Source organism: Pseudomonas sp. N-1-13 (assembly GCF_057787095.1).
This window is the reverse complement of record NZ_JBYNRI010000001.1, coordinates 282035-339007: the sequence shown is the minus strand read 5'-3', so window position 1 is coordinate 339007 and position 56973 is coordinate 282035. Positions and strand designations below refer to the sequence as shown.

The 56973-nt window shown below is 61.9% G+C and carries 52 protein-coding genes and 1 pseudogene (2 of these 53 only partly in view); 33 read left to right on the top strand and 20 right to left on the bottom strand.

Going from position 1 to position 56973, the window contains the following annotated elements:
• The 6 genes in view from aroK to AC3I65_RS01560 are tightly spaced (at most 4 nt apart) and all read right to left on the bottom strand, a layout consistent with a single transcriptional unit that may run on beyond the window.
• A protein-coding gene (gene aroK / locus AC3I65_RS01585) for a shikimate kinase AroK (protein WP_003196983.1) crosses the window boundary here: on the bottom strand, window positions 1-506 show its 5' portion. 13 nt of this gene lie to the left of the window's left edge; 506 of the gene's 519 nt are visible here — the first part of the coding sequence; the start codon lies at window positions 504-506; the stop codon falls past the left edge of the window.
• Window positions 507-510: 4 nt separating this feature from the next.
• Complete coding sequence (locus AC3I65_RS01580) at window positions 511-2583, bottom strand: type IV pilus secretin PilQ (protein ID WP_047225964.1); 2073 nt, start codon at window positions 2581-2583, stop codon at window positions 511-513.
• On the bottom strand, window positions 2580-3125 hold the full coding sequence (locus AC3I65_RS01575) for a pilus assembly protein PilP (RefSeq protein ID WP_488523417.1): 546 nt from the start codon (window positions 3123-3125) through the stop codon (window positions 2580-2582). The genes AC3I65_RS01580 and AC3I65_RS01575 overlap by 4 nt, the downstream gene beginning before the upstream one ends.
• Window positions 3122-3745: a type 4a pilus biogenesis protein PilO gene (pilO, locus tag AC3I65_RS01570; protein WP_047225966.1), complete on the bottom strand. Its 624-nt coding sequence runs from the start codon at window positions 3743-3745 to the stop codon at window positions 3122-3124. The genes AC3I65_RS01575 and pilO overlap by 4 nt, the downstream gene beginning before the upstream one ends.
• Window positions 3742-4308, bottom strand: coding sequence for a PilN domain-containing protein (locus AC3I65_RS01565; RefSeq protein ID WP_047225967.1), 567 nt, complete (start codon window positions 4306-4308; stop codon window positions 3742-3744). Before AC3I65_RS01565 ends, pilO begins: the two co-directional genes overlap by 4 nt.
• Window positions 4308-5372, bottom strand: coding sequence for a pilus assembly protein PilM (locus AC3I65_RS01560; protein ID WP_488523416.1), 1065 nt, complete (start codon window positions 5370-5372; stop codon window positions 4308-4310). The genes AC3I65_RS01565 and AC3I65_RS01560 overlap by 1 nt, the downstream gene beginning before the upstream one ends.
• 207 nt (window positions 5373-5579) lie before the next feature.
• On the opposite strand from AC3I65_RS01560, the gene AC3I65_RS01555 reads away from it, so the two are divergent.
• Entirely contained in the window at window positions 5580-8024 is a 2445-nt protein-coding gene (locus AC3I65_RS01555; protein ID WP_173407570.1) for a penicillin-binding protein 1A, read from the top strand.
• Window positions 8025-8280: 256 nt separating this feature from the next.
• Here the strand turns inward: AC3I65_RS01555 and AC3I65_RS01550 are convergent, their stop codons facing one another.
• From AC3I65_RS01550 to rpmE, 3 genes are all read right to left on the bottom strand, one after another.
• Window positions 8281-9549: a malic enzyme-like NAD(P)-binding protein gene (locus tag AC3I65_RS01550; RefSeq protein ID WP_047225970.1), complete on the bottom strand. Its 1269-nt coding sequence runs from the start codon at window positions 9547-9549 to the stop codon at window positions 8281-8283.
• Window positions 9550-9730: 181 nt separating this feature from the next.
• Window positions 9731-10516: a thermonuclease family protein gene (locus AC3I65_RS01545; protein WP_322834304.1), complete on the bottom strand. Its 786-nt coding sequence runs from the start codon at window positions 10514-10516 to the stop codon at window positions 9731-9733.
• A 41-nt stretch (window positions 10517-10557) separates the two neighbouring features.
• A complete protein-coding gene (gene rpmE / locus AC3I65_RS01540; protein WP_047225972.1) occupies window positions 10558-10779 on the bottom strand; it encodes a 50S ribosomal protein L31 in 222 nt (73 codons plus the stop codon).
• Window positions 10780-11071: 292 nt separating this feature from the next.
• Between rpmE and AC3I65_RS01535 the strand changes: the two genes are divergently transcribed.
• The 10 genes from AC3I65_RS01535 to AC3I65_RS01490 all read left to right on the top strand — a co-directional run bounded on the left by AC3I65_RS01535 (window position 11072) and on the right by AC3I65_RS01490 (window position 24228).
• Window positions 11072-13291, top strand: coding sequence for a primosomal protein N' (locus AC3I65_RS01535; RefSeq protein ID WP_488523415.1), 2220 nt, complete (start codon window positions 11072-11074; stop codon window positions 13289-13291).
• A gap of 210 nt (window positions 13292-13501) precedes the next feature.
• A complete protein-coding gene (gene argS, locus AC3I65_RS01530) occupies window positions 13502-15238 on the top strand; it encodes an arginine--tRNA ligase (protein ID WP_488523414.1) in 1737 nt (578 codons plus the stop codon).
• Window position 15239: 1 nt separating this feature from the next.
• Entirely contained in the window at window positions 15240-15935 is a 696-nt protein-coding gene (locus AC3I65_RS01525) for an SPOR domain-containing protein (RefSeq protein WP_047225975.1), read from the top strand.
• 281 nt (window positions 15936-16216) lie between these two features.
• A complete protein-coding gene (gene hslV / locus AC3I65_RS01520; RefSeq protein WP_003186641.1) occupies window positions 16217-16747 on the top strand; it encodes an ATP-dependent protease subunit HslV in 531 nt (176 codons plus the stop codon).
• Window positions 16748-16796: 49 nt separating this feature from the next.
• Window positions 16797-18134: an ATP-dependent protease ATPase subunit HslU gene (gene hslU / locus AC3I65_RS01515; protein WP_047225976.1), complete on the top strand. Its 1338-nt coding sequence runs from the start codon at window positions 16797-16799 to the stop codon at window positions 18132-18134.
• A 169-nt stretch (window positions 18135-18303) separates the two neighbouring features.
• A complete protein-coding gene (locus tag AC3I65_RS01510; RefSeq protein WP_047225977.1) occupies window positions 18304-18681 on the top strand; it encodes a gamma-butyrobetaine hydroxylase family protein in 378 nt (125 codons plus the stop codon).
• Between the two features lie 275 nt (window positions 18682-18956).
• Window positions 18957-20636: a class II poly(R)-hydroxyalkanoic acid synthase gene (gene phaC, locus AC3I65_RS01505; RefSeq protein ID WP_274090494.1), complete on the top strand. Its 1680-nt coding sequence runs from the start codon at window positions 18957-18959 to the stop codon at window positions 20634-20636.
• A 258-nt stretch (window positions 20637-20894) separates the two neighbouring features.
• Window positions 20895-21752 carry a poly(3-hydroxyalkanoate) depolymerase gene (gene phaZ / locus AC3I65_RS01500; RefSeq protein ID WP_047225979.1) on the top strand — a complete coding sequence of 286 codons (858 nt, stop codon included), beginning with the start codon at window positions 20895-20897 and terminating at the stop codon, window positions 21750-21752.
• A gap of 112 nt (window positions 21753-21864) precedes the next feature.
• Window positions 21865-23547 carry a class II poly(R)-hydroxyalkanoic acid synthase gene (gene phaC, locus AC3I65_RS01495; protein WP_488523413.1) on the top strand — a complete coding sequence of 561 codons (1683 nt, stop codon included), beginning with the start codon at window positions 21865-21867 and terminating at the stop codon, window positions 23545-23547.
• Between the two features lie 60 nt (window positions 23548-23607).
• The gene (locus tag AC3I65_RS01490; RefSeq protein ID WP_076383006.1) at window positions 23608-24228 is read left to right on the top strand and encodes a TetR/AcrR family transcriptional regulator; all 621 of its coding nucleotides are present in this window, start codon (window positions 23608-23610) and stop codon (window positions 24226-24228) included.
• Window positions 24229-24474: 246 nt separating this feature from the next.
• Here the strand turns inward: AC3I65_RS01490 and AC3I65_RS01485 are convergent, their stop codons facing one another.
• The 3 genes from AC3I65_RS01485 to AC3I65_RS01475 form a co-directional block, all read right to left on the bottom strand.
• On the bottom strand, window positions 24475-25347 hold the full coding sequence (locus AC3I65_RS01485) for a phasin family protein (protein ID WP_076383008.1): 873 nt from the start codon (window positions 25345-25347) through the stop codon (window positions 24475-24477).
• A 10-nt stretch (window positions 25348-25357) separates the two neighbouring features.
• Window positions 25358-25780, bottom strand: coding sequence for a phasin family protein (locus AC3I65_RS01480; protein ID WP_076383010.1), 423 nt, complete (start codon window positions 25778-25780; stop codon window positions 25358-25360).
• A 252-nt stretch (window positions 25781-26032) separates the two neighbouring features.
• A complete protein-coding gene (locus AC3I65_RS01475) occupies window positions 26033-26308 on the bottom strand; it encodes a polyhydroxyalkanoic acid system family protein (protein ID WP_047225984.1) in 276 nt (91 codons plus the stop codon).
• Between the two features lie 155 nt (window positions 26309-26463).
• Here AC3I65_RS01475 and ubiE point away from each other — a divergent pair, with 155 nt between their 5' ends.
• The 10 genes and pseudogenes from ubiE to AC3I65_RS01425 all read left to right on the top strand — a co-directional run bounded on the left by ubiE (window position 26464) and on the right by AC3I65_RS01425 (window position 34543).
• Complete coding sequence (gene ubiE / locus AC3I65_RS01470) at window positions 26464-27234, top strand: bifunctional demethylmenaquinone methyltransferase/2-methoxy-6-polyprenyl-1,4-benzoquinol methylase UbiE (protein ID WP_047225985.1); 771 nt, start codon at window positions 26464-26466, stop codon at window positions 27232-27234.
• Window positions 27234-27858: pseudogene (locus AC3I65_RS01465) on the top strand (ubiquinone biosynthesis accessory factor UbiJ). Before ubiE ends, AC3I65_RS01465 begins: the two are co-directional and overlap by 1 nt.
• Window positions 27855-29459 carry a ubiquinone biosynthesis regulatory protein kinase UbiB gene (ubiB, locus tag AC3I65_RS01460; protein ID WP_047225986.1) on the top strand — a complete coding sequence of 535 codons (1605 nt, stop codon included), beginning with the start codon at window positions 27855-27857 and terminating at the stop codon, window positions 29457-29459. Before AC3I65_RS01465 ends, ubiB begins: the two are co-directional and overlap by 4 nt.
• 81 nt (window positions 29460-29540) lie before the next feature.
• Window positions 29541-29939 carry a phosphoribosyl-AMP cyclohydrolase gene (hisI, locus tag AC3I65_RS01455; protein ID WP_003196931.1) on the top strand — a complete coding sequence of 133 codons (399 nt, stop codon included), beginning with the start codon at window positions 29541-29543 and terminating at the stop codon, window positions 29937-29939.
• The gene (locus AC3I65_RS01450) at window positions 29932-30264 is read left to right on the top strand and encodes a phosphoribosyl-ATP diphosphatase (protein WP_003186671.1); all 333 of its coding nucleotides are present in this window, start codon (window positions 29932-29934) and stop codon (window positions 30262-30264) included. The genes hisI and AC3I65_RS01450 overlap by 8 nt, the downstream gene beginning before the upstream one ends.
• Before the next feature lie 24 nt (window positions 30265-30288).
• Window positions 30289-30576 (top strand): twin-arginine translocase TatA/TatE family subunit, encoded by a 288-nt coding sequence (locus tag AC3I65_RS01445; protein ID WP_047225988.1) that lies wholly within the window; start codon window positions 30289-30291, stop codon window positions 30574-30576.
• Between the two features lie 10 nt (window positions 30577-30586).
• On the top strand, window positions 30587-31006 hold the full coding sequence (gene tatB, locus AC3I65_RS01440) for a Sec-independent protein translocase protein TatB (protein WP_047225989.1): 420 nt from the start codon (window positions 30587-30589) through the stop codon (window positions 31004-31006).
• Window positions 31003-31797 (top strand): twin-arginine translocase subunit TatC, encoded by a 795-nt coding sequence (tatC, locus tag AC3I65_RS01435; RefSeq protein WP_076383016.1) that lies wholly within the window; start codon window positions 31003-31005, stop codon window positions 31795-31797. Before tatB ends, tatC begins: the two co-directional genes overlap by 4 nt.
• Complete coding sequence (locus AC3I65_RS01430; RefSeq protein WP_047225991.1) at window positions 31794-32501, top strand: 16S rRNA (uracil(1498)-N(3))-methyltransferase; 708 nt, start codon at window positions 31794-31796, stop codon at window positions 32499-32501. Before tatC ends, AC3I65_RS01430 begins: the two co-directional genes overlap by 4 nt.
• A gap of 134 nt (window positions 32502-32635) precedes the next feature.
• On the top strand, window positions 32636-34543 hold the full coding sequence (locus AC3I65_RS01425) for a methyl-accepting chemotaxis protein (RefSeq protein WP_370695183.1): 1908 nt from the start codon (window positions 32636-32638) through the stop codon (window positions 34541-34543).
• Window positions 34544-34690: 147 nt separating this feature from the next.
• Here AC3I65_RS01425 and AC3I65_RS01420 read toward each other — a convergent pair whose 3' ends face one another.
• From AC3I65_RS01420 to AC3I65_RS01395, 6 genes are all read right to left on the bottom strand, one after another.
• Window positions 34691-35158 (bottom strand): chemotaxis protein CheW, encoded by a 468-nt coding sequence (locus AC3I65_RS01420; protein WP_186655654.1) that lies wholly within the window; start codon window positions 35156-35158, stop codon window positions 34691-34693.
• A complete protein-coding gene (locus AC3I65_RS01415) occupies window positions 35151-41069 on the bottom strand; it encodes an Hpt domain-containing protein (protein ID WP_488523412.1) in 5919 nt (1972 codons plus the stop codon). Before AC3I65_RS01415 ends, AC3I65_RS01420 begins: the two co-directional genes overlap by 8 nt.
• A gap of 221 nt (window positions 41070-41290) precedes the next feature.
• Window positions 41291-43351 (bottom strand): methyl-accepting chemotaxis protein, encoded by a 2061-nt coding sequence (locus tag AC3I65_RS01410; protein ID WP_047225995.1) that lies wholly within the window; start codon window positions 43349-43351, stop codon window positions 41291-41293.
• 213 nt (window positions 43352-43564) lie between these two features.
• On the bottom strand, window positions 43565-44104 hold the full coding sequence (locus AC3I65_RS01405) for a chemotaxis protein CheW (RefSeq protein ID WP_047225996.1): 540 nt from the start codon (window positions 44102-44104) through the stop codon (window positions 43565-43567).
• A 10-nt stretch (window positions 44105-44114) separates the two neighbouring features.
• Window positions 44115-44480, bottom strand: coding sequence for a twitching motility response regulator PilH (gene pilH, locus AC3I65_RS01400; protein ID WP_047226188.1), 366 nt, complete (start codon window positions 44478-44480; stop codon window positions 44115-44117).
• Window positions 44481-44527: 47 nt separating this feature from the next.
• Complete coding sequence (locus AC3I65_RS01395) at window positions 44528-44956, bottom strand: response regulator (protein ID WP_047225997.1); 429 nt, start codon at window positions 44954-44956, stop codon at window positions 44528-44530.
• A 223-nt stretch (window positions 44957-45179) separates the two neighbouring features.
• Between AC3I65_RS01395 and gshB the strand changes: the two genes are divergently transcribed.
• The 7 genes from gshB (at window position 45180) to AC3I65_RS01360 (ending at window position 51181) form a co-directional block, all read left to right on the top strand.
• Window positions 45180-46133 carry a glutathione synthase gene (gshB, locus tag AC3I65_RS01390; RefSeq protein ID WP_047225998.1) on the top strand — a complete coding sequence of 318 codons (954 nt, stop codon included), beginning with the start codon at window positions 45180-45182 and terminating at the stop codon, window positions 46131-46133.
• A gap of 77 nt (window positions 46134-46210) precedes the next feature.
• Complete coding sequence (locus tag AC3I65_RS01385) at window positions 46211-47107, top strand: energy transducer TonB (RefSeq protein ID WP_047225999.1); 897 nt, start codon at window positions 46211-46213, stop codon at window positions 47105-47107.
• 178 nt (window positions 47108-47285) lie between these two features.
• Entirely contained in the window at window positions 47286-47855 is a 570-nt protein-coding gene (locus AC3I65_RS01380; protein ID WP_047226000.1) for a YqgE/AlgH family protein, read from the top strand.
• Window positions 47855-48292: a Holliday junction resolvase RuvX gene (ruvX, locus tag AC3I65_RS01375; RefSeq protein WP_092395470.1), complete on the top strand. Its 438-nt coding sequence runs from the start codon at window positions 47855-47857 to the stop codon at window positions 48290-48292. Before AC3I65_RS01380 ends, ruvX begins: the two co-directional genes overlap by 1 nt.
• 85 nt (window positions 48293-48377) lie before the next feature.
• Entirely contained in the window at window positions 48378-48884 is a 507-nt protein-coding gene (pyrR, locus tag AC3I65_RS01370; protein WP_488523411.1) for a bifunctional pyr operon transcriptional regulator/uracil phosphoribosyltransferase PyrR, read from the top strand.
• Between the two features lie 24 nt (window positions 48885-48908).
• Complete coding sequence (locus AC3I65_RS01365; protein ID WP_047226003.1) at window positions 48909-49913, top strand: aspartate carbamoyltransferase catalytic subunit; 1005 nt, start codon at window positions 48909-48911, stop codon at window positions 49911-49913.
• Window positions 49910-51181, top strand: a complete 1272-nt coding sequence (locus AC3I65_RS01360; RefSeq protein WP_047226004.1) for a dihydroorotase — start codon at window positions 49910-49912, stop codon at window positions 51179-51181. The genes AC3I65_RS01365 and AC3I65_RS01360 overlap by 4 nt, the downstream gene beginning before the upstream one ends.
• A gap of 121 nt (window positions 51182-51302) precedes the next feature.
• Here AC3I65_RS01360 and AC3I65_RS01355 read toward each other — a convergent pair whose 3' ends face one another.
• Entirely contained in the window at window positions 51303-51731 is a 429-nt protein-coding gene (locus AC3I65_RS01355; protein ID WP_047226005.1) for an NINE protein, read from the bottom strand.
• A gap of 248 nt (window positions 51732-51979) precedes the next feature.
• Here AC3I65_RS01355 and AC3I65_RS01350 point away from each other — a divergent pair, with 248 nt between their 5' ends.
• A complete protein-coding gene (locus AC3I65_RS01350) occupies window positions 51980-52591 on the top strand; it encodes a C40 family peptidase (RefSeq protein ID WP_047226006.1) in 612 nt (203 codons plus the stop codon).
• Window positions 52592-52735: 144 nt separating this feature from the next.
• Here the strand turns inward: AC3I65_RS01350 and AC3I65_RS01345 are convergent, their stop codons facing one another.
• On the bottom strand, window positions 52736-53770 hold the full coding sequence (locus AC3I65_RS01345) for a type IV pilus twitching motility protein PilT (protein WP_107321399.1): 1035 nt from the start codon (window positions 53768-53770) through the stop codon (window positions 52736-52738).
• 54 nt (window positions 53771-53824) lie between these two features.
• Here AC3I65_RS01345 and AC3I65_RS01340 point away from each other — a divergent pair, with 54 nt between their 5' ends.
• From AC3I65_RS01340 to metX, 4 genes are all read left to right on the top strand, one after another.
• Window positions 53825-54511, top strand: a complete 687-nt coding sequence (locus AC3I65_RS01340; RefSeq protein WP_047226008.1) for a YggS family pyridoxal phosphate-dependent enzyme — start codon at window positions 53825-53827, stop codon at window positions 54509-54511.
• A 42-nt stretch (window positions 54512-54553) separates the two neighbouring features.
• Window positions 54554-55372 carry a pyrroline-5-carboxylate reductase gene (gene proC / locus AC3I65_RS01335; protein WP_047226009.1) on the top strand — a complete coding sequence of 273 codons (819 nt, stop codon included), beginning with the start codon at window positions 54554-54556 and terminating at the stop codon, window positions 55370-55372.
• 10 nt (window positions 55373-55382) lie between these two features.
• Window positions 55383-55973 (top strand): YggT family protein, encoded by a 591-nt coding sequence (locus AC3I65_RS01330; RefSeq protein WP_047226010.1) that lies wholly within the window; start codon window positions 55383-55385, stop codon window positions 55971-55973.
• A 216-nt stretch (window positions 55974-56189) separates the two neighbouring features.
• Window positions 56190-56973 carry the 5' portion of a homoserine O-succinyltransferase MetX gene (metX, locus tag AC3I65_RS01325; protein ID WP_047226011.1) on the top strand. 356 nt of this gene lie beyond the right edge of the window, so only the first 784 of its 1140 coding nucleotides appear in the window; its start codon is at window positions 56190-56192; its stop codon lies off the right edge, out of view.

The window sequence follows — 56973 nt, the reverse complement described above, 5'->3', positions numbered from 1 at the left end:
AGTTGCTGCAGGCGATCAAGAATGTCCAGCACCACCATCCGCGGCGGCCGCTCGTCGGTTTCCACCACCAGATCAGCAATCTCCCGGTACAGCGGATCACGCAGCTCCAGCAGGTCGCGCAAGGTCTTGGCCGGGTCGGCGGTGCGCAACAGCGGACGGTTACGATCCCGGGCGGTGCGACCCACCTGCTGCTCGACGGAGGCGTGCAGATAGACCACTCGTCCGCCGGCATGCAATGCCCGACGATTGGCCTCGCGCATCACCGCGCCGCCACCGGTGGCCAGTACCACACCGTCGAACGCGCACAGTTCGGCGATCATCGCCTGCTCACGGTCACGAAAGCCGGGCTCGCCTTCCTTATCGAAGATCCATGGGATATTGGCACCCGTGCGCAATTCAATTTCCTTGTCGGAATCTTTGAATGGCAGGCGCAGCTCTTTGGCCAGCAAACGGCCGATGGTGCTTTTTCCAGCGCCCATCGGCCCAACAAGAATCAAATTTCGCACAGAATCAACGACTCACAGCAATCGCCTGGTTATTCATGATACGCGGAGTGAGGAACACCAGCAGCTCGGATTTTTGCTCCGAAACCACATCACGCCGGAAAAGGCGGCCAAGATACGGCACATCGCCAAGAAATGGCACCTTATCTACGACCTTGCTCTGAGTATTTGAGAAAACCCCGCCAATCACAATGGTCTCGCCGTCATTGACCAGCACCTTGGCGTTGACTTCGTTTTTCTTGATTGGCGGCACATCATTCACCTTGTTCAGGTAATCCGGCTCATCCTTGGTGACCTTGACCTCCATGATGATGCGGTTGTCCGGGGTGATCTGCGGGGTCACCTCCAGGGACAGCGAGGCCTCCTTGAACGACACCGAGGTGGCACCACTGGAACTGGCTTCCTGATAGGGAATCTCCGTGCCCTTGAGGATTTTTGCCGTCTCTTTGTCGGACGTCACCACCTTGGGCTGAGAGACGATTTCCCCGTTGCCGGTTTTCTCCATGGCCGTCAATTCCAGGTCCAGCAGTACATTGTCGGTGATGAAGGCGATGCCGATGCCGGAGGTATTGCCCGACGCGCCCAGATCGACAAACGGCTGGTTGGTGCTGGTGCTGCCCGGCGTGCCGATGGTGGTGGAGTCGCCGGTGGTGACCCCTGAAGTGTTCCAGTTGCCTTTGTTCTGGATCGATCCACCCCAGCGCACGCCCAGGCTCTTGTCGTAGTCAACGTTGGCCTCGACAATCCGCGCCTCGATCATCACCTGGCGCACCGGGATATCCAGCTGCGCCACGATCCGGCGCAGTTCGTCGAGCCGGTCCTGGGTCTGGTAGGCAATGATGTTGTTGGTTCGCTCATCGACCGTGATCGTACCGCGCTCATCGGCCTTGGCTTCGGCGCTGGTCACCGACTGGAACAGCTTGGCGATGTCCGCAGCCTTCGCATAGTTGACCTGCAACAGCTCACGCCGTAGCGGCGCCAGGTCGGCAATCTGCTTCTGGGATTCGAGTTCCTGGCGCTCACGGGCCGCGATTTCGTCGGCGGGGGCGACCAGCAGCACATTGCCGACCTTGCGCTTGTCCAGCCCTTTGGTCTTGAGCACCAGGTCCAGCGCCTGGTCCCAAGGCACATTTTGCAGGCGCAGGGTAATGCCGCCCTGCACCGTGTCACTGGCCACCAGGTTGAGGTTGGTGAAATCGGCAATCAGTTGCAGGACCGAGCGCACCTCGATGTCCTGAAAGTTGAGGGACAGCTTTTCACCGCTGTAGGCCTCGCGACTGGCATCGCGTTTTTGCAGATCCTCGACTGTCATGGGTCGGACACTGACGGTCAGTTTGTTGTCCGTCTGGTAGGTGGAGTAATCGAAAGTACCGCTGGGTTCGATGCTGATGGTGGCCCGGTCGGCGCCGGCACTGGCATTGACGAACTGCACCGGGGTGGCGAAGTCCTTGACGTCCAGGCGCACGCGCAGCGGTTCGGGTAACCGGGTCTTGGCGAAGTTGAGGATGATCTTGCCTTCACGCTCCTGGATGTCCGGGGCGATCGAGGGGTCCGACAGATCGATCACCACGTTGCCTTCGCCCTGGGTGCCGCGCTGGAAATCTACCCCTCGGATCGCCTTGCCCACCGGCGCACTGGCTCTGGTGGGCACAGCGCTGGGAGCCGCCGGGCGTGGCGCCTGGGCAGTAGCGCTGGCAACTGCTCCCTTGCCGACCACCACGAGCAGGCTGTTGCCCTCCACCCGCGCGGTATAGGGCGCAAGCTGGGTAAGGCCAATGATCAGACGGGTACGATCAGCCGCCTCGACCACCGTGGCGCTTCGCGCATTGCCAGCACCAAGATCATGTCTCTTGTGGGCCAACTGGCTGGTCACCCCCGGCAGATCCAGAGCGATCCGGGCCGGCTGCTCGGTCGTGTAGCCCCGAGGCGCAGGGGGCGGCCCGTCGAAGGTGAGTTTCAACTCGATGCGGTCCCCCGGCAGCGCCGCGACATCCAGCGTTTTCAGATTGACCGCATGAACCATCGGCGACAACAGCGCTATCCATAGCGAAATACCGAGGGCTGAAAAAAACCTGTTCATTGTTCGAGTTCCACTATTGAGTGCTCTTTCAGAGGAATGGTCCGTGGCCGTTCCAGCCAGGCGCCCTCGCCATCAGGAACGATTTCGACCACCTCGACCTGGGTGGCGCTAATGCCGACGATCCGCCCGTCGTTGCGTCCCAGATAGTCACCGACCTTGAGCCGGTGCACCCCGCCCGCGCCGCGCAGGAGCGCGAAGGAGCCGCTGACGTTGGAAATCGTCCCGACCATTTCAAACTGCTCGATGTTGAAGCCTTCCAGGTATTGCTTGACCCGAGTCGGGTCGGGCCGGACGTTGCGTGCACCCTTCTGGCGACCGGCCTGATCCACCCTGACCTGCCGTGAAAACGGGCTGCGCAGGTCGGCGGCGCTGTAAGTGAAGGTTTCGTAAGGCCTGAACGTCGGCGTTGGCTCGATCTTGCCGGGCGGGCGCAGCCGCACTTCGTTCATGTAGGCGTCCAGGTCGCTGAAGCCGTTATCGTTGTTGCAGCCCGCCAGCACGACCAGCCCCGCCAGCAGGATAATGCGCCAAGCCGACTTCATGGCTGCACCTCCTGCTCGTTGTACCGGTAGGTCTTGGCCTGGATGCTCATGCGCAGTTTCGCTCCTGCGTCGGGCTCCATCGGGGCGATGTCGAAATCGTGCAGGGTGACGATCCGTGGCAGTCCGGCAACGCCGCTGACGAAGGTTGCCAGGTCATGATAGTCGCCGGTCACCGTAATCTGGATCGGCAGTTCGATGTAAAACGGCTGGGTGACCTCCGGTAACAGCTTGATCTCCTCGAACTCCAGACCACTGCCCAGACCGGTACGGGTGATGTCCTCCAGCAGGCCTGGCACTTCGGTGTCACTGGGCAATTGCCGCAACAGCACGCCGAAGGAGGCTTCCATCTGCTTCATCTGTTCGGTGTAGCGCTCCAGGTTCGCGGCCATGTGAGCTTTGCCCGCAAACTGTGCCTTGAGGGTGTTTTCTTCTCCGCGCACTTGCTGCAGTTGGTTCTCCAGGTCACTCAAGGCAAAGTTGTAGCCCAACCCCAGCACCAGGATGACCAACAGGATGCCGCTCAACCATTTGACCGGCATCGGCCAGGAGCCAATGTTGTTGGTATCCAGCTCACTGATGTCGATCTTGCGCAGCGCTTCGAACCACTCTCCCGGCTTCATTGGGCGTCCTCGACAATGGCCGGACGGGTCTGGCGAACCGTCAGCTGGAAGACGTTGGCCTGATCGAGCTGACCGGCCGTGGTGGCCTTGACTTCCGTCAGGCTGGGCGCATCGAACAGGTCCGATGAGTCCAGGTTACGCATCAGGTCCGAGACCCGGTTGTTCGATTCCGCCGCGCCCTTGATGGAGAGGGTCTTGTCTTCCATCTTCACTTCGGTGAAATACACCCCGTCAGGCAGGGTGCGCGCCAGTTGATCGAAGATGCGCCCGCTCACCGGCCGGTTACCCTGCAAGTCCTGGATGATGCGCATGCGCTCCAGCAGTTGCTGGCGGCGGGCCTTGAGTTCGCTGATCTGCTTGATGCGCTCGTCCAGCACGGCTATCTGCTCGCTGATATGACTGTTGCGAGCCATCTGGTGGTCAATGGCACTGTCCAGGTAGCGGACCGCAATCAGCGTCAGGCCCACCGCACCGACCAATGCGCCCACCAATGCCAGCAAAAAGCGTTTGCGACGCTCCTCACGCAGCTCCTCTCGCCAGGGAAGAAGGTTGATCCGCGCCATCAGTCGAAGCTCCTGAGGGCCAGCCCGCAGGCAATCATCAAGGCCGGTGCGTCACTGGCCAGGGCACCGGCGTTGACCTTGCTGCCCAGGGCCATGTTGGAAAACGGGTTGGCCACCTGGGTCGGCGTGCCCAGGCGCTGTTCGATCAGCCGGTCCAGGCCCGCGACCGAGGCGGTGCCTCCAGCCAAGAGGATGTGGTCCACCGCACTGTACTGGCCCGAGGCGAAGAAAAACTGCAAGGACCTCGATACCTGTTGCACCAGGGCCTCGCGAAAAGGTTGCAGGACCTCACCGAGGTAATCGTCCGGCAGGCCACCCTGCTTCTTTGCCTGCCCGGCCTGCTCGGGTGACAGGCCGTAGCGGCGCTGGATTTCTTCGGTGAGCTGGCGACCGCCGAACAATTGTTCGCGGGTATAGATGATGCGCCCGTTATGCAGCACGCTCAGGGTGGTCATGGTGGCGCCGATGTCGATCACCGCCACCGTCAGCCGCTCCTGGGACGCGGCCAGTTGCGTGGCAAGCAGCCCAAAGGCGCGCTCCAGCGCGTAGGCCTCCACATCGACCACCTTGGCCGTGAGCCCGGCGAGCGCCAGCGCAGCCTCGCGAACTTCGACGTTTTCCTTGCGACAGGCGGCCAACAGCACCTCGACCCGCTCGGCGCTGCGCGGTGAAACGCCCAGGACCTCAAAGTCGATGGCCACCTCGTCCAGCGGATAAGGAATGTATTGATCGGCTTCGATCTTGAGCTGGTTTTCCATGTCGTCGTCGGAAAGTCCGGCGTCCATCTCGATGGTCTTGGTGATCACCGCCGACCCCGCTACAGCCACCGCCACGTTACGCAAGGGTGTTCTGGCCTTGGCGAGCACCCGTGACAATGCCTGGCCCACGCCCTCGAGCTCGGCGATGTTCTTTTCGATCACGGCGTTGGCCGGCAACGGCTCGACCGCGTAAGACTCGACACGGTAGCGGTCACCCTGGCGGCTCAACTCGAGCAGCTTCACCGACGTGGAACTGATGTCTATCCCCAAAAGCGTATGGGCTTTTTTATTGAAGAGTCGTAGCACTACCAATTCCCTATGACTATCCGTGAGTTACGGACTCTCTAATATGCGTTGCGTTCAATCACTCCGGCCCGACGGACGTCCGGGTGGCGTTACCGACGAAAAAAAATGCTTATAATGCCCAGCGTTTTTTTTCGCTTTGTTGCAAGCACGGGTCCTTCCCTGCACCTGGCGCCTTTTCATTCTTTGCCTGGATATCCAAAAGCCTTGATTCGTCTGCTGAAATTTTTCGGATGGTCCATCCTCGCCGTTTTCTGCGGACTGCTCCTGGGTCTGAGCGGTGCGTTTCTTTACCTTAGTCCGGGATTGCCGTCCGTGGAGGCGCTGAGAAGTATTCAGTTGCAGATTCCATTGCGGGTGTACAGCAGCGACGACAAGTTGATCGCAGAGTTTGGCGAAATGCGCCGCACGCCGATCCGTTTCGCCGACATTCCCCCCAATTTCATCAATGCGTTACTAAGTGCTGAAGACGACAACTTCGCCAATCACTACGGCGTCGATCCGGGCAGCCTGATGCGGGCGGCCAGCCAGCTGATCAAAAGCGGCCATATCCAGTCCGGTGGCAGCACCATCACCATGCAGGTGGCGAAAAACTTCTTCCTGACCAGTGAGCGCAGCTTCTCGCGCAAGACCACCGAGATCCTCCTGGCCCTGCAAATCGAGCGACAGCTGACCAAGGACGAGATCCTGGAGCTGTACGTCAACAAGATCTACCTGGGCAACCGCGCCTACGGTATCGAGGCGGCGGCGCAGGTGTATTACGGCAAGTCGATTCGTGATGTGAGCCTGGCGCAAATGGCGATGATCGCCGGCCTGCCCAAGGCACCGTCGCGCTTCAATCCACTGGCCAACCCGGCGCGCAGCAAGGAACGTCGCGACTGGATCCTGGGGCGCATGTACAAGCTGGGCAAGATCAGCGAGGCCGAATACACCGCAGCGATCAATGAGCCTCTGAACGCCAGCTACCACGTGCCGACCCCCGAGGTGAACGCGCCGTACATCGCCGAAATGGCCCGTGCCGAGATGGTTGGGCGTTATGGCAGCGACGCCTACACCGAGGGTTTCCGCGTGGTCACCACGGTGCCGAGCAATCTGCAGGAGATGGCCAACACCGCGCTGCACGAGGGCCTGATCACCTACGATCAGCGCCACGGCTACCGCGGGCCTGAATCGCGCCTGCCAGGCAAGACCAAAGAAGCCTGGGCCGAGGAATTGACCAAGCAGCGCACCATCAGCAGCCTGGAACCGGCGATCGTCACCCAGGTGGACAAGGACGGCATCATGGTGCTGACCCGCAATGGCGAGCTGGAAGAGCACGTGAGCTGGGAGACCATGAAATGGGCCCGCCCATTCCTCAACACCAACAGCATGGGCGCCAACCCCCGCCAACCGTCGGACGTCGCCCAGGTCGGTGATCTGATCCGGGTACAGCGCCAGCCGGACAACACCCTCAAGTTCAGCCAGATCCCGGCCGCCCAAGGCGCCCTGGTGTCGCTTGACCCGCAGGACGGCGCCATCCGGTCGCTGGTCGGCGGCTTCGCCTTCGAGCAGAGCAATTACAATCGCGCGATGCAGGCCAAGCGCCAGCCGGGTTCAAGCTTCAAACCGTTCGTGTACAGCGCCGCCCTGGATAACGGCTACACCGCCGCCAGCCTGGTGAACGACGCACCGATCGTGTTTGTCGACGAATACCTGGACAAGGTCTGGCGCCCGAAGAACGACACCAATACCTTCCTGGGTCCGATCCGCATGCGCGAAGCGCTGTACAAGTCGCGTAACCTGGTATCGATCCGTTTGCTGCAGGCGCTGGGTGTGGACCGTACCATCGACTACATCAGCAAGTTCGGCTTCAACAAGCAGGACTTGCCGCGCAACCTGTCCCTGGCCCTGGGCACCGCAACCCTGACCCCGATGGAAATCGCCACGGGCTGGAGCACGTTCGCCAATGGCGGATACAAAGTCACCCCGTACCTCATCGACAAGATCGAAAGCCGCAACGGCGACACGTTGTTCCTCGCCAACCCACCACGGGTGCCTTCAGGCGAACAGGCCAGCGACGGCGTCGCCGCACCGGCCAGCGAGACGTTCACGGTAGAGGCAACACCAGGTGAAGCCACGACAGCGCCAGCCGTACCGCAAGCGCCGGTCATCGCCGAGCGCATCATCGATGGCCGCACCACCTACATTCTCAACAGCATGCTGCAGGACGTGATCAAGCTCGGCACCGGCCGCCGCGCCCTGGCCCTGGGCCGTACCGACCTGGCCGGCAAGACCGGCACCACGAACGAATCCAAGGACGCCTGGTTCTCGGGCTACAACGGCGATTACGTCACCACCGTCTGGACCGGGTTCGACCAGCCTGAAAGCCTCGGTCGGCGCGAATATGGCGGCACCGTCGCGCTGCCGATCTGGATGAGTTACATGGGCGCTGCCCTCAAGGACAAACCGCCACACACCCAACCGGAACCCGAAGGCATCCTCAGCCTGCGGGTTGACCCGGTCAGCGGCCGAGCAGCCACCCCAGGCACTCCGGGAGCGTACTTCGAGCTGTTCAAGAGCGAAGACACCCCACCGTCAGTCAACGAGCTGGGCAACGGCGTAGCGCCAGGCAGCCCGCTACCGGCGGATGAGGCGGCGCCGATCGATTTGTTCTGATCGGGCCTCTCGCAAAAAGCCCCGCCTTCGAAAGAAGCGCGGGGCTTTTTTCAGGCCCTCAAATTACACACTCCCCTGTAGGAGCCGAGCTTGCTCGCGATGGCGGCAGGTCAGCTTGCATCCATGTTGAATACCAGACTGCAATCGCGAGCAAGCTCGGCTCCCACAGGATTTGCGGTGGTCACACAAAATCGGCAGGTACAAAAAAGCCCCGACTCAAAGAGAGCCGGGGCTTTTTATTGAACGCTACAACGGCTTAACCGTTGAACACGTCATCCACGCTCTTGAGCGGGTAGTTCTTCGGATACGGCAGGGTAGCCACGCCGGTCTCGATCGCGGCCTTGGCCACGGCGTCGGAGATCAGGGTGATCAGGCGGGCATCCATTGGCTTGGGAATGATGTACTCACGACCAAATTCCAGCTTGATGCCGCCGTAGGCATCGCACACTTCCTGAGGCACTGGCAGCTTGGCCAGTTCGCGCAGGGCGTTGGCGGCCGCGACTTTCATTTCTTCGTTGATGCGCTTGGCGCGAACGTCCAGGGCACCACGGAAAATGAACGGGAAGCCCAGTACGTTGTTGACCTGGTTCGGGTAGTCCGAACGGCCGGTGGCCATGATCACGTCGCTGCGGGTAGCGTGAGCCAGTTCCGGGGAGATTTCCGGATCCGGGTTCGAGCAGGCGAACACGATCGGGTTCGGCGCCATGCGCAGCAGGTTTTCCGGGCTCAGCAGGTTCGGACCCGACAGGCCAACGAATACGTCGGCACCGTCCAGCGCGTCGGCCAGGGAGCGCTTGTCAGTGGCGTGGGCAAACACGGCCTTGTACTGGTTCAGGTCGTCACGGCCGGAATGGATCACGCCGGTACGGTCAACCATGAAGATGTTTTCGATCTTGGCGCCCATGCTCACCAGCAACTTCATGCAGGAGATGGCCGCAGCGCCGGCACCCAGGCAGACGATCTTGGCTTGTGGCAGGGTTTTGCCAGCGATTTCCAGGGCATTGATCATACCGGCCGCGGTCACGATCGCGGTGCCGTGCTGGTCATCGTGGAACACTGGAATGTCGCACTGCTCGATCAGGGCACGTTCGATCTCAAAGCACTCAGGCGCCTTGATGTCTTCCAGGTTGATGCCACCGAAGGTAATGGAGATACGCTTGACGGTGTCGATGAAGGCTTGCGGGCTTTCGGAGTCGACTTCGATGTCGAACACGTCAATACCGGCGAAACGCTTGAACAAAACGCCCTTGCCTTCCATGACCGGCTTGGAGGCCAATGGGCCGAGGTTACCCAGGCCGAGAATCGCGGTGCCGTCGGAAATGACTGCCACCAGGTTGCCCTTGCCGGTGTATTTGTAGGCCAGCTCAGGGTCGCGAGCGATTTCGCGTACTGGTTCGGCTACGCCGGGGCTGTAGGCCAGCGACAGATCGCGGGCAGTAGCGGTGGCCTTGGTGAGCTCGACACTCAGCTTCCCTGGACGAGGATTAGCGTGATATTCGAGAGCGGCAGTTTTCAGATCAGACATGTGGGCATTCCGCTTTTTACTGTGTTGGACAGACGGACCGCCGAGGATACGCGCCTCGCAAAGTCCCTACAAGACTGACCAGTCACCCCTGTCAAGCGCGCCCCCCTACGACTTTGGGCCAAGAGCCGCAGAACACAAGGCCTACATGCATACAATCCGAAGCATAAATGTCTACAATTTTTTATCGAGACGCGCGACTCAACATCCCTGAATCGGTCAACGGCAGTAACCAGCGCGCCTGCCCCGGCTCAAGCCCGCCGCGACGCGAACGGTCGACCACCCAGCCACGCGCTTCGATCCGCTTGCCTTTGAGTCGCTCGAGCGACGCCATATCGAAGTGACTCACCAGATTGGGGGCAACGCGCAATACAACCGGCCCCTCCAACTGGAGCCAAATACCGCCGCGATTGCGCGAGACGTCGATCACGCGGCCAGTGAGCACGGCAAAGCCTGGTGCCTTGATATTGTGCGCCTCAAGCACAGGCGAACGCTTCCACACCCCGACGCCCGCTTCCCGCGCCTGGCGTTCGGCAGCGCGCTGACAATGCGCCAGATCGACATTCGGCGCGACCACCACGTGAAATCCCAAGCCCTCGGCGAGCAACTGCGCTTCCAGATTCTGACCGTCGGCGCTGTAGACATGGGCCAGCGTGCGACCGTAGCGATCCTTGTCTTCCTTGCCGGGCAGCAACCCCACGCGCCCCGCACTGGCGCCCACCAATGACTCAAGGCGCCGGCGTGCAGCGACGGCGAACGGCTCATCGGAACGCCCTCGACGCCCCAGTTCAGGACTGTTGAGACCGATCATGCGCACGCTGCGGCCATCAGCCAGGCGCAGGGTATCGCCGTCCACCACCTTCTGGACCGTCACATGGGCCAGGCCAGGTGGCGCCGGGCAGAAGGCCTGCGCGCTGCTCAGCCAAATCGCGGACACAAAAAAGGCGCCCGCAAGGGACGCCTTCTTCATCAGTCTGGAGCAGCCGAAACGACCATCCAAAATGATTAGCCTCAGGCTTTTTTGGTAGCGCCAAAAGCACCGAAACGATCGGCGAACTTCTGAACGCGGCCGCCGGTATCCAGAGTCTTTTGCTTACCGGTGTAGAACGGGTGGCATTCGTTGCAAACGTCGATCGACAGGGCTTTGCCGTAGGTCGAACGAGTTTCGAACTTATTGCCGCAGCTGCAGGTCACGGCAATTTCTGGGTATTCCGGATGGATATCGGTTTTCATGGGGTTTTCCTCAGGCTAGCGTGCCGCCACCCAACACTATTGTTGAATACCGCACGTAATTAGGCCGCGGATTCTACCAGACAACATCAATCACGCAAGCTATGACTTGTACCAACCGTCTGCTAGGCTCCCCGCCTCATGCGCAAGCTCTTCTGTGGGAGCGAGCCTGCTCGCGATGGCGGTGGATCAGCCGCATGGGTATTGGTTGACACTCCGCCATCGCGAGCAGGCTCGCTCCCACAAGGGTTGTGCCAAGCCTTCTGAATTTGTCTGTATATCGAGACCCTCCCGCGTGCCCGACGCCATCCTGCGCCTCGCCCTGCCTTCGCCTCTGCGCCGCCTGTTCGACTACCGGGCCCCGGCCGGAGTCCTGCGTGAGCAGTTGCATCCGGGCATGCGCCTGCGGGTGCCGTTCGGCCGACGGGAGATGATCGGGATTCTGGTCGAGGTCGCCGACCACAGCGAAGTCCCGGCCGACAAACTGAAGCCGGCCCTGGCCTTGCTCGATGCGACGCCGCCGCTGCCCGCCTCGCTGTTCAAGCTGTGCCTGTGGACCTCCCAGTACTATCAACACAGCCTCGGCGACACCCTGAGCTGGGCGCTGCCGGTATTGTTGCGCCAGGGCGAACCGGCCGAGGCACGCCAGGAGCGGTTCTGGTCGGTAACACCGGGCGCCTCGCTGGACGACCCGCGCATCGCCCGCGCCCCGCGTCAGCGTGAGGCCCTGGCGACCCTGGCCCAGCATCCCCACGGCGTGGCCCATCAGCTATTGAGCAAACTGATACTCAGCAAGGACAGCCTCGACCTGCTGCTGGCCAAAGACCTGGTCCAGGTAGACATCCGCCGGCACGCTCCGGGTGTTCGCCATGAGCATTGGCTGGCCCAGCCGGAACTGCCGCTCAATGCCGAACAGCGGGCCGCCTGCGAGGCGATTCGCGCCGGTTTCGACAGCTATCACGCCTTCTTGCTGGCCGGCGTCACCGGCAGCGGCAAGACCGAGGTCTATCTGCAACTGATCCGCCAGACCCTGGAAGCCGGCAAGCAGGCCCTGGTGCTGATTCCGGAAATCAACCTTGGGCCACAGACCCTGGCGCGCTTCGAACAACGGTTCAACGCGCGGATCGCCCTGGTGCATTCGGCGGTCAACGACCGAGAACGCCTGGAAGCCTGGCTCGCCGCCCGGGACGGTGAGGCCGACATCATCATCGGCACCCGCTCGGCCCTGTTCACACCGATGAAAAACCCCGGCCTGATCATCATCGACGAAGAACATGACGGCTCTTATAAGCAGCAGGAAGGCCTGCGCTACCACGCCCGCGATCTGGCACTGGTGCGGGCGCGCCAGGAAAACATTCCCATTGTTCTCGGTTCAGCCACGCCGTCCCTGGAAAGCCTGCACAACGCCTACACCGGACGTTACGGGCTCCTGCGCCTGAACGAACGGGCCGGCGGCGCCAAGCAGCCACGGTTTCTGCGCCTGGATGTAAAAAGTCGTCCGCTGGACAGCGGCATTTCCGGGCCGATGCAACAAGCCATCGGCCAGACCCTGGCCGCCGGGCAACAGGTCTTGGTGTTCCTCAACCGCCGGGGTTTCGCCCCGACCCTGCTGTGCCATGACTGCGGCTGGATGTCGGGCTGCGAACGCTGCGACGCACGCATGACCGTGCACCAACGCCACGGCGAGCTGCGCTGCCATCATTGCGGCCACGCCGAACGAGTGCCGAGGCACTGCCCGCAGTGCGGCAAAGTGGACCTGCGCCCGGTGGGGGCCGGCACCGAACGCGCCGAAGAACGGCTGGGCATCCTGTTTCCCGATTACCCGGTACTGCGGGTCGATCGCGACAGCACTTCGCGCAAGGACGCCATGAATCAGTTGTTCGCTACCATTCAGAAAGGCCAGCCGTGCATCCTGGTGGGCACGCAGATGCTCGCCAAGGGGCATCACTTTCCTCGGGTCACGCTGGTGTCGATCCTTGATGCCGACGGCGGACTGTTCTCCGGCGACTTCCGTGCCAGCGAGCGCATGGCGCAGTTGATCGTTCAGGTCGCAGGCCGGGCCGGACGGGCCGAGGAGCCGGGCAAGGTAATTATCCAGACCCACCTGGCCGACCATCCGCTGCTGATACAACTGACCGAACAAGGCTACTTCGCCTTCGCCGAGCAGGCCTTGAGCGAGCGTCGCGGCGCCGGCCTGCCGCCGTTTGCTCACCTGGCATTGTTGCGGGCCGAAGCCCATAAGCCCGGGCAGGCCGAAGCGTTCCTTGACGAAGCCTGCAGCGAGGCCGAACGCTTGCTGGGGCAACAGAACCTCACCGGCATCGAACTATTGGGCCCGGTACCGGCTCCGATGGAACGACGGGCCGGGCGTTACAGGGCTCAACTTCTACTACAGGCCAATGCCCGGGCCCCTTTGCATCGGCTATTAAGTACCTGGCTGCTGGCGCTGGAGCAGATGCCCAGCGGGCGGGCGGTGCGCTGGTCGCTGGATGTGGATCCGGTGGATTTGTATTGATCCAGACATCCTCATCGCGAGCAGGCTCGCTCCCACATTGGAATGCAATTTCCTGTGGGAGCGAGCCTGCTCGCGATGAGGCCCGAATAGCCACCACACATCCCCACCCGACCCGCTACAGTTGGCAAGCTTGCCTTCGCCACGGATAATGCCCAGTTTTTCCACCAGCGCATCGAAGCGCCGCCGCGCCTGCGGTTGAAAGAGAAGACCATGAAAGACACCATTCGCCAGCTCATCCAGCAAGCCATCGCCCAACTCGTCGCTGAAGGTGTGCTGCCAGAAGGCCTGTCGCCGGCGATTCAGGTCGAAAACACCCGTGACAAGACCCACGGCGATTTCGCCAGCAACATCGCGATGATGCTCGCCAAACCGGCCGGCATGAAACCGCGGGACCTGGCCGAAAAGATCATCGCCGCGCTGCCGGCTGACGAAAACGTCAGCAAGGCTGACATTGCCGGCCCAGGCTTCATCAATTTCTTCCAGAACACCCAGGCCCTGGCCTCACGCCTGGACGCGGCCCTGGCCGACGAACGCATCGGCGTGCGCAAGGCCGGTCCGCTGCAACGCACCGTGGTCGACCTTTCGGCCCCCAACCTCGCCAAGGAAATGCATGTCGGCCATCTGCGCTCGACCATCATTGGTGACGGCGTGGCCCGGGTACTGGAGTTTCTCGGCGACACGGTGATCCGCCAGAACCACGTCGGCGACTGGGGCACCCAGTTCGGCATGCTGATGGCCTACCTGCAGGAAAACCCGATCACCAGCGATGAGCTGTCGGACCTGGAGAACTTCTACCGCGCCGCCAAGCAACGCTTCGACGAGTCGCCCGAATTTGCTGACCGCGCCCGTGGCCTGGTGGTCAAGCTGCAGGCCGGCGATGCCGAGTGCCTGGCGCTGTGGAGCAAGTTCAAGGACATCTCCCTGTCCCACTGCCAGAAAATCTACGAGCTGCTGAACGTCAAATTGACCATGGCCGACGTGATGGGCGAAAGCGCCTACAACGATGACCTGATCAACGTGGTCAACGACCTCAAGGCCAAGGGCATGCTGGTGGAAAGCAACGGCGCCCAGTGCGTATTCCTCGAGCAGTTCAAGACCGCTGACGGTGAGCCGCTGCCGGTGATAATCGTCAAGGCTGACGGCGGCTACCTCTACGCCACCACCGACCTGGCGGCCGTGCGCTACCGCAACAACGTGCTCAAGGCCGATCGAGTGCTGTATTTCGTCGACCAGCGCCAGGCCCTGCACTTCCAGCAAGTGTTCGAAGTCGCACGCCAGGCCGGTTTCGTGACCCGTCCGATGGAGATGGAACACATGGGCTTCGGCACCATGAACGGCGCCGACGGCCGTCCGTTCAAGACCCGCGACGGCGGCACGGTGAAACTGATCGACCTGCTGACCGAAGCCCAGGATCGCGCCTACACCCTGGTCAAGGGCAAGAACCCGGACCTGGCCGAGGACGAACTGCGCAAGATCGCCAAGGTGGTGGGCATCGACGCGGTGAAATACGCCGACCTGTCCAAGCACCGCACCAGCGACTACAGCTTCAACTTCGACCTGATGCTCAACTTCGAAGGCAACACCGCGCCCTACCTGCTGTACGCCTACACCCGTGTGGCCGGGGTGTTCCGCAAGCTCGGCAAGGGCTTCAATGAAGTGGACGGGCAGATCGTGCTTGAAGCCGCTCAAGAACAGGAGCTGGCGGCGAAACTGGCGCAGTTCGGCGAAGTGCTGAACAACGTCGCAGACAAAGGCACCCCACACACCCTGTGCGCGTACCTGTACGATGTGGCCGGTCTGTTCTCCAGCTTCTACGAGAACTGCCCGATCCTCAACGCCGAAACGCCAGAGCAAATGCAGAGTCGCCTGCGCCTCGCCGCACTGACCGGGCGCACCCTCAAGCAAGGTCTGGAACTGCTGGGCCTGGAAACGCTGGAGCGCATGTAAGTTGGCCGCCAAGAAAAAACCTGCACCCAAACGCGGCGCCAGTCGTTACCAGCCCCCAGCCAAACAGCCGATTCCCGGCTGGTTGTGGATGGCTATCGGCCTGACCGTCGGCGCTTTCATTGTGTTTCTGATGAAGCTGGAGCCGGGCCAGGGCGATGACGTCAAGCGCGTGCGCCAAGAGCAACAGAAAGCCACGCGCATCGCCGAGGCCAACAAGACCCCGCCGAGCCCGACGCAACCGGTCAAGCCCAAGTACGACTTCTACACCCTGCTGCCGGAATCGGAAGTCATCGTGCCGCCCGATGCCGTGCCGGAGAAAACCCTGCCGACGCCACAGGTGCCCACCACGCCGGTAACTCCGGCCGAAGCGGCGAAGATCGACACCGCTCGCGCTCAGGCAGCCCTGGCCGGCATCACGCCGCCGCCGGCTCCGCCCGTGCAGAAAGCCGCTCCGGTGACGAAGTTCTTCCTGCAGGCCGGCTCGTTCCGCAAGGAAGCCGACGCCGACAAGGTACGCGCGCAGATCATTCTGCTGGGCCAGTCCGTGGCGGTGGAGTCCGGCACGGTGAAGGAAGAAACCTGGTATCGGGTGCTGGTCGGTCCGTTCAGCAACCGCGAAGAACTGACAAAAGCCCAAAAACAATTGGCCGGCAGCGGTTTCAGCAACCTGTTGTTACAACAGCGCCAGAGCCGCTGAAGCAGGTGAACGCAGCCCTGTGGCGAGGGGATTTATCCCCGCTGGGCTGCGCAGCAGCCCCTAAAGGCTTGATGCGATAGACCTGCCATACCGCGTCGCAGATCTTAGGGGCGCTGCGCGCCCCAGCGGGGATAAATCCCCTCGCCACAGGGGCCGTGATCAGCCCTCAAAGCAAAACAAGCCACTCGTCCCCTCTCCCACTCCACAGTTGAAAAAACCCACGCCACCCCCATATGAGTTCCATCCGGGCATTTTCGCCCCGCTGCGTGGAGACTCTTCCCTTGACCACCATCGTTTCAGTCCGCCGTCATGGCAAAGTCGTCATGGGCGGCGACGGCCAGGTTTCACTAGGCAACACCGTGATGAAAGGCAATGCGAAGAAAGTCCGCCGCCTGTACCACGGCCAGGTCATCGCCGGCTTCGCCGGGGCCACCGCCGATGCTTTCACCCTGTTTGAGCGTTTCGAAGGCCAGCTTGAGAAACATCAGGGCCATCTGGTGCGTGCCGCCGTGGAACTGGCCAAGGAATGGCGTACCGACCGCTCCCTGAGCCGCCTCGAAGCCATGCTCGCGGTCGCCAACAAGGACGCCTCGCTGATCATTACCGGTAACGGTGACGTCGTTGAACCCGAGGATGGCCTGATCGCCATGGGTTCCGGCGGCGCCTACGCCCAGGCCGCAGCCAGCGCCCTGTTGAAAAAGACCGATCTGTCGGCCCGCGAAATCGTCGAGACTGCCTTGGGCATCGCCGGCGACATCTGCGTCTTCACCAACCACACCCAGACCATTGAGGAGCAGGATCTCGCGGAATAAGCCTGGCCCTGTGCCACGGCTCATTCCTGCTTGAGGACCGCCAAATACTATGTCCATGACTCCCCGCGAAATCGTCCACGAACTCAACCGCCACATCATCGGCCAGGACGATGCCAAGCGCGCCGTCGCCATCGCCTTGCGTAACCGCTGGCGTCGGATGCAGCTGCCTGAAGAGCTGCGCGTCGAAGTGACCCCCAAGAACATCCTGATGATCGGCCCGACCGGTGTCGGTAAAACCGAAATCGCCCGTCGCCTGGCCAAACTGGCCAACGCGCCGTTCATCAAGGTCGAAGCCACCAAGTTCACCGAAGTCGGTTATGTCGGTCGCGACGTCGAATCGATCATCCGCGACCTGGCCGATGCCGCCATCAAGTTGCTGCGCGAACAGGAAATCACCAAGGTTCGTCACCGTGCCGAAGATGCTGCCGAAGAGCGCATCCTCGACGCGCTGCTGCCGCCAGCGCGCATGGGCTTCAACGCCGAATCCGCTGCGACCCAGGATTCCAACACTCGCCAGCTGTTCCGCAAGCGCCTGCGCGAAGGCCAGCTCGACGACAAGGAAATCGAGATCGAAGTGGCCGAAATGGCCGGCGTCGACATCTCCGCGCCGCCCGGCATGGAGGAAATGACCAATCAATTGCAAAGCCTGTTCGCCAACATGGGCAAGGGCAAGCGCAAGAACCGCAAGCTCAAGGTCAAGGAAGCGCTGAAACTGGTTCGCGATGAAGAAGCCAGTCGCCTGGTCAACGAAGAAGAGTTGAAGGCCAAGGCCCTGGAGGCCGTCGAGCAGCACGGCATTGTGTTCATCGACGAAATCGACAAGGTCGCCAAGCGCGGCAATGTCGGCGGCGCCGACGTGTCCCGCGAAGGCGTGCAACGCGACCTGCTGCCACTGATCGAAGGCTGCACGGTCAACACCAAGCTGGGCATGGTCAAGACCGACCACATCCTGTTCATCGCCTCCGGTGCGTTCCACCTGAGCAAGCCCAGCGACCTGGTGCCCGAGCTGCAAGGTCGCCTGCCGATCCGCGTCGAGCTCAAGGCCCTGACGCCGGAAGACTTCGAACGCATCCTGAGCGAACCCCACGCGTCCCTGACCGAACAGTATTGCGCCCTGCTCAAGACCGAAGGCCTGAACATCGAGTTCGCGCCGGAAGGCATCAAGCGCCTGGCGCAGATCGCCTGGCAGGTCAACGAGAAGACCGAGAACATCGGTGCCCGGCGCCTGCACACCCTGCTCGAACGCCTGCTCGAGGAAGTCTCGTTCAGTGCCGGCGACCTGGCCAGCGCCCATAACGAAGCGCCGATCCTCATCGATGCCGAGTACGTCAACAGCCACCTGGGTGAATTGGCAGAGAACGAAGACCTGTCGCGGTATATCCTGTAAGTCACCGACAGGTTTCCTCGGACCTGTGGGAGCGAGCTTGCTCGCGATGGCGGCGTATCATTCAACCAATGCGTTGACTGTCAAACCGCTATCGCGAGCAAGCTCGCTCCCACATGGACCTTTGTCGTTTTTGCAGATCAAGGCTCCCTTCAGAAACGGATCAGAGGCCATGACCAAACTCCCCAGCGCCATCAACCTGCACAAAGCCTCCAAGACCCTGACGCTCAAATACGCGCCGGACGAGGAGTATCACCTGCCCGCCGAATTCCTGCGGGTGCACTCGCCTTCCGCCGAGGTCCAGGGCCACGGCAAACCGATCCTGCAATACGGAAAAATCGGCGTCGGCCTGACCAAGGTCGAACCGGCCGGCCAGTACGCACTGAAATTGACCTTCGACGACGGTCACGACAGCGGACTGTTCACCTGGGACTACCTGTACCAGTTGGCGGTACGCCAGGAGGACCTGTGGAACGATTATCTTGCCGAACTCAAGGCGGCCGGAAAAACCCGCGACCCGAACGAGTCGGTCGTCAAGCTGATGCTCTAACTCAAGGGCTGGCGCTTTAGGGCGAATTTTCTAGACTCATCTGCTTGAATGCCCCCGCGGCAACGTCAATGACTGGCCTGCTTGCGAAAAAAATTAAACTCGGGTAACCAATGGAGCTGGCAAGTTCCCTGCAAAGGAATCGGCGAATTCCTTGCACACGTTTCCTCATTGCCTCGATGCGGAATTAACGGTCACCCGAGCAGCGTACCTGGCATTGGCTGTGGGCTTTCTGGCATGGCCCAGGTACTCGTCTGAAGGACAATGGAGCGTCGTAGATGAGCAACAAGAACAACGATGACCTGAAGTACCAAGCCTCGGAAAATACCCTGGGGTTGAATCCTGTCGTCGGCTTGCGCAGAAAAGATCTGCTGGCCTCTGCCCGAATGGTGCTGACCCAGGCCATCAAACAACCGCTGCACAGCGTCAAGCACGTCGCCCATTTCGGCGTCGAACTCAAGAACGTCCTGTTCGGCAGATCCGAGCTGCAACCTGCGGGCGATGACCGTCGCTTCAACGACCCGGCCTGGAGCCAGAACCCGCTCTACAAACGCTATCTGCAAACCTACCTGGCGTGGCGCAAGGAGCTGCACGCCTGGATCGACGAGAGCAGCCTTTCGCCCCAGGACATCAGCCGCGGGCACTTCGTGATCAACCTGATGACCGAGGCCATGGCCCCGACCAATTCGGCAGCCAACCCGGCGGCGGTCAAACGCTTTTTCGAAACCGGCGGCAAGAGCCTGCTGGACGGCCTTTCGCACCTGGCCAAGGACCTGGTGCACAACGGCGGGATGCCGAGCCAGGTCGACATGGGCGCATTCGAAGTCGGCAAGAGCCTGGGCGTGACGGAAGGCGCCGTGGTGTTTCGCAACGACGTGCTGGAGTTGATCCAGTACCGCCCCATCACCGAACAGGTCCACGAGCGCCCACTGCTGGTGGTGCCGCCGCAGATCAACAAGTTCTACGTCTTCGACCTGAGCCCGGACAAGAGCCTGGCGCGCTTCTGCCTGCGCAGCAATGTGCAGACGTTCATTGTCAGCTGGCGCAACCCCACCAAGGAGCAGCGCGAGTGGGGCCTGTCGACCTACATCGAGGCACTCAAGGAAGCGGTGGACGTGGTCACGGCCATCACCGGCAGCAAGGATGTGAACATGCTCGGAGCCTGCTCGGGCGGCATCACTTGCACCGCGCTGCTGGGGCATTACGCCGCTCTGGGCGAGAAGAAGGTCAACGCCCTGACCCTGCTGGTGAGCGTGCTCGACACCACCCTGGACACCGACGTGGCGCTGTTCGTCGACGAGCAGACCCTGGAGGCGGCCAAGCGTCACTCCTATCAAGCCGGCGTGCTTGAAGGTCGCGACATGGCCAAGGTCTTCGCCTGGATGCGTCCCAACGATCTGATCTGGAACTACTGGGTCAACAACTATCTGCTGGGCAACGAGCCGCCGGTGTTCGACATTCTGTTCTGGAACAACGACACCACCCGGCTGCCGGCGGCATTCCATGGCGACCTCATCGAGATGTTCAAGAACAACCCGCTGATCCGGCCCAATGCACTGGAAGTGTGCGGCACACCGATCGACCTCAAGCAGGTCACCGCCGACATCTTCTCCCTGGCCGGCACCAACGACCACATCACCCCTTGGAAGTCCTGCTACAAATCCGCACAGCTATTTGGCGGCAAGGTGGAATTCGTGCTGTCGAGCAGCGGTCACATCCAAAGCATCCTCAACCCACCAGGTAACCCCAAGTCGCGCTACATGACCAGCGAGGACATGCCGGCCAAGGCCGAGGACTGGCAGGAGAACTCCACCAAGCACACCGATTCCTGGTGGCTGCATTGGCAGGCGTGGCAGGCAGAACGCTCGGGCAAACTGAAAAAGGCACCCACGGTGCTGGGCAACAAGACTTATCCGGCGGGAGAAGCGGCGCCGGGCACGTATGTGCATGAGCGGTAACTGGTGCAACTCGTCTGTTGCAGCCGTGAGGTTACTCACGAAAGCATGTCAACAGCCGACATTAATGCAAGGCCCACGCCGCTGGTGAACGCAAACTTGCGTTAACAGCAGATCCAATGTGGGAGCGAGCCCGCTCGCGATAGCGGTGCGTCAGGCAACAGTGATGTTGAATGCAACGGCCTTATCGCGAGCAGGCTCGCTCCCACAGGGATCGGGGGAAAAATGAAAGACAGCGACCCAACCCACAGGGCTTGAAGCATGCCGCAACCGTACATCTTCCGTACCGTCGATCTGGATGGCCAGACCTTGCGCACCGCGGTACGCCCCGGCAAGCCTCATTTGACGCCCCTGCTGATTTTCAACGGCATCGGCGCCAACCTTGAGCTGGTGTTCCCGTTCATCCAGGCCCTGGACCCGGACCTGGAAGTCATCGCCTTTGACGTTCCCGGCGTCGGCGGCTCGTCGACGCCCAGCCGGCCGTATCGCTTTCCCGGCCTGGCAAAACTCACCGCGCGGATGCTCGATTACCTCGATTACGGACAGGTCAACGTGATCGGCGTGTCCTGGGGCGGCGCCCTGGCCCAGCAATTTGCCCATGACTACCCTGAGCGCTGCAAAAAGCTGGTGCTGGCGGCCACCGCCGCTGGCGCAGTGATGGTGCCGGGCAAACCGAAAGTGCTGTGGATGATGGCCAGCCCCCGGCGCTACGTGCAACCGTCCCACGTTATGCGTATCGCCCCACTGATCTACGGCGGCTCGTTCCGCCGCGACCCCAGCCTGGCGGCCAGTCATGCGGCCAAGGTGCGTTCGGCCGGCAAGCTGGGTTATTACTGGCAACTGTTCGCCGGCCTGGGCTGGACCAGCATCCACTGGCTGCACAAGATCCACCAGCCGACCCTGGTGCTGGCCGGCGACGACGACCCACTGATCCCGTTGATCAACATGCGCATGCTGGCCTGGCGCATCCCCAACGCCCAGCTGCACATCATCGACGACGGCCATCTGTTCCTGATTACCCGGGCCGAGGCTGTGGCGCCGATCATCATGAAGTTTCTGGAGGAAGAACGTCAGCGCGCGGTCATGCACCCGCATCCCGCGCCGCTGGGTGGCGGCTGACACCGCCCAAAAGCGCCTGGCAGGACGCCGGATCGCGCAACTACCCGGAACAGCGACTATGTTGTCTGGTTCGGTGTGTTTGTTTTTAGCCTGATGACGAAGGAGTTGACTCATGCGCGACAAACCGGCGAAGGGTTCCATGCCCGCCCCTGCCAACTTCATCAACGCACAAAGTGCGGTCACCGGCCTGCGGGGCCGGGACCTGCTTTCCACCCTGCGCAGTGTTGCCGTACACGGCTTGCGCAACCCAGTGCACAGCGCCCGGCATGCGTTGAAGTTGGGCAGCCAGTTGGGCCGCGTGCTGCTAGGGGAAACCCTGCACCCCACCAACCCCAACGACAAGCGTTTCGCCGATCCCACCTGGGAGCTCAATCCGTTCTACCGTCGCAGCCTGCAGGCCTACCTGAGCTGGCAGAAACAGATGAAGAGCTGGATCGACGAATGCGACATGAGCCCCGATGACCGTGCCCGGGCTCACTTCGCTTTCGCCCTGCTCAACGATGCTGTATCGCCTTCCAATACCTTGCTCAACCCGCTGGCGGTCAAGGAGCTGTTCAATTCCGGCGGTACCAGCCTGATTCGTGGCATCAGCCACTTGGTGGACGACCTGCTGCACAATGACGGGCTGCCGCGGCAAGTCACCCCCCATGCCTTCGAAGTCGGCAAGACCCTGGCGACTACACCGGGGGCGGTGGTGTTTCGCAACGAAATGCTCGAGCTGATCCAGTACAAGTCCATGAGCGAAAAGCAATACGCCAAGCCGTTGCTGATCGTGCCGCCGCAGATCAACAAGTTCTACATCTTCGACCTGAGCCCTTCCAACAGCTTCGTCCAGTACGCCCTGAAAAACGGTTTGCAGGTGTTCATCATCAGTTGGCGCAACCCCGATGTACGTCATCGCGAATGGGGCCTGTCCAGCTATGTCGAGGCGACGGAAGAAGCCATGAATGTCTGCCGGGCGATCACCGGCGCCCGTGAGGTCAACCTGATGGGCGCCTGCGCCGGCGGCATGACCATCGCTGCCCTGCAAGGCCATCTGCAAGCCAAGCGCCAACTGCGCCGGGTCGCCAGCGCCACTTACCTGGTGAGCCTGCTGGACAGCCAGATGGAGAGCCCGGCCACACTGTTCATTGACGAGCAGACCCTGGAAGCCGCCAAGCGCCGCTCCTATCAGAAAGGCATCCTCGATGGCCGCGACATGGCCCGGGTGTTTGCCTGGATGCGTCCCAATGACCTGATCTGGACTTATTTCATCAACAACTACCTCCTGGGCAAGGAGCCGCCGGCGTTCGACATCCTCTACTGGAACAACGACTGCACCCGACTGCCGGCGGCCTACCATGGCGACCTACTGGACTTCTTCAAGCACAATCCCTTGACCCACCCCGGCGGCCTGGAAGTGTGCGGCACACCGATCGACCTGCAAAAAGTGACGGTGGACAGCTTCAGCGTGGCGGGCATCAATGACCACATCACGCCATGGGACGCGGTCTATCGCTCAACGCTGTTGCTCGGTGGCGAGCGGCGCTTCGTGCTGTCCAACAGCGGTCACGTCCAAAGCATTCTCAACCCGCCGGGCAACCCCAAGGCCAACTACGTCGAAAACCCGAAACTGAGCAGCGACCCGCGAGCCTGGTATTACGACGCCAAGCACATCGAGGGCAGTTGGTGGACCCAGTGGCTGAGTTGGGTCCAGGAACGCTCCGGCGCCCAACACGAAACACAGATGACCCTGGGCAACGCGAACTACCCGCCCCTGGAAGCGGCGCCGGGAACCTATGTGCGCGTGCGCTAAGGGCTCACTCCACGGCCAGACACTGGGCCGTGGCACGATTTCCATCACTAAGAAGACCGGATGAAAACCCGCGACCGCATTCTTGAATGCGCCCTGCAGTTGTTCAATGAGAAGGGCGAACCGAACGTTTCCACCATGGAAGTCGCCAACGAAATAGGCATCAGCCCAGGCAATCTCTATTACCACTTTCATGGCAAGGAGCCCCTGATCCTCGGGTTGTTCGAGCGCTTCCAGAGCGAACTGGCACCGCTGCTGGACCCACCGGCAGATGTACAACTGGCGCCGGAAGATTATTGGCTGTTCCTGCACCTGATCGTCGAACGGCTGGCTCAATACCGGTTTCTGTTCCAGGACCTGTCGAACCTGGCCGGACGCCTGCCAAAACTGGCCAAGGGCATCCGCCAGTTGCTCAACGCCCTGAAACGCACCCTGGCCTCGCTGCTGGCGCAACTCAAGGCCCAGGGGATGCTGGTCAGCGATACCCAGGCATTGGGGCAACTGGTGGAACAGATCACCATGACCTTACTGTTCTCGCTGGACTATCAGCGAATCCTCGACCGCGAGGGTGAAGTTCGACTGGTGGTCTATCAGGTCATGATGCTGGTAGCGCCGCATCTGCCGCCGGCGGCAAAGGTTGCCACCGAGCAACTGGCGTTGCGGTACCTGGAAGAGCACGACTAACGACCAGCAGAGGAAGATCCCTTGTGGGAGCGAGCCTGCTCGCGATGGCGGACGCACATCCAACATCAATGTGGCTGACACACCGCTATCGCGAGCAGGCTCGCTCCCACAATGTTTTCTGGGTGATTTCAGTATTTGCATCACCGCCCCCCCTGTAGGAGCAAGCCCACTTCTGCGGTGCATCAAATGAATACGCATAAAAAAACCCGACCTTCACAGGCCGGGCGTTTTTGTTTGCCCTGGATATCAGGACTGGGTGGTAGGCGTCGATGGAGCCGGCGCAGCGGTCGGGGTAACCGCCGGAGTCGGAGCCGAAGCGGAGTTCGCGGGGCTCGTCGGGGCGGCCGGTTTGGCGGCAGCAGTCGGCGCCTTCGGTGCGGCAGCTTTTGGCGCAGCCGGTTTTTTCACCGCAGGCTTTTTCGCCGCGGCGGGTTTGGCCGCCGCTTTTGCCGCAGGCTTGGCAGCAGGTTTGGCGGCCGCGGTTTTGGCAGCCGGCTTGGCCGCTGCTTTGGTCGCGGGTTTGGCTGCTACCGGCTTGGCCGCTGCCTTGGCGGCAGGTTTGGCGGCTGCGGTTTTCGCCGCCGGCTTGGCCGCTGCTTTTGCCGCAGGCTTAGCGACGGCTTTCGCCGCGGCCTTGACCAATGGCTTGGCTGCCGTCTTGGTGGCAGGTTTGGCTGCCGCAGTCTTGGCCGCCACTGGCGCGACCTTGGCGCCGGTGAGTTTTTCGATCTGCTTGGTCAGGGTGTCGACCTTGCTGTGCAGCGCCTTGACTTCATTGCGGCTCGGCACGCCCAGCCGAGAGATCGCGCTGTTCAGGCGCTTGTCGAAAGCCCCTTCCAGTTCGTCCCACTTGCCCAGTGCGCGATCCTTCACACCGCCGATTCGCGACTTGGCGGACTCGACGGAGTCCTTGGTGGCATCGACTTGTTTGCCGACCGCCGTCTTGGTGAGTTTTTCGGCCTTCTCGCCGTCCTTAACCAGGGACTCGAAGAGTTTGCTGCCGTCAGTGTCAATCTTCGAGTACACGCCTAAACCAGCAAGCCAGATTTTGCGGGAGTATTTTTCAATCTTCCCGGCCCACGAGCTGCCTTCTTTTTCGGTGATTTTTTTGCCAGCCATCCCGTTCTCCTTAATGTTTACGCGCGACACGTTCAAGCAATGCCGTCAGCTCATCGAGCTTAGCAGAGAGTGTCTCAACGTCATGTTTAGACGGAATGCCGATACGATTCAAGGCACTTGCAACACGGGCGTCGAATACCTTCTCGACTTTATCGAGTTGTACTTCAACCCGGGCCTTGAACGTGTTGACGTCAGTCTTGGCTTCAATCAGTTCGCTGTTGGCCGCCTCGAGTTTTCCGGCAATGTTCTTTTTGCCTTTGGTTTCAACAACTTCACCGGCTTTTACCAACTCCTGGAAGTACTCGCTGCCTTCCTGGCCGACCTTGGTGTAGGCGCCCAGGCCCGCCAGCCAGATCTTGCGCGCGTACGTTTTCACGTCGCTGAGCGTGGAAGATTCAACGTCGGTTTTTTTCTTCAAAATAACTTTGGCCATGGTGCACCTCACTCGATAACAGGTTTGAGGAACTGCCCGTACACGGTCGGGCTCAGGCACAAAGTAGTGACAATAATTAGAAACGGCACCCTAACTACTGCCACAGAATCCGAGGTGATGACTTCCCCTGTGGGAGCGAGCCTGCTCGCGATGGCGATAGACCGGCAACATTGATGTTGAATGACACGCCGCTATCGCGAGCAGGCTCGCTCCCACAGGTGAATGAGTGATGAACTTGAGTCATCTCTTCAATCAAGCCAATGCTTTATCCAACGCCTTTTCAATTTCCGTCTTGATCGTGCCGCTCATGGCCGACATCAACATGCCCAGTTCGACATCGACGCGGATCGAGTCCTCGCCCACATGCACCTCGCCTTTGACCCCGGAGCGCTTGAGCTTCAGCGTGTCGCCCGACCACTGCGGCTCCAGGCCATAGCTGTCGGACAGTTTCTGCGCCAACTGGTCGGCTCTGGCGCGGGCCGCATCCTTGCCCAGGCCATGGGCACGCTCAACTGTTATACGGGCCATCTGATGACTCCTGTTTTATCGGGACTTGCCTGCACGTTTCTGACCCTGGCTGCGTCAAAACGTCCCGGCGGTCGCTCATCTTACCTTCAGGCTTGCCAAGACAAAGCCCTCCACCGGGATTAGAATGTCCCGCATTCTTTTTTGGTGACAGCGATATGACTGATCAGCGCAAAGGCAGCGATGCCGAACCCACCACTCACTTCGGCTTCAAGAACGTGCCGGAAAGCCAGAAGGCGGAAAAAGTCGCTGAGGTTTTCCACTCGGTAGCCGCCAAATATGACTTGATGAACGATCTGCTCTCGGGTGGCATGCACCGTCTGTGGAAGCGTTTCGCGATCGAACTGTCGGGTGTGCGCAGCGGCAATCGGGTGCTGGACATCGCCGGCGGCACCGGCGACCTGACGAAGAAGTTCTCTCACATTGTCGGGCCGACCGGTCAGGTGGTGCTCGCTGACATCAACGAGTCCATGCTCAAGGTCGGTCGTGACCGCCTGCTGGACCTGGGTGTGGCCGGCAATGTCGAGTTCGTCCAGGCCGACGCCGAGAAGCTGCCCTTCCCTGACAACCATTTCGATTGCGTCACCATCGCCTTCGGCCTGCGCAACGTCACCCACAAGGAAGACGCCCTGCGCTCGATGCTACGAGTCCTCAAGCCCGGCGGCCGTCTGCTGGTGCTGGAATTCTCCAAGCCGACCAACGCGCTGATGTCCAAGGCCTACGACGCCTACTCGTTCGCCTTCATGCCACTGATGGGCAAGCTGATCACCAACGACTCGGAAAGCTATCGCTACCTGGCCGAATCGATCCGCATGCACCCGGATCAGGAAACCCTGAAGTCGATGATGGTCGAGGCCGGTTTCGACCGCGTGACCTACCACAACATGACCTCGGGCATCGTGGCCCTGCACCGCGGTATCAAGCCCTGATGCTGCTCACCGGCCTGCTCGCCAGCGTCGAACTCGGCGTCAATCGCGTCCTGCGCCTGGACAGTACGGCGCTGGCGCGCCTGGCGCACTTGAGCGGCAAGGTGATTGCGGTGGATTGCCGCAGCCCCGCATTGCGGCTGTTCATCCTGCCCAGCGACGAAGGCCTGATGCTCGCTGCACACTGGGAAGCCGAGGCCCACTGCACCCTGCGTGCCCCGGCATCGAGCCTGGTGAACCTGGCCCTGAGCAAGGACAAGACCGCCGTGCTGCATGGCCCTGAGGTGGAACTGGACGGCGACAGCGGCGTGCTGCTGGAGCTGGCGGCGATTCTCCAGGACCTGGAGCTGGACTGGGAATATGAAGTATCCCGCTGGCTCGGGCCGGTGGCCACTCAGCTACTCAGTGGCCATCTGCGCAGCCGCACGCGCTGGTATCGCCAAGGCTTCGCCAGCCTGGGGCAGAATCTGAGTGAATACCTGGCCGAGGAATCGCGTACTCTCGTAGGCCAACGCGAAGCCGACGCCCGCTTTAATGAACTGGACCAGATCAAACTTGACCTGGAACGTCTCGAGGCGCGTTTCGAGCGCCTTTCCCGCTCCCTTGAAACCAAGCGATAACGCATGAAGCTGCTTGCCGTCCGCCGTTTGTTGCGCATCCAGCGCGTCGTGATCCGCTATCGCCTCGATGACCTGCTGTTCGCCCTGCCGCTGCCCTGGTTTTTGCTGGCGCTGCGCTTCGTGCTGCCGTGGCGCTGGTTTCCCCGGCGAACGCTGGACCTGAGTCGCGGCGCACGCCTGCGCCTGGCCTTGCAGGACCTGGGACCGATCTTCATCAAGTTCGGGCAGATCCTCTCGACTCGTCGCGACCTGTTGCCCGAAGACATCGCCGATGAATTGATGATGCTTCAAGACCGCGTGCCGCCGTTCGATTCAAAGGTGTCGGTGGCCCTGATCGAAGAGCAACTGGGCAAGAAGATCAGCGAAGTGTTCAGCCGTTTCGACGTCGAGCCGTTGGCCTCGGCCTCCGTGGCCCAGGTTCACGCTGCGCAGCTCAAGAGCGGCGAAGAAGTGGTGGTGAAGGTTATCCGCCCGGGTCTCAAGCCGATCATTGCCCAGGACCTGGCGTGGCTGTTCATTCTCGCCCGGGCCGCCGAGCGACTATCGGCCGATGCGCGCCTGTTGCACCCGGTTGACGTGGTCCTGGACTACGAAAAAACCATCTACGACGAACTCGATCTGCTGCGCGAAGCCGCCAACGCCAGCCAACTGCGGCGTAACTTCGAAGGCTCGCCGCTGCTCTATGTGCCGCAAGTCTATTGGGACTGGTGCCGTCCGAAAGTGTTGGTGATGGAGCGTATCTACGGCATCCAGGTCACCGACCTGGCGACCCTGGCCGACCAGCGCACCGACATGAAACTGCTGGCCGAGCGCGGCGTGGAAATCTTCTTCACCCAGGTGTTCCGCGACAGCTTCTTCCACGCCGACATGCACCCGGGGAATATCTTTGTCAGCACCGTGCAACCGTGGAGCCCGCAATACATTGCCATCGACTGCGGCATCGTCGGCAGCCTGACTCCCGAAGACCAGGACTATCTGGCCCGCAACCTGTTCGCCTTCTTCAAGCGCGACTACCGCCGCGTCGCGCAACTGCACATCGACTCCGGCTGGGTGCCGGCCGAGACCAAACTCAACGAATTCGAAGCGGCGATCCGCACGGTATGCGAACCGATCTTCGAAAAACCGTTAAAAGATATTTCATTCGGCCAGGTGCTGATGCGCCTGTTCCAGACCGCGCGTCGCTTCAATATGGAGGTTCAGCCGCAGTTGGTACTGTTGCAGAAAACCTTGCTGAACATCGAAGGCCTTGGTCGCCAGCTATACCCGGACCTGGACCTGTGGAACACCGCCCAGCCGTTCCTCGAACGCTGGATGCGTGAGCGCGTGAGCCCCAAAACCTTGCTGGGCAACGTGCAGAGCCAGTTCGAGCAGCTCCCGCACCTGGCCAACATGACCCGCGACCTGCTCGAACGCATGTCCCAACCCCACGCCCACGATCCCGCGCCGCCGTGGAAAGAGCGCGGGGACGACTGGTTCATGCGCCTGCTCGGCGCCGCTCACCTGGGTGGCGGTGCAGTACTGGCGAGCGGGGGCCCGTTGAGTCAGCTGGGCCACTGGCCCGCCGGCATCATGGTCATCGTTGGTTTGTATCTGGTCGTTCGTCGATAGCCAGCACCGGTTCACGCTGGCACACTGTTTCAAGGCTGGGCCCGTCGACTTGAGATGCGCGGCCCATTGTCGGAGTCGAAGATGAAAAACTGGCAGGACGAGATCAAATGGGACGCTGACGGCCTGGTGCCGGCCATCGCCCAGGATCACAAGACCGGGCGCGTGCTGATGATGGCCTGGATGAACCGTGAAGCGCTGGCCCTGACCGCCGCTGAGAACCGCGCCATCTATTGGTCACGTTCGCGTGGCAAGCTGTGGCGCAAGGGTGAAGAGTCCGGGCACGTGCAGCACCTGCACGAGATGCGCCTGGACTGCGACGGCGACGTCATCATCCTGATGGTCGAGCAGGTCGGTGAGATCGCCTGCCACACCGGCCGTCAAAGCTGCTTCTATCGCGTCTTCGAGAACGGCGACTGGAAAACCGTCGACCCGGTGCTCAAGGACCCGCACGCCATTTATTCAGGACATACCCATGAGTGACACCCTGACCCGCCTGGCCCAGGTGCTGGAAGAGCGCAAAGGCGCAGCGGCCGACAGTTCCTATGTCGCCAGCCTGTACCACAAGGGTTTGAACAAGATTCTGGAAAAGGTCGGTGAAGAGTCGGTCGAGACCATCATCGCCGCCAAGGACGCCGCCATCAGCGGCGACTGCAGTGACGTGATCTACGAGACCGCCGACCTGTGGTTCCATAGCCTGGTCATGCTTGCCCAACTGGGGCAGCACCCGCAGGCTGTACTGGATGAACTGGACCGTCGTTTCGGTCTGTCCGGGCACGTCGAGAAAGCCTCGCGTCCGTCCGCCTGATCAACTTACGAGAGGAATAGCCACATGGGTATTTTTGACTGGAAACACTGGGTCGTCATTCTGGTGGTCGTGGTACTGGTGTTCGGCACCAAGAAACTCAAGAACCTGGGCACTGACGTTGGCGAGTCGATCAAGGGCTTTCGCAAGGCCATGAACGACGACGAAAAACCGGCCGACCCGGCAGCGACGCCCGCTCAACCAGCGCAGCCGAGCCAACCGGTTCACCCACAGGCCACTCAACCTGTGAATGCCCCGCACACCATCGATGTGCAGGCACAGAAAGTCGAAGAGCCGGCCCGCAAAGACTCGTGAGCACTGACTAATGTTTGGGATCAGCTTCACTGAACTGCTGCTCGTCGGCCTCGTCGCCCTGCTGGTACTGGGCCCCGAGCGGCTGCCGGGCGCTGCGCGCACCGCAGGTCTATGGATCGGGCGGCTCAAGCGCAGCTTCAATGCGATCAAACAGGAAGTTGAACGTGAAATCGGGGCCGACGACATTCGTCGGCAACTGCACAACGAACACATTCTGTCTCTGGAGCAGGAAGCGCGGAAAATCTTCACCCCGACCCAGCAGGAGCCGACACCGGTTCAGCCGGCGGTCGAGCCGACGATTGCCCCCCAGGCGCCGGTGGATGACACGCCGCCTGTAGCAGCCGCGCCCGCGAACCCCGTGGAGCCCGCCCCGACAGTGGCGGCACCAGCCGTTCCTAACGACCCTACTTTGCCGCCGCGAGCCCCATGAGCGATATTCCTGAAAACGACCAGCCGATGCCGCTGGTATCGCACCTCACCGAGTTGCGCACCCGCCTGTTGCGTTGCGTGGCGGCGATTTTCGTCATCTTCGCCGGGCTGTTTGCCTTCACCCAACAGATCTACACCTTCGTTTCCACACCGCTGCGCCAGTACCTGCCGGAAGGCGCGACGATGATCGCCACCGACGTGTCGTCACCGTTCCTGACGCCGCTCAAGCTGACGATGATGGTCTCGTTGTTCCTGGCGATCCCGGTGATCCTGCACCAGATCTGGGGCTTCATCGCGCCAGGCCTGTACAAGCATGAAAAACGCGTTGCCGTGCCGCTGCTGGTGTCCAGCATTCTGCTGTTCTACACCGGCATGGCCTTCGCCTACTTCTTCGTATTCCCGTTGATCTTCAAGTTCTTTGCCGCCGCCACTCCCGCGGGCGTGGAAATGATGACCGACATCACCAGCTACCTGGATTTCGTCATGACGCTGTTCTTCGCCTTCGGCGTGGCGTTCGAAATCCCAGTAGCCGTGGTACTGCTGGTGTGGATCGGCGTGGTCGACGTTGCGTACCTGAAGAAAATTCGTCCGTACGTGATCATCGGCTGCTTCGTGGTCGGCATGATCCTGACCCCGCCGGACATCTTCTCCCAGACCCTGCTCGCCGTGCCGATGTGGCTGCTGTTCGAGATCGGCATCCTGTTCGGCGGTCTGGTGCGCAAGCGCCGGGAAGAAGCAGACGATCAGCCGGTCGACGACCATAACGACCAGCCGCCAGCGACCCAAGCGTGAACCTGCTGCTGCTTGAAGAGGCCGACTTCATCGGGCCTGACCGCGTCGTGCTGAGCGATCGCCGCTTGACCCACATGCAGCAAGTGCACCGTAGCGCCGTCGGTGACAGCCTGCGGGTCGGGCGTATCGGCGGGTTGATGGGCACGGCCCAGGTGCTGCGCCTGGAAGCCCATGAAGCCGAACTGCAAGTGACACTCGACCAACCTGCGCCGGTCAAGCTGCCACTGACACTGGTGCTGGCCCTGCCTCGACCGAAAATGCTCCGGCGAGTGCTCCAGACCATCGCCAGCATGGGCGTGCCGCGCGTGGTACTGGTCAACAGTTACCGCGTGGAAAAGAGCTTCTGGCAGACCCCGTTCCTGGAGCCCGAGGCCATTCGCGAACAACTGATCCTTGGCCTGGAGCAGGCGCGCGACAGCGTGCTGCCGGAGATCATCATCGAAAAGCGCTTCAAGCCCTTCGTTGAAGACCGCCTGCCGGCCATGGCGAACGGCACCTGCGGTCTGGTCGGCCATCCGGGGAACTACCCCCCCTGCCCTCGCGCGCTGGACGAACCCGTGACCCTGGCCATCGGCCCCGAAGGCGGCTGGATTCCTTACGAAATCGACCTGCTGGCCAAGGCCGGACTGCAACCGGTACAACTGGGCGAACGCATCCTGCGCGTCGAAACCGCCGTTACCGCGCTGCTCGCACGGTTGTTCTGACCCCCTGCCGCTTGCCCGTTTTTTGTGGCGAGCGCCAGGATTCTCAGTTCATTTCTACAGATCCCTCCCGCCCCGCCGATACAGCTCCCATAAAACCAATTCAGTGCAGCAAGGGAGAAATCAGCATGTTCCGAATGCTTACCCAGAGTCTGGGAAACGTAAGCGTCAATCGCAAACTCGGCTTCGGCTTCGGTCTGGTGCTATTTCTAACCTTGATGATCGCTTTCACCGGTTGGAGCGGCCTGGGCAATGTCATTAGCCGTGGCGACAAGCTGGGCTACATTTCCAGCCTGAACGAGTTGAGCAAGGACCTGCGCCTGGCACGCCTGGACTACTACACCACGCGGGGTGAAAACGGTCCGCAGGAAGTCAACGATCTGCTTGCCAAACTCGAGACCGGCCTGACCGCAGCCCGCCAGATGATCGAGCAGCCGGCCGACGTGGCGCTGATCGACAAACAACTGGCCGCTGTGGCCGAGTACAAAAGCGCCTTCGCCGAGATGGCCAGCGCCACCGTCAGTCGCGAAGATGCCCGCAGCAAACTCGGCGCCAGCGCCGACAACGCCGTGGCCCGCGTCGCCGAGGTTGAAAAAGCCACGCTGCAAAGCGAGAACGTCGCCCAATTCAACAGCGTGGTATCCCTGAGCAAGGCGATCCAGCAAGCGCGTTATCAGGTTCGCGGCTACACCTACAGCGGTAAGAACGAAGCCCAGCAACCGGCCCTTGACGCCATTACCGATGCCCTCAAACTTCTCGCACGCCTACCGGCGCAGTTGCCTGAGGAGCACTCCGCCAACCTGCAGCAAGCCAGCGATTCGATCAACGCCTACCGTGCGGCGGTCAGTCAGTTTCGCGATTCCCAGCTTGATACCGCCGCGGCGCTCAAGCGCATGACCGAGCAAGGCGAAGTATTGCTTGAGTCCAGCAAAAGCCTGACCGTGTCCCAGACCGCCGTGCGCGACCAGGACGCCGCCCAGGCCAAGACCGTCCTGGTATCGGCTGCCGTGCTGGCCATGTTGTTCGGCGTGATCGCAGCATTGGTCATCACCCGGCAGATCGTCGGCCCGCTGGACCAGACCCTCAAAGTCGCCGAGCGCATTGCCGCGGGCGACCTGACCCACAACCTCACCTCCGAGCGCCGCGACGAACTCGGTCAATTGCAGCGCGCCATGCAGAGCATGACCGTGGGCCTGCGGCAGTTGATCGGCGGCATCAGCGACGGCGTTACACAAATCGCCAGCGCCGCCGAACAACTCTCGGCCGTGACCGAGCAGACCAGCGCCGGGGTCAACAGCCAGAAAGTGGAAACCGACCAGGTCGCCACCGCCATGCACGAAATGACCGCCACGGTGCAGGAAGTGGCGCGCAATGCCGAGGAAGCTTCCGAAGCGGCCGTCGCGGCTGACCAGCAGGCACGCGAGGGTGAAAAAGTGGTCGGCGAAGCCATCGCCCAGATCGAACGCCTGGCCCTCGAAGTGGGTAACTCCACCACAGCCATGGGCGACCTCAAGCGCGAAAGCGACAAAATCGGCAGCGTGCTGGACGTGATCAAGTCCGTAGCCCAGCAAACCAACCTGCTGGCCCTCAACGCGGCCATCGAAGCGGCCCGTGCGGGCGAAGCCGGACGTGGTTTCGCGGTGGTGGCTGACGAGGTCCGCAGCCTGGCCCAGCGCACCCAGAAGTCCACAGAAGAAATCGAAGAACTGATCGTCGGCCTGCAGTCAGGCACCGAGCAGGTCGCGACCATCATGGACAACAGCCGCAGCCTGACCGACAACAGCGTCGAACTGACCCGCCGCGCCGGTGGATCCCTGGAAAACATCACCCGCACGGTCTCGGCCATTCAGTCGATGAACCAGCAGATCGCCGCTGCGGCCGAGCAGCAGAGTGCCGTGGCCGAGGAGATCAACCGCAGCGTGCTGAATGTGCGCGATGTGTCGGAGCAAACTGCGTCGTCCAGTGAAGAGACGGCCGCTTCGAGCGCTGAATTGGCCCGGTTGGGGGTTCATTTGCAGACGTTGGTGGGGCGGTTCAGGGTTTGATGACTTGGGACTGCTTACTTGAGTTTTGTGTGTATATCCGTTGCTGCGGTAACGGCGGCAATGGATATGTACTCAGTCAACAAAACCCTGGCCGGCTATCAGCCCGACTTCGCGAGCAAGCCCGCCCCCACAGGTACCGTGTCTGACCTAGTTTTTTGCCAACCCCGAGGCAACGACCAACTCTTCCAGGGCCAACAAATCCGGCACCTTCGCCACATGCTCGCCCACTTGTACCGCCGCCTGTTCCAGCCCACACAGCGGTACATCGACGTAGCTCAGCTGGGTGTCGAGTTTGTAGGAACGCGGGATACCCTGGACCAGCAGCGCAATGAACCGCAACTCCGGGCGCCCGCCCAGTGCATTGAGCACGACGATGCGCGCACGCTCGCCGATCACGGTTTTCTGGCCGCAGGCCGACTCGAAACTCAGCAACGGGATTTGCCGTTCGCGCCAGCTCACCCAACCCAGGAACCACGGCGGAGTGTCCATATCGAACGCGCTGCTCTGGTAGTCGATCAGCTCGGCCACGGCCACGTTGGGTAAAATCAGGTGCCGGTCGGCCAGGGGTAGCAGCAGCCCAGTGATGTGCCCGGTACGCGGGTGAAGGTCATGCATGGGTTTTGCTCCAGCGGGCGATGCTGTCGAGCAGCACCGATTCCTGGTACGGCTTGCCCAGGTAGTCGTTGACGCCGATGGCCATGGCGCGGTCGCGGTGTTTCTGGCCGGTGCGGGAGGTGATCATGATGATCGGCAGGTGGGCCAGGCGCGGGTCATTGCGTACTTGCGTGGCCACTTCGAAGCCGTCCATGCGCGGCATTTCGATGTCCAGCAACATCAGGTCGGGGGAGTGTTCGGCCAGCAGCGCCATGGCATCCACGCCATCCTTGGCGGTGAGCACGTGCATGCCGTGGCGCTCCAGCAGGCGGCTGGTGACCTTGCGGACCGTCACCGAGTCGTCCACCACCAGCACCAGCAATGCTCGCGGGTGTTCGCCCTCGCCTTGCGCCGCTGCCGGGCGGCGTGGGACCTGATGAGGCAAGGCGCGGATCGGCGCCAACAGGTCGAGAATCAACACCACCCGGCCATCGCCCAGGATCGTCGCCCCCGACAAGCCCTGCACCGCCGAAAATTGCGGGCCGAGGCTCTTGACCACGATCTCCCGGGTCCCAGCGGTAGCGTCCACTTGCACCGCGATATGCCGCTCGCTGCATTGCATCAGCAGCACCGGCAACGGTTGGCTCTGGCCCAACAGTTTCGGGCGAGCGCCGGTTTTCAATAGCTCACCCAGGTAGCACAGCTCATAGCGTTGCCCGGCGTAGGTGTAGGTCGGCGGGTCGAGCTGGTAATAGCCATCCAGTTCAGCGGGCAACACCCGGACGATACTTTCGATGGTGTTCAGTGGGATCGCGTACTGGTCTTCGTGACATTGCACCATCAACGCCCGGTTGACCGCCACGGTAAACGGCAGGCGAATGCGGAAATGCACGCCCTGCCCCGGCGTAGAGTCGATGACCATACTGCCACCCAGTTGCCGCACCTCTTCATGGACCACGTCCATGCCGACGCCGCGCCCGGAAATCTGGGTGATTTTTTCGGCGGTGGAAAAGCCCGGCTGCAAGATGAATTGCAGCACGTCGCGGTCGCTGATGTCGCTGTCCGGTGCCAGCAGACCACGCTTGATCGCCTTGCTGCGCACCGCCTCCAGCGGCACGCCGGCGCCGTCGTCGCGAATGTCGAAAATGATGTCGCCACCTTCCCGGGACAGGTCGAGGCTGATGCGCCCCCGGGCCGGTTTCCCGGCAGCGATGCGCACGTCGGCTGGCTCCAGGCCGTGGTCGACGGCGTTGCGCAGCATATGCTCCAAGGGCGCGGCCATGCGCTCCAGCACGCTACGGTCCATTTCGCCTTCAGCATTGCCAACCACGAACTCCACGTCCTTGCCCAACTCCTGCGCCACTTGCCGCACGATGCGTTTGAGGCGCGGCAACATGCGCTCGAACGGCACCATGCGCGTGCGCATCAACCCTTCCTGAAGTTCGGTATTGACCCGCCCCTGCTGTTGCAGCAGGTTCTCAGCGTCGTGATTGCTGCGTTCGAGGGTTTCCTTGAGATCGAGCAAGTCCGAGGCCGATTCGAACAGCGCCCGGGACAATTGCTGCAACTGGGAATGCCGGTCCATCTCCAGCGGGTCGAATTCTTCGTAGCCAAGACGCTCGGCCTCGACCTGCTGGCGACTGAGGATCCGGCCCTGGGTTTCGGTATCAAGACGGCGCAACTGGTCGCGCATGCGCTCGATGGTGGTTTCCATCTCGCCCAGGGCCACGCGCGCGTCGTTGACCTGCTGTTCGATACGCCCACGGAAAATCGAGGTTTCCCCAGCCAGGTTCACCAGGTCGTCAAGCAGTTCGGCGGAGACCTTGACCATGTCCGCGCCGTCGCTCGGGGTGCCGGTCTCAGGCCTTGTGGGCGCAGGCGGCGGGGTCGGGGCCGGTTCCGGCGCGGGGACGACTTTGGGCGTCTCGCTGTCCTGCGGATGATTTACCGCCTGGATCTGCGCGATCAGCCGGTCGGCAACGGGGCAGGGGTGGCCGGCGCGTACCGCATCGAGCATCTGCGCCAGCCGGTCGTGGCTGCTTTGCAGCAAGGCGAACAGCGCTGGAGTCGGTTGGAGCAGCCCCGCCGACAAGCCTTCATAGAGATTTTCCAGCTCATGGGCCAGGTCGCCGATGGGGACGATTTCCACCATCCGCGCTCCACCCTTGAGGGTGTGCAAATCCCGCAACAGCGTTTCCAGGGCCTGACGGTTCGATGGTTCGTCCTGCCAGCGCAGCAGCGCTGAGCCTGCGCTGTCGAGAATGTCGAAACCTTCTTCGAGGAAGATTTCCAGCAGCTCCGGGTCATGTCCGGCCCCCTCGCCCTGGATCGCCCCTGCCGAATCGATTGGGTTCGGCTTGTCCTGACGGAACCGGCGAATGGCGTCGATCAGCGCAACGGGATCGCCCAACGGCTGGCCCTGCTGCAACTGCCCGAGCAGCAGATCGAGGCGTTCGTGACTGCTGCTGAGCAGTTGCTCGAGTTCCTCGCTGTGGCTGTAACGGCGGTCCACCAGCCCTTCGTAGAGATTTTCCAGCTCCTGGGCCAGGTCGCTCACCGGCCGGATATCGGCCATTCGTGCGCCGCCCTTGAGGGTGTGCAAGTCGCGTTGCAACGAGGACAGCGGCGCTGCGTTGTCCGGGTCGGCCAGCCAACGTTGCAGGGCCTGGGCGGCGCTTTCGAGGATGTCCTGCGCCTCTTCGAGGAAGATCGAGGCAATGTCGTCGTCCACTGAGGTCTCAGCAGGGGCGCTGCGCTGCAGTTCCGCTGTCGCGTTACCCAGTTCGCGGATGCTCAGGGTGCGGCTGCCATCGCTGCGGATCAGGCCGGTGGCGGATGGGTCCAGGCTCTCTTGGAGCAAGCCGCGCAGGGCCTGCACCCGCTCGGGCTGCGAGTGCACGTGTTGCCCGGCGGCCAATTCATCGAGCATATCGATCAAGGCTTCATGGGCGCGCTGCGCTTCCTGGAAAAACACGTCGCTGACTGCCAGGCTGCTTTCCTCCACTGCGCCATAGAGATCGAGCAAGGCTTCACAGAGCTCGTCCACCGGGTGCAAGTCGGCCAAGTGCGCGCCTTCGCCGAGGGTGGTCAGCTCGTCCAGCAGTGCACTGAGTTCCTGGCCTTCGCCGGGGTGCTGCTGCCAACGGCGCAACAGGTTTTCGGCATCGAGCAGGATGTCCATGCCCTGGGCGAGGAAGTTGTTGATCAGTTGGGGATCGCGCTTGGTCCGCAAGCCTTTGTCCGGTGCACTGAGGGCCGTTTGCAGGCGCTCGGCCAGCAGCGTTTGGGTTCGCTGGATCAGCTCTTCTGCGCCGGGGATCGGCGCCAGGGGGTCACCGTGCAACTGACGCAAGCCCAGGCGCAACAGGCCCTCGGCCTCCAGCAGCAATTCAGTTTCATCAAGGTCGAGGGCGATCAGGTGCGCCTTGTATTCCCGGGCCAACTGGTCCATCGCGCCGGCCAGCTCGGCAATCGGCAACACGCCGGCCATTGATGCGCTGCCCTTGAGGGTATGCAAGGCTCGCTGCAATTCGTCGTTGGCCTGCAGCGGCAAGTGTTCGGCGGCCTGGTCGAGAAAGCGATTGAGGCTGGCAAGGTGACCCTGGGCTTCGTTGTCGAATATCTTCAGCAACAACGGGTCAAGGGCGGCGACATCCTGGGCGTCTTCATCGTCATCGACGCCCTTTGCCAGCGCATGGGCACGGGCCGCCAGACGGTCGACATCGTTGCGCTGACGCTGGCGGTTGTCTGCAAACTCGCTCACCAGGGCCGGTAGCAACTGCACCGTGTCATCGAGCAACTGCCGGACCGCAGCACCCGGCTCAACACTGCGCTCCAGCACCCGGTTGAGCAGGTTTTCCACAGCCCAGGCCAGCTCTCCCAAGACCAGCGCCCGCACCATCCGACCGCTGCCCTTGAGGGTATGGAAGGCCCTGCGCAATTCGGCCAGGGCGCCATGGTCGTCAGGGTGAGCGGCCCAGCGCGGCAGGTATTCGCGCAAAACGTCGAGTACCTCGTCGGCTTCTTCAAGGAAGACCTCGCGCAGCTCGTCGTCCACCGGATGCTCGTCCAACGGCGGCGGCAGCAGGCTACCCGGCGTGCTCTGGGCCGGCGGGTTGACCGCCGAGACCGGGCTGGCCAGCATTTGGGCCAAGGACTGCACGGTCTGCGGGTCATCCAGCTCCTGCAAGTCCTGCATGACCTGAGCCTCGTTAGGGCTCAGCACATCGTCAAGCAACGGCACCCGGGCTTCGTCGGGAAAATAACCGAGGGCACCCAGGCTGCGCTCGACCACGTCCAACAAGGGTTCGCCGGGCGTGTCCGGGTCTTCGCTCAAACGTTCCAGGTAATATTCGAGGCCGGTGATTACGTCGGCCAAGTGATCGAGTTCTTCCCAGCCCGGCTGGGCGTGATCCAACAGCAGATGCTCGCGAATGAAACCATTGCACGCCTCCACAAGGCTGGCGGCGCGGCTCAAGGGGATCATCGCCAGCGCCCCGCGCACCTGGGTCAGCAACGCCGGTAGCGCTTGCAGTTGTTCGCTGTTCCAGTCGGCGTCGATGTAGTCGACGATCATGTCCTTGGCCTGTTGCAGGCAGGTGTGGGCTTCCTTGATGACGATCTGGTGGATCTGGGTCAGGTCTGTGGTGGGCAGGTGGCTGTCTTCAGGGCTCTCGGGCTCGACGGTGCCGACCATGCCGGCCAGAGTGGCCTCGACGTAGAGCAAGGCCCCGGCGACATCCATGAGCGTCGCGTCATCCGGCTCGCGATGACCTTGGGCGAGGCTCAGGACCACCGCCAATTGATCGATGATCACTTTTCGCGGCTGACCGAAGCCGAGCACCGCCAGGGTGTCGGCGATCTGTCGCAGGGGCGCCAGCAGGCTGTCCAGCTCCGAGGCGTGCTGGCGGTCACTGCGCACGAACAGGTCGAGCCGCTCCTTGACCCGCACCAGCTCTTCGCAGAGTGCGGCGAGCACCGAGCGCATGGCATCGCGGTCCGGTCCGGCCAGGCGTGCGCGTTCTTCGTCGACCATGGCGCTGTCGGGCAGCGCGTCGTCCAGTGAGTAGCGTTCTTTCATGATCTGCATCTGCCCGCTGGGATGTTCGGCCTTGGCAATATAGAACAACAAACTCGTCAGCAACTGTGGCGGCGCCGGTTGATTGATGCCTTGCAGGCCCTGGTCCAACAGGCGCTTGAGTTCCTTGTCCGCTTCCTTGAATAAGCTGCGCAGGGCCGGGCTATTGGCGATACGCCCCTCGCGCATGCCTTCGACCAGGGCCGACGCCACCTGCCACAGCGCATTGAGCGGTGCGGCGGCGCACAGCCCTTCCAGGCGGTGGAAGACCTTGGCCAGATAGCCGAGATGGGTGGCGTCGTCCTGTTCGCGCAACAGCCCCACCAGGGCCACTTGCAGGGTCTGGCGCAGTTTGCGCAAGGTGTTGGGCAGGTCAGGCGGTTCGAGTCGCTTCAAGGCCTCGTCACTGAGCGGCGCGATCAGCGGTAACTCTGGACTGAACAGGCTGGTCTCCGACAACAGGCTCTCGCCCCGGGCGCTGCGCAAATCATTGATCAATGGCAGCACCACCAACGGCAGATCGCGGCGGGCACCTTGGATGCGGTCCAGATAGATCGGCAACTGCCCAAGGGCCTGGCTCAACAGACTGATGGCTTCGTCGCGATGGGCGATGCGGTTGTCCTGCAGGGCGACGCATAGCTGTTCCATCTCCTCGGCCAGCAGCGCGGCACCATAGAACTCGACCATCTGCAGGCCGCCGTGCACCTGATGAATGCACGCCAGGCAATGCGCGAGGGCATCCGCCGCCTGCGGGTCGTCCACCAGGCGGTTGAGCGCCAGATGGGCCTGCTTCAGCGTTTCGGCAATCTCGCCCTTGACCCACTCCAGGGCCACATAGTCGTGCCGATCACCCATAACCACTCCAAATCAACAGTCTAAGACGCAGGAACATCAGCCCTTGTGGCGAGGGGATTTATCCCCGCTGGGCTGCGAAGCGGCCCCCTGCAATGCAGAATCCAACATCTATGTCCCAGACTGGCTATTTTGGGACTGCTTCGCAGTCCAGCGGGGATAAATCCCCTCGCCACAAAAGCTTCCTCGCCACATGACCCTTCTCAATATACAGATCCAGCCAGTTACGCCTTGTTCTCATCCGCCGCAGCCGCCGCCGGCAAAGTAAACCCCGACACCGAACGACGCAGCTGACTGGCCATTTTCGCCAGGTTGCCGATGCTCTCGGCGGTGGCGGTGGAGCCGGAAGAGGTTTGCGTGGTGATCTGCTGGATCACGTTCATGGTCAAGGAAATCTGTCCCGCCGACGTCGTCTGTTGCTGCGCCGCGTTGGAAATGCTCTGGATCAGCGCCGCCAGGGTCTTGGACACGCCTTCGATTTCTTCCAGGGCCACCCCGGCATCCTGGGCCAGTCGGGCGCCGCGCACCACTTCGGTGGTGGTCTGTTCCATGGAAATCACCGCCTCGTTGGTGTCAGCCTGAATCGCCCGCACCAGGGTCTCGATCTGCCGGGTCGCCGCCGAAGAGCGCTCCGCCAGCCGCTGCACTTCATCGGCCACCACCGCGAACCCGCGCCCGGCGTCACCGGCCATGGACGCCTGGATAGCGGCGTTGAGGGCCAGGATGTTGGTCTGGTCGGCAATGTCATCGATCAGGCTGACAATGTCGCCGATTTCCTGAGACGACTCCCCCAGGCGCTTGATGCGCTTGGCCGTGTCCTGGATCTGCTCGCGAATGTTGTCCATGCCATGAATGGTGTTGTGCACCACCTCGTTGCCTTTGTTGGCGATCTCCACGGAGCGCTCGGCCACCGCCGACGACTCGGCGGCATTGGCCGAGACCTGATCGATGGACTGGGCCATTTCATTGATTGAAGTCGAAGCTTCGGATATCTGCTGGGCCTGATGTTCGGAAGCCTGCGCCAGGTGCATCGCCGTAGCCTGGGTTTCCTGCACCGCAGCGGCGACCTGGCCGGCGGTGAGGTTGATGGTGGCCACAAGGTCACGCAGTTGGTCCACCGAATAGTTGATGGAATCGGCGATGGTGCCGGTAAAGTCTTCGGTAACCGAGGCGGTCACGGTCAGGTCGCCATCGGCCAGGTCTTCGATCTCGTCCAGCAGACGCATGATCGCGTTCTGGTTGCGCTCATTCTTTTCTGCGGTTTCACGCAACTGCCGGTTGGTTTCGCGGACCATCACCAGCCCGATCAGGATGATCGACATCAGCGCCAACAGACCCAGCACATAACCACCGATGGCGTTTGCGGAACGCCCGCCGGCCAGGTTTTCGAACGCGGTGGCCAGGTGCGACGCTTCGTCCAGCAAGGTTTGCGACAGGTTGAAGATGTTGCCTGCCGACTCGCGGACCTTGAACAGCTCAGGAGAGGTTTCGAGGATTTCGTCCACCGAGCCGGAGACGAATTCGAAGAGTTCGCTGATCTCACTCAGGCGAGCCCGGGCATCGCGGTCCTGTACTTGGGAGATCTTCAAGGCCGGGTCACCTTGCGACATGCCATTGAGCACCTGACCAAAACGTGCGGCATCGCGGCCAAAGGTATCGGCGGCCTGACTGGCGTTTTCATCCCCCGCCAGCACGGTGTTCACCGCCCCGAGAATCCGTTCGGCCAGCAACGACTGGCGCTGGGCCATGGCGACCTGCGCGGCGGGCGCGCCGCGCTGCAGGAGAATTTCGACGACCTTTTCGTACTCGACCTGCAATTGCGGCACGGTTTCGGCGAGGGTCGCCGCCACCTGATGCAGCGACAGCACAGTCTGTTCGCTGGACAGGATGGCATCGGTGTTCTTGAGCAGGCGTTCCCAGTCCAGCTGTACGGCACGCATCTGCGGGCGCAGGGCAGCAGGTGCCGGTGGCAGGCCGGTCACCGGGTCGCCTTGCTTCAGGTAGCCCCAGCGCTGGGCGAAATCATTGCGCGCCTCGCTCAGCAACTTGAACGCCGCGGCCTTGCCGGCGGCCGCCTCGGTGGCGTTCTTCGCGATGCGCTGGGACAGCACCCGCAACTCACCGGCGTGGCCGATGTACTGCTTGTCGTAGTTGGACTGGGTGTTGAGGTAAGCGAAGTTGGCGAACAGCAGCATGATGAAGACAATCAGCGCGACGAACAGCACGATGATCTGCGAACGACTGCGCGACGCTTCCAGAGGCTTACCTGTATTTGCTTTGCTCATCGGTTCTCGCCTGTACTGCCCAATCCAACCCACTCACCACTGCCAACTGTAAGCAAGCCCTTGTAGTGCAGCCTGCTCAATCAGTGTGACTCTGTGGGAGCAAGGCTTGCCTGCGATGAAAACAACACGGTTTCCCGCCAACCGAGGCGCCGCCATCGCGAGCAAGCTTTGCTCCCACTGGCTCGTTCCTACAAGGGACCGTGTGGCATCTCGTCAAACAGCTACATCCATGAACCCCGGCGAGCGCGTCAGCGCAAACGGGCTGAACACCTGCCACTGCCGTTCACCGCGAAACCGGCCCTTGACGAAGGCCGACTCCGGGCCGTCAAGGTCGTCCATCAGCGTCGGCTCCAGGCTGTCCTGGGCAAAATGCTGCAATCCGAGGACTTCATCCACCAGCAACCCGGTAAAGACCTCGTCATGATCCACCACCAGCACCCGCCGCTGCTTGCGCACGCTCGACAGCTCATGGCCGAAGAAACCGCACAAATCCATCAACGGCAATAAGCGCCCGCGCAGATTAGCCACACCACGAACCCATGGCTTGACCCCGGGCAAATGTGTGTAGCGCGGTTCGTGCAGCACTTCGCTGACTTCGCCCATGGGCGCCACGTACCAGTGTTCGCCGAGGCGAAAACCGATGCCGCTCCAACTGTCGCCGTGGGTCGGTTGTGACGGCAGGTCCGCCCCCAGCAGCCGGCAACGCCGGTCGATCTGCAGGAGCAGTTCGAAAGCGGTCAGGGATTGGCTCATGGCCGTGTCATCAACCCGCCAGCACGTTGTTCAGGGTCTTGATCAGGGTTTCTTCGTCCACCGGTTTGGTCAGGTAGTCCTTCGCGCCTTGGCGAGTGCCCCAGACCTTGTCGGTGTCCTGGTCCTTGGTGGTGATGATGATCACCGGGATGTGCCCGGTGTCCGGATCCTTGGTCAACTGGCGCGTGGCCTGGAAACCGTTGAGGCCGGGCATGACGATATCCATCAGGACCGCGTCGGGCTTTTCCTGGCGAGCCAGGGCCACGCCGTCGGCGCCGTTTTCGGCCTTCAGGACCTGGTGGCCGTGCTTTTCCAGCATGCCGGTCAGTTTGTACATTTCGGTCGGCGAATCATCGACGATCAGAATTCGTGCCATGGTGTTCCCCATTTTTTGTTGACCCCAGGCCCGATGGCCGAGTGTCATTAATGTGCCTGGTGCGGCTGGACAGCGGCAAAGCCCGGAACATGAGCCCGTATCGCGCCCAGCAGTTCTTCCTTGCTGAAAGGCTTGGTCAAAAACTGATCGGAGCCGACGATGCGCCCCTTGGCCTTGTCGAACAAACCGTCCCGGGACGACAACATGATCACCGGCGTGGCCTTGAAAACGCTGTTGTTCTTGATCAGGGCACAAGTCTGGTAACCGTCCAGGCGCGGCATCATGATGTCGACAAAGATAATGCCCGGATGATGGTCGGCGATCTTGGCCAGGGCATCGAAGCCATCGACCGCCGTGATGACCTCGCAACCCACGTTGCGCAACAAGGTCTCGGCGGTGCGGCGGATGGTCTTTGAGTCGTCGATGACCATGACCTTCAAGGCGCTGGGTTGCTGCTGCGTAAGATGCTCTGCCATTGCCACTGCAAACCGGTTTTTAACGCGTAAGTGTGAACGACAGCGCAAACCCTTGATGTTCAAGGCCCGCACGTCACATGCCAGCCTTTTTAGCACAGTCTCCATCGCCGATCTATCGGCCGCTCGGTACAGTGGTTTTTCCTTGACCGCCAATCTTCCGGGCGCCACTCTGACGCCACTTTTTCACACCATTTGTGCCCATCAATTTTCGAGGAACCAAGCCATGAGCGTACGCGTCGGCATTGTCATGGACCCTATCGCCAGCATTTCCTATAAAAAGGATAGCTCGCTGGCCATGCTGCTGGCCGCTCAGAAGCGCGGCTGGGAGCTGTTCTACATGGAACAGGGCGACCTCTACCAGGCCGAAGGTCAGGCACGGGCGCGGATGAAGCCGCTGAACGTCTTCGCCAACCCCGAAAAATGGTTTGAGCTGGGCGCCGAACGCGATGCGCTGCTCAGCGACCTGGACGTGATCCTCATGCGCAAGGATCCGCCCTTCGACATGGAGTTCGTGTATTCCACCTACCTGCTGGAGCAGGCCGAAAACGCCGGTGTGCTGGTGGTCAACAAACCCCAGAGCCTGCGCGACTGCAACGAAAAGCTGTTCGCCACGCTGTTCCCGCAATGCACGCCGCCCACCATCGTCAGCCGTCGCCCGGACGTGCTGCGTGAATTCGCCGACCATCACGGCGACGTGATCCTCAAGCCCCTGGACGGCATGGGCGGCTCCTCGATTTTCCGTCACACCGCCGGCCACCCCAACCTGTCGGTGATCCTGGAAACCCTGACCCTGCACGGTCAGCAGCAGATCATGATCCAGGGATACCTGCCGGCCATCGTCGATGGCGACAAGCGCATCCTGATGATCGACGGCGAACCGGTGGACTATTGCCTGGCGCGCATTCCCGCAGCCGGCGAAACCCGCGGCAACCTGGCGGCCGGCGGGCGTGGCGAGGCGCGTCCGTTGACTGAAAAGGACCGCTGGATTGCGGCCCAGGTCGGCCCGACCCTGCGGGAGAAGGGTCTGCTGTTCGTGGGCCTGGACGTGATCGGCGAGCACCTGACGGAAATCAACGTCACCAGCCCGACCTGCATCCGCGAGATCGACAACGCCTTCGGCACCGACATCGGCGCGATGCTGATGGATGCCATCGATCAGAAGCTCAAGGCTCGTTGATCCAGATCCTGCTGAAGGAAACCCACATTGCGTTATCATGCCCGGCCTGAAAAAAACGCGATGTTGGTTTCCTTGCCATGACCCTCCCGTCCGATCTGCCCCAAGAGCTCGCCCATCGCGGCGTGCGCCCGGCTGATCGTCTCGGTTTTACCCTGTTCCTGGCGGCATTGATCCACTTGGCACTGCTGCTGGGCGTCGGGTTTGCCACGGTAGAACCCAAACAGATCAGCCAGACCCTGGAAATCACCCTGGCCACCTTCAAAAGCGAAGCCAAGCCACAAAAAGCGGACTTCCTCGCCCAGGAAAACCAGCAAGGCAGTGGCACCCTGGAAAAAAAGGCGACGCCCAAGACCACCCAGATCGCGCCGTTCCAGGACAATAAAGTGCAGAAGGTCACACCGCCGCCAGCGGCCAAGCCCGAGGTCCGGGAGACGGCGCCCAAGGCAGCCGTGACCACCGTGGCGCCGAAGCCGAAAAAAGCCCCGGTCAAGGAAGAGGTCAGGCCCGACCCCAAACCCAAGGCCCCGGTGCCCACCTTCGACAGCGCCCAACTGTCCAGCGACATCGCCAGCCTGGAAGCCGAGCTGGCCCAGGAACAGCAGTTGTATGCCAAACGCCCGCGTATCCACCGCCTGAGCGCCGCCTCGACCATGCGCGACAAGGGCGCCTGGTACAAAGATGAGTGGCGCAAGAAAGTCGAGCGCATCGGCAATCTCAACTACCCCGACGAAGCCCGGCGCAAGCAGATCTATGGCAACTTGCGGCTGCTGGTCTCGATCAACCGCGACGGCTCGTTGTATGAAGTGCTGGTGCTGGAGTCCTCCGGCCAGCCATTGCTGGATCAGGCCGCCCAGCGGATCGTGCGCCTGGCCGCGCCGTTCGCACCGTTTACCGGGGACCTGTCGGACATCGACCGCCTGGAAATCATCCGCACCTGGAAGTTCGCCCGGGGCGATCGTCTCTCCAGCAACTGACCCCATCCCCTTGTGGGAGCGAGCCTGCTCGCGATAGCAATCGAACATCCAGCATGATGTCGCCTGACACACCGCATCGCGAGCAGGCTCGCTCCCACAAGGGTTTCGTGACAGTCTCCGGCATTTGCTGCACATCCCCAGCTTGTCAGTTCGCCCCTGCGCCGCCACACTAGCGCCTATGAAAAACGTCAGCCCCACCTACCTCAAGCATCACTTCCTGATTGCCATGCCACACATGGCCGATCCGAACTTTGCCCACACCTTGACCTACATCGTCGAGCACACGGCCAATGGGGCCATGGGGCTGGTGATCAATCGGCCGCAGGAACTGAACCTGGCGGACATTCTTGAGCAGTTGCGCCCGGATGTAGAACCGCCACTCTTGTGCCAGCACGTCCCGATTTTCATCGGCGGCCCGGTGCAGACCGACCGAGGCTTCGTGCTCCACCCGACGGGGCCGTCCTACCAGGCCACCGTGGACCTGGATGGCGTATCGCTGTCCACCTCCCAGGATGTGCTGTTCGCCATTGCCGACGGCGTAGGCCCGGAAAAAAGCCTGATCGCCCTCGGCTATGCCGGTTGGGAAGCCGGGCAACTGGAAGCCGAGCTGGCCGATAACGCCTGGCTGACCTGCCCGTTCGACGCCGACATCCTGTTCAACACCAGCAGCGAACTGCGCCTGGAAGCGGCGGCCAGCCGGTTGGGGGTCAACCTCAGTCTGCTCACCAGCCAGGCAGGACACGCCTGATGGCCCTGCGCTTGCTGCTGGGCTTCGATTACGGCACCAAACAGATCGGCGTGGCGGTCGGCCAGGTGATTACCGGCCAGGCCCGCGAGCTGTGCACCCTGAAGGCGCAGAACGGCGTTCCCGACTGGAACCAGGTCGAAGCCCTGATCAAGGAGTGGAAACCCGACGCCGTGGTGGTCGGCCTGCCGCTGAACATGGACGGCACGCCCAGCGACATGTGCGTTCGCGCGGAGAAATTCGCCCGCAGGCTCAACGGCCGCTACAACCTGCCTTTCTATACCCACGACGAGCGTCTGACCACGTTCGAGGCCAAGGGCGAACGCCTGGTACGTGGCGGGCAGAAAGGCAGTTACCGCGACAACCCGGTAGACGCCATCGCGGCCGCCCTGCTGCTGCAAGGCTGGCTCGACGCCAACGCCGCCCTGTTCGAAACCTGATTTTTTTGAAAGCGCCGCCAGGGCGCTTTCTTTTAGCGATAAACCGGGCCTCTGACCACCGGCCCGGGAACCTGAAGGAGCCAGCATGAGCCTGCCCAATCCCGCCGAACTGATCAGCCAGATGGCGATTCGTCTCACGGCGCATCTGGAACAACGCGGCATCAGCGAACCGCGCTACATCGGCATTCGCACCGGTGGCGTCTGGGTCGCCCAGGCCTTGCTCGAAGAACTGGGCAGCGATGCGCCGCTGGGCACCCTCGATGTGTCGTTCTACCGCGACGACTTCAGCCAGAACGGCCTGCACCCGCAAGTGCGCCCTTCGGCCCTGCCGTTCGAGATTGAAGGCCAGCATCTGGTACTGATCGACGATGTGCTGATGAGCGGCCGGACCATCCGCGCCGCCATGAACGAACTGTTCGATTATGGCCGCCCCGCCAGCGTGACCCTGGTGTGCCTGCTGGACCTGGACGCCGGCGAGCTGCCGATCCGCCCGAACGTGGTCGGCGCGACGCTGACGCTGGCCGCTCACGAGCGAGTCAAGCTGTGCGGCCCCACGCCGCTGCAACTCGAACTGCAAGACCTTGCCCTTTAACTGCCCTTGTAAGAGTCCATTGCGATGACGCCTCTCGAAACCAAGCGAGCGCTACAGCTCAACGATCAGGGCCAGCTGCGGCACTTCCTGTCCCTCGACGGCCTGCGCCGCGAGCTGCTGACGGAAATCCTCGACACCGCCGATTCGTTCCTCGAAGTCGGGGCCCGGGCGGTCAAGAAAGTCCCGTTGCTGCGCGGCAAGACCGTGTGCAACGTGTTCTTCGAAAACTCCACCCGCACCCGCACCACCTTCGAACTGGCGGCCCAGCGACTGTCGGCGGACGTGATCACCCTGAACGTGTCCACCTCCTCGGCGAGCAAGGGCGAAACCCTGCTCGACACCTTGCGCAACCTCGAGGCCATGGCGGCCGACATGTTCGTCGTGCGTCACGGTGATTCCGGCGCCGCGCATTTCATTGCCGAGCATGTATGCCCGCAAGTGGCGATCATCAACGGCGGCGACGGCCGTCACGCCCACCCAACCCAGGGCATGCTGGACATGCTGACCATCCGTCGGCACAAGGGCAGCTTCGAGAACCTGTCGGTGGCTATCGTCGGCGACATCCTGCACTCGCGGGTGGCCCGTTCGAACATGCTCGCCCTCAAGACCCTCGGCTGCCCGGACATCCGCGTGATCGCGCCGAAAACCCTGCTGCCCATTGGCGTCGAGCAGTATGGCGTGAAGGTCTACACCGACATGACCGAAGGCCTCAAGGACGTGGACGTGGTGATCATGCTGCGCCTGCAGCGCGAACGCATGACCGGCGGCCTGCTGCCGAGCGAAGGCGAGTTCTACCGCCTGTTCGGCCTGACCACCGCGCGCCTGGCCGGGGCCAAGCCGGACGCCATCGTCATGCACCCGGGGCCGATCAACCGCGGGGTGGAGATCGAGTCGGCAGTGGCCGACGGACCACATTCGGTGATCCTCAACCAGGTGACCTACGGCATCGCCATCCGTATGGCCGTGCTGTCCATGGCCATGAGCGGGCAAACGGCCCAGCGCCAATTCGACCAGGAGAACGCCCAGTGAAGCTCAGCATTCTCGGCGCACGCGTGATCGATCCGGCCAGCGGCCTGGATCAAGTGACTGACATCCACATCGATGCCTGCAAAATTATCGCCCTTGGCGCCGCTCCGGCCGGTTTTACCGCCGTTGATACCCTCAACGCCCAAGGCCTGGTGGCCGCCCCTGGCCTGGTGGACCTGAACGTCGCCCTGCGCGAACCCGGTTACAGCCGCAAAGGCAGTATCGTCAGCGAAACCCAGGCTGCCGCCGCCGGTGGCGTGACCAGTTTGTGCTGCCCGCCACAGACCAAGCCGGTACTGGACACCTCGGCCGTGGCCGAGCTGATCCTCGATCGCGCCCGCGAAGCCGGCAACACCAAGGTCTTCCCTATCGGCGCCTTGAGCAAAGGCCTCGATGGCGAGCAACTGGCAGAACTCATTGCGCTACGCGACGCCGGTTGCGTGGCGTTCGGCAATGGTCTGAACAGTTTTCGCAATACCCGCACCCTGTGCCGCGCCCTGGAATACGCTGCGACCTTCGGCCTGACGGTGATCTTCAACTCCCAGGATCACGATCTGGCTGAAGGTGGGCTGGCCCACGAAGGCCCGACCGCCAGTTTCCTCGGCCTGCCAGGCATTCCGGAAACCGCCGAAACCGTGGCCCTGGCCCGGGACCTGCTGCTGGTGGAACAAAGCGGCGTGCGCGCACACTTCAGCCAGTTGACCAGCGCCCGCGGCGCCGCACTGATCGCCCAGGCCCAGGCTCGCGGCCTGCCCGTCACCGCCGATGTAGCGCTGTACCAACTGATCCTGACCGACGAAGCGCTGATCGACTTCAACAGCGTCTATCACGTCCAGCCGCCGCTGCGCACCCGCGCCGACCGCGATGGCTTGCGCGAGGCTGTGAAGTCCGGGGTGATCTCGGCCATCTCCAGCCATCACCAGCCCCACGAGCGCGATGCCAAGCTGGCACCATTCGGCGCCACGGAACCGGGCATCAGCAGTGTCGAACTGTTGCTGCCACTGGCCATGACACTGGTGGAAGACGGATTGCTGGACCTGCCGACCCTGCTCGCACGCCTGAGCAACGGCCCGGCCGACGCGCTGCAATTACCGGTGGGTAAACTGGCAGTGGGCGCGGCGGCGGACTTGGTGCTGTTCGACCCGGCGGCGTCCACTGTGGCGGGTGAAGCCTGGCGCTCCAAGGGTGACAACTGCCCGTTCCTTGGCCACAGTTTGCCGGGGGTGGTGCGTTATACGCTGATGGATGGGCGGATTACTCACCAGGCCTGACATCGCGTCGGTCTTATCGCGAGCAGGCTCGCTCCCACAGGGATCTTCGGTGAACACATAACCTGTGAACACCTTGATCCAGTGTGGGAGCGAGCCTGCTCGCGATGCAGGCGACTCGGTCTTAGTGAAAAGCCCCGCGCTTCTGCGCATTGCGAATCGAGACCTGATCGTTCAGCGTCCAGAAGTCATACAGCACCCCCAGGAAAAACACCCCGCCAGTCAGCAGGTAAAGGATGCCGGTGAGCCATTTGCCCTGGTACATGCGGTGCACACCCAGCACACCGAGAAACGTCAGCAGAATCCACGCCACGCTGTACTCGAGGGGACCCGGGGTGAAGCGCAGATCGGCCTCCCGATCCATGGCCGGAATCAGGAACAGGTCGATCAGCCAGCCGATGCCCAACAGGCCGAAGGTGAAAAACCAGATCGTGCCGGTGACCGGCTTGCCGTAGTAGAAGCGGTGGGCGCCGGTAAAGCCGAAAATCCACAAGAGATAGCCGATCACTTTGCTGTGGGTATCGCGTAAAGCGTCCTGCTGATAGCTGTTCATGAATCGCCTCTTTTGCCTCGATAGATAAATTTGTTCGGATTATTTGTGACTTTTTTATGGATTGCCGACAAGCGGTCTCCAGCGTCAGGAACCCGGTAAACCCCCGTGCTGTCTGGGTTCTGTCAGACAATCAGGTCAATATGTCGCAATTATGCGGGTTTCACCTGGGTTGCGATTCGACAAACGGCCTCGGAACAGTAAAAAAAGCTGTTATAAAGTTGCGCGCTTACCTTCAAGAGCCCTGCCTAATGCGTCCATTTATCAAGACATGGCTAACCATTTGCCTATTATTGCCCCTGGCCGCCCACGCCACCAATCGTGAGCAACGTCTTCCCAACGTCAACGGCTACACCCCCAAATCCCATGTTTCTGCTCCTTCGAGCAAGAACAAGCGAAACGCCCAGCGTTTGAGCACCGCCAATAGCAAGCTGGTTCCGGTCATGACCGCCAAGACAAGCAGCAACGTCTTGAGCCGTGCCGTGAACGTACTGGGAACACCTTACCGTTGGGGCGGCAGTAGCCCAAGCAAAGGTTTCGATTGCAGCGGCCTGGTGAAGTACGCCTTCAACGATGCCACCTTCGACCTGCCGCGCACTTCCAATGCGATGGCCAGCGGTCACGGCCAGAAGGTCGATCGCAAGGACCTCAAGCCCGGCGATCTGATCTTCTTCAAGCTCAAGAGCCGCCGGGTCAACCACGTGGCCATCTACCTGGGCAATGACCGCTTCATCCACGCCCCGCGCCGTGGCAAGTCGGTGACCATCGACACCTTGAACAAGCCGTACTGGAACAGCCACTACGTCCTTGCCAAGCGGGTGCTGCCCAAAGAGCCGAAAGGGATGCAGCTGGTTCAGCGCTGATTTGAAAGTGGCACATTTGCCAGTTCAAGCAAACTGTGGGAGCGAGCCTGCTCGCGATAGCGGTACATCCGTCAACTTCAATGTTGGCTGATCCAACGCTATCGCGAGCAAGCTCGCTCCCACAGGAGGTTTTGTGGCCGATCCTCAGAAGTTATCCGGCGTACGCGCCCGCTCCCGCGCATGTTCGCGACTGATCAGCCCCTTGTTCAGCAAATCCTTCAAACACATATCCAATGTCTGCATCCCCAGCGACCCACCGGTCTGGATCGCCGAGTACATCTGCGCCACCTTGTCCTCGCGGATCAGGTTACGGATCGCCGACGTTCCCAGCATGATTTCATGAGCCGCGACCCGGCCGCCGCCAATCTTCTTGACCAGCGTCTGTGAAATCACCGCCTGCAAGGATTCGGACAACATCGAACGAACCATGGATTTCTCATCCCCCGGGAACACGTCCACCACCCGGTCGATGGTCTTGGCCGCCGAGGTGGTGTGCAAGGTGCCAAACACCAGGTGACCGGTTTCGGCGGCGGTCAGGGCCAGGCGGATGGTCTCCAGGTCACGCATCTCCCCCACCAGAATCACGTCCGGGTCTTCGCGCAGGGCTGAGCGCAGGGCCGTGGAGAAACTTTGGGTGTCGCGGTGCACTTCGCGCTGGTTGATCAGGCATTTGCGCGGCTCGTGGACAAACTCGATGGGATCTTCGATGGTGAGGATGTGATGGTGTTTGTGGGTGTTGAGGTAGTCGATCATCGCCGCCAGGGTGGTGGACTTGCCGGAGCCGGTCGGCCCGGTCACCAACACCAGCCCGCGAGGCGCCTCGGTCACCTTGCGAAACACATCGCCCATCCCCAGGTCTTCCATGGTCAGGACTTTCGACGGGATGGTCCGGAACACCGCACCTGCACCGCGATTCTGGTTGAACGCATTGACCCGGAACCGTGCGACGCCCGGCACGTCGAAGGAAAAGTCGGTTTCCAGAAACTTCTCGTAATCTACCCGCTGCCGGTCGTTCATGATGTCGTAGATCAGCTCATGGACCTGCTTGTGGTCCAGGGCCGGCAGGTTGATCCGCCTCACATCGCCATCGACACGGATCATCGGCGGCAGCCCGGCGGACAAGTGCAGGTCCGATGCGCCCTGTTTGGCGCTGAACGCCAGTAGCTCAGTGATATCCATAGCGCTCCTCAATTCCAGTAGAATGCCGCGAACCTCACCGCTGGCGCTTCTTTAATGTCCACGATAGCAGACAACATTGCTCAGGTTAGATCGCGTATCCGCGCAGCCGAACAAGCCGCCCACCGCGACGAACACAGCGTGCAGCTGCTGGCGGTGAGCAAGACCAAGCCCGCCCAGGCCCTGCGTGAAGCCTATGCCGCCGGCCTGCGGGACTTTGGCGAGAACTATCTGCAGGAGGCGCTGGGCAAACAGGCCGAACTGACCGACCTGCCCTTGATCTGGCACTTCATCGGCCCCATTCAATCGAACAAGACGCGCGCTATCGCCGAACATTTCGACTGGGTGCATTCCGTGGATCGTTTGAAAATTGCACAACGCCTGTCCGAGCAGCGCCCGGCCGACCTACCGCCGCTGAATATCTGCATCCAGGTCAACGTCAGCGGTGAAGACAGCAAATCCGGCTGCACCGCGGCGGACCTGCCCGCTCTGGCCAGCGCCATCAGCGCGTTGCCACGCCTGAAGCTGCGTGGGTTGATGGCGATTCCCGAACCGACCGAGGAGCGTGCCGCCCAGGATGCCGCCTTCGCAGCGGTTCAACGCTTGCAAGCCGATCTGAAGCTACCGCTGGACACCCTTTCCATGGGCATGAGCCATGACCTCGAGTCGGCCATTGCCCAGGGCGCCACCTGGGTGCGGATCGGTACCGCGCTGTTTGGTGCGCGCGACTATAGCCGTAGCTAGCCGTACGCCATGCTGACTCAACTCTCTAATCAAGGACCTGTCATGAGCAACACACGTATTGCCTTCATCGGCGCCGGCAACATGGCCGCCAGCCTGATCGGCGGCCTGCGGGCCAAGGGTCTGGACGCTTCGCAGATCCGCGCCAGCGATCCGGGGGCCGAGACTCGCGCCCGGGTGAGCACAGAGCACGGCATCGAAACGTTCGCCGACAACGCCCAGGCCATCGAGGGCGCGGACGTCGTCGTGCTGGCGGTCAAGCCACAGGCGATGAAAACTGTTTGCGAGGCCATTCGTCCAAGCCTCAAACCCCATCAGATGGTGGTGTCGATCGCCGCCGGCATTACCTGCGCCAGCATGAACAACTGGCTCGGGTCCCAGCCGATCGTGCGCTGCATGCCCAACACCCCGGCGCTGCTGCGCCAGGGCGTCAGTGGGCTGTTCGCGACCGCACAAGTGACCGCCGAACAGCGCCAGCAGGCCGAAGAACTGCTCTCGGCCGTAGGCCTGGCACTGTGGCTGGAAACCGAGCAGCAACTGGATGCGGTGACGGCCGTGTCCGGCTCGGGCCCGGCATACTTTTTCCTGCTGATCGAAGCCATGACCGCCGCCGGTGAAAAACTCGGCCTGCCGCGCGAAACCGCCGCCAAACTGACGTTGCAGACCGCCCTGGGCGCCGCCCACATGGCAGTGTCCAGCGATGTCGATGCGGCCGAACTGCGGCGCCGGGTGACTTCGCCAGCCGGCACCACCGAAGCCGCCATCAAATCGTTCCAGGCCGGGGGCTTCGAAGCCCTGGTGGAAAAAGCACTCGGCGCCGCCGCGCACCGCTCGGCCGAAATGGCCGAACAACTGGGCCAATAAGGAGCCATTCATGATCGGATTGAACACTGCAGCGGTCTACGTGCTGCAAACCCTCGGCAGCCTGTACCTGCTGATCGTACTGCTGCGCTTTGTGCTGCAACTGGTGCGCGCCAACTTCTACAACCCACTGTGCCAGTTCATCGTCAAGGCCACCCAGCCATTGCTCAAGCCACTGCGCCGGATCATTCCGAGCGTGTTCGGCCTGGACATGTCGTCGCTGGTACTGGCAATCATCGTGCAACTGGCGCTGATGGCCCTGACCCTGCTGCTGACCTACGGCACCACCGGCAACCCGCTGCAACTGCTGATCTGGTCGATCATTGGCGTGACCGCGCTGTTCCTGAAGATTTTCTTCTTCGCCCTGATCATCAGCGTGATCCTGTCCTGGGTCGCTCCCGGCAGCCACAACCCGGGCGCCGAACTGGTGAACCAGATCTGCGAGCCGGCGCTGGCACCGTTCCGCCGCATCGTGCCGAACCTCGGCGGCCTGGATATCTCGCCGATCCTGGCGTTCCTGGTGCTCAAGCTGATCGACATGCTGGTGATCAACAACCTGGCGGCGATGACCATGATGCCGGAAATCCTGCGCCTGCTGATCTGACCCGACACCGGCCTGATCAGTCAGCACCGATCTCTGTGGGAGCAAAGCTTGCTCGCGAAACAGGCACCTCGGTCCCTGAAAGACCGCATCGCCTCATCGCGGGCAAGCCTTGCTCCCACGGGGTTTGCGCCGGGCGGACAATCAGCTCCGCCCTTTGCTTGCCGCTTGCCACAGCGGTCTTTAGACTTACGCCTCATTTCAACGAGAGCAGGGTCGATGCCAGCTGCCTTTCCCCCCGATTCCGTTGGTCTGGTGACGCCGCAAATGGCGCATTTCAGCGAGCCCCTGGCCCTGGCCTGCGGTCGTTCGTTGCCAGCCTATGACCTGATTTTCGAAACCTACGGCACCCTCAATGCCACGGCGAGCAATGCCGTGCTGATCTGCCATGCCTTGTCGGGGCATCACCACGCCGCCGGCTATCACAGTGTCGACGACCGCAAGCCGGGCTGGTGGGACAGTTGCATCGGCCCGGGCAAGCCCATCGACACCAACAAGTTCTTCGTGGTCAGCCTGAACAACCTCGGCGGCTGCAACGGCTCCACCGGCCCCAGCAGCGTCAACCCGGACACCGGCAAACCCTTCGGCGCCGACTTTCCGGTGCTGACCGTGGAAGATTGGGTCCACAGTCAGGCACGCCTGGCGGACCGCCTCGGTATCGCCCAGTGGGCCGCAGTGATCGGCGGCAGCCTGGGCGGCATGCAAGCCCTGCAATGGACCATCACTTACCCGGACCGTGTGCGCCACTGCCTGGCAATCGCCTCTGCCCCCAAGCTGTCGGCGCAGAACATCGCCTTCAACGAAGTGGCGCGCCAGGCGATCCTCACCGATCCGGAATTCCACGGCGGCTCGTTCCAGGAACACGGCGTGATTCCCAAGCGCGGGCTGATGCTGGCGCGGATGGTCGGGCATATCACCTACCTGTCCGATGATTCCATGGGCGAGAAATTCGGCCGCGGTCTCAAGAGCGAAAAGCTCAACTACGACTTCCACAGCGTCGAAT

What these genes read in the sequence shown, in the direction of transcription:
- AC3I65_RS01415 (WP_488523412.1), bottom strand. Translation starts at nt 41,069, where the DNA reads ATGGGTGATCGGCACGACTATGTGGCCCTGGAGTGGGTCAAGGGCGAG.
- phaZ (WP_047225979.1), top strand. Translation starts at nt 20,895, where the DNA reads ATGCCGCAACCGTACATCTTCCGTACCGTCGATCTGGATGGCCAGACC.
- argS (WP_488523414.1), top strand. Translation starts at nt 13,502, where the DNA reads ATGAAAGACACCATTCGCCAGCTCATCCAGCAAGCCATCGCCCAACTC.
- AC3I65_RS01365 (WP_047226003.1), top strand. Translation starts at nt 48,909, where the DNA reads ATGACGCCTCTCGAAACCAAGCGAGCGCTACAGCTCAACGATCAGGGC.
- AC3I65_RS01420 (WP_186655654.1), bottom strand. Translation starts at nt 35,158, where the DNA reads ATGCATGACCTTCACCCGCGTACCGGGCACATCACTGGGCTGCTGCTA.
- AC3I65_RS01550 (WP_047225970.1), bottom strand. Translation starts at nt 9,549, where the DNA reads ATGTCTGATCTGAAAACTGCCGCTCTCGAATATCACGCTAATCCTCGT.
- AC3I65_RS01510 (WP_047225977.1), top strand. Translation starts at nt 18,304, where the DNA reads ATGACCAAACTCCCCAGCGCCATCAACCTGCACAAAGCCTCCAAGACC.
- AC3I65_RS01340 (WP_047226008.1), top strand. Translation starts at nt 53,825, where the DNA reads ATGTCCACGATAGCAGACAACATTGCTCAGGTTAGATCGCGTATCCGC.
- AC3I65_RS01380 (WP_047226000.1), top strand. Translation starts at nt 47,286, where the DNA reads ATGAAAAACGTCAGCCCCACCTACCTCAAGCATCACTTCCTGATTGCC.
- AC3I65_RS01410 (WP_047225995.1), bottom strand. Translation starts at nt 43,351, where the DNA reads ATGAGCAAAGCAAATACAGGTAAGCCTCTGGAAGCGTCGCGCAGTCGT.
- AC3I65_RS01565 (WP_047225967.1), bottom strand. Translation starts at nt 4,308, where the DNA reads ATGGCGCGGATCAACCTTCTTCCCTGGCGAGAGGAGCTGCGTGAGGAG.
- tatC (WP_076383016.1), top strand. Translation starts at nt 31,003, where the DNA reads ATGAGCGATATTCCTGAAAACGACCAGCCGATGCCGCTGGTATCGCAC.
- phaC (WP_274090494.1), top strand. Translation starts at nt 18,957, where the DNA reads ATGAGCAACAAGAACAACGATGACCTGAAGTACCAAGCCTCGGAAAAT.
- ubiB (WP_047225986.1), top strand. Translation starts at nt 27,855, where the DNA reads ATGAAGCTGCTTGCCGTCCGCCGTTTGTTGCGCATCCAGCGCGTCGTG.
- AC3I65_RS01475 (WP_047225984.1), bottom strand. Translation starts at nt 26,308, where the DNA reads ATGGCCCGTATAACAGTTGAGCGTGCCCATGGCCTGGGCAAGGATGCG.
- AC3I65_RS01350 (WP_047226006.1), top strand. Translation starts at nt 51,980, where the DNA reads ATGCGTCCATTTATCAAGACATGGCTAACCATTTGCCTATTATTGCCC.
- AC3I65_RS01575 (WP_488523417.1), bottom strand. Translation starts at nt 3,125, where the DNA reads ATGAAGTCGGCTTGGCGCATTATCCTGCTGGCGGGGCTGGTCGTGCTG.
- AC3I65_RS01445 (WP_047225988.1), top strand. Translation starts at nt 30,289, where the DNA reads ATGGGTATTTTTGACTGGAAACACTGGGTCGTCATTCTGGTGGTCGTG.
- AC3I65_RS01385 (WP_047225999.1), top strand. Translation starts at nt 46,211, where the DNA reads ATGACCCTCCCGTCCGATCTGCCCCAAGAGCTCGCCCATCGCGGCGTG.
- AC3I65_RS01490 (WP_076383006.1), top strand. Translation starts at nt 23,608, where the DNA reads ATGAAAACCCGCGACCGCATTCTTGAATGCGCCCTGCAGTTGTTCAAT.
- hisI (WP_003196931.1), top strand. Translation starts at nt 29,541, where the DNA reads ATGAAAAACTGGCAGGACGAGATCAAATGGGACGCTGACGGCCTGGTG.
- tatB (WP_047225989.1), top strand. Translation starts at nt 30,587, where the DNA reads ATGTTTGGGATCAGCTTCACTGAACTGCTGCTCGTCGGCCTCGTCGCC.
- AC3I65_RS01480 (WP_076383010.1), bottom strand. Translation starts at nt 25,780, where the DNA reads ATGGCCAAAGTTATTTTGAAGAAAAAAACCGACGTTGAATCTTCCACG.
- AC3I65_RS01345 (WP_107321399.1), bottom strand. Translation starts at nt 53,770, where the DNA reads ATGGATATCACTGAGCTACTGGCGTTCAGCGCCAAACAGGGCGCATCG.
- AC3I65_RS01485 (WP_076383008.1), bottom strand. Translation starts at nt 25,347, where the DNA reads ATGGCTGGCAAAAAAATCACCGAAAAAGAAGGCAGCTCGTGGGCCGGG.
- AC3I65_RS01545 (WP_322834304.1), bottom strand. Translation starts at nt 10,516, where the DNA reads ATGAAGAAGGCGTCCCTTGCGGGCGCCTTTTTTGTGTCCGCGATTTGG.
- hslU (WP_047225976.1), top strand. Translation starts at nt 16,797, where the DNA reads ATGTCCATGACTCCCCGCGAAATCGTCCACGAACTCAACCGCCACATC.
- AC3I65_RS01355 (WP_047226005.1), bottom strand. Translation starts at nt 51,731, where the DNA reads ATGAACAGCTATCAGCAGGACGCTTTACGCGATACCCACAGCAAAGTG.
- rpmE (WP_047225972.1), bottom strand. Translation starts at nt 10,779, where the DNA reads ATGAAAACCGATATCCATCCGGAATACCCAGAAATTGCCGTGACCTGC.
- AC3I65_RS01450 (WP_003186671.1), top strand. Translation starts at nt 29,932, where the DNA reads ATGAGTGACACCCTGACCCGCCTGGCCCAGGTGCTGGAAGAGCGCAAA.
- AC3I65_RS01580 (WP_047225964.1), bottom strand. Translation starts at nt 2,583, where the DNA reads ATGAACAGGTTTTTTTCAGCCCTCGGTATTTCGCTATGGATAGCGCTG.
- AC3I65_RS01405 (WP_047225996.1), bottom strand. Translation starts at nt 44,104, where the DNA reads ATGAGCCAATCCCTGACCGCTTTCGAACTGCTCCTGCAGATCGACCGG.
- AC3I65_RS01330 (WP_047226010.1), top strand. Translation starts at nt 55,383, where the DNA reads ATGATCGGATTGAACACTGCAGCGGTCTACGTGCTGCAAACCCTCGGC.
- pilH (WP_047226188.1), bottom strand. Translation starts at nt 44,480, where the DNA reads ATGGCACGAATTCTGATCGTCGATGATTCGCCGACCGAAATGTACAAA.
- pilO (WP_047225966.1), bottom strand. Translation starts at nt 3,745, where the DNA reads ATGAAGCCGGGAGAGTGGTTCGAAGCGCTGCGCAAGATCGACATCAGT.
- gshB (WP_047225998.1), top strand. Translation starts at nt 45,180, where the DNA reads ATGAGCGTACGCGTCGGCATTGTCATGGACCCTATCGCCAGCATTTCC.
- AC3I65_RS01395 (WP_047225997.1), bottom strand. Translation starts at nt 44,956, where the DNA reads ATGGCAGAGCATCTTACGCAGCAGCAACCCAGCGCCTTGAAGGTCATG.
- ruvX (WP_092395470.1), top strand. Translation starts at nt 47,855, where the DNA reads ATGGCCCTGCGCTTGCTGCTGGGCTTCGATTACGGCACCAAACAGATC.
- pyrR (WP_488523411.1), top strand. Translation starts at nt 48,378, where the DNA reads ATGAGCCTGCCCAATCCCGCCGAACTGATCAGCCAGATGGCGATTCGT.
- ubiE (WP_047225985.1), top strand. Translation starts at nt 26,464, where the DNA reads ATGACTGATCAGCGCAAAGGCAGCGATGCCGAACCCACCACTCACTTC.
- proC (WP_047226009.1), top strand. Translation starts at nt 54,554, where the DNA reads ATGAGCAACACACGTATTGCCTTCATCGGCGCCGGCAACATGGCCGCC.
- AC3I65_RS01425 (WP_370695183.1), top strand. Translation starts at nt 32,636, where the DNA reads ATGCTTACCCAGAGTCTGGGAAACGTAAGCGTCAATCGCAAACTCGGC.
- phaC (WP_488523413.1), top strand. Translation starts at nt 21,865, where the DNA reads ATGCGCGACAAACCGGCGAAGGGTTCCATGCCCGCCCCTGCCAACTTC.